Here is a 55719-nt window from a genome sequence, read left to right on the forward strand (position 1 = left end):
CACGCTGTGCCCGAGCGGCAGCGCGATCACCAACTACGCGGCCCAGCAGGCGTTCGGCCTCACGCTTCCGGCGGGGACATTCACCTATTCCGCGCTGACATGCGGCAACCAGGTCAGCGCGAGCTACGCATTCGAGTTTCCGCAGATCCTCAATCTCTCGCCGGTGACTCTGACCGCTCAGGCGTGCTTTCCGAGCTGAACTCGCAGCGATTTGCCGCTCCGCGTTGCATCGAGCAGTGCGTGCACTCCTTGGTGAGTCATTTCGCGCTGTGGTTGGATTCTTTGTTGCGGTTCGGCGCCCTTAAGTTGTTTGACGAAGTCTTGGTGAAACAAAGGGCTGCTACAATGCACGTTAGGTAATTGGCCCTGTTCTTTTTATCGCACGGACGATCAAGTCAACCAAACAGCCATCGAGCTTTGGAATTGGCGCGGTCTGTGAACGGGCTCATAACGAAGAGCCATCCGACGGGCTACGATCACCTCGAAAATTTGCGGTGGAATTTCTGTAATTCGAAAATCAATCGATGGGGGTGATCATGCCCGCCATTTTCGACCTGCTCTATCGTGAATATTGCCGGGCCCGTCTCGCTGAAATGCGCAATCAGCTTCTGATCGCAGCTGAACGCTCTGAGACTCTCGAAGCGGATCATCATCCTGCAAAGCGGGATGACGATGAGAGAACGGATGCACACCGCGAGGCTGGTCACAGCATGCCGAATTGAAGCGGCCCAAGACCGGCGATCACTCCCGCGCAGCAATGACCAAGCGATTGGCAACAGTTTGGGAGGCAGCAATAATGAATACACCCGAGTCCTATACCGTCATCGTGGCCTGCGTCTCGTGCCTCACCATTATCGGAATGATGGCAGTCGGGGCGTGGTGAGCATGCCGCCTCGCCGCACTGCAGACGTGGCTCTGACTTTCACATGAGCACAGCCGCCACGTCGCCCGACTGCGGCGGCTGCGCTTCGGATCCGGATCTCAGCCTCCCGGCGGGGTATACGAAGAACGCAGCTTCGCCGCGTTCTGGCATGTTCTCCTCTGAACTTTGGCAATGACTCTCGATGCCGTTCCGAACGGGTTCGTTACGGCCGCTGCACCTGATGTGATGAAAGATACGTTGCCCGCCGTGGGCATTTAACGCCGCCGACGATTGCCGGGAGTTCGGCACGTCCCGGTGACGGCTCTCATGCGAGGCTACATCAACTTCCGAGCGTGCGGAAGAGGATTCGCCAGCCGCGACGTTTCGCATTTCGGCTAAGGCACAGACCTCAACGCGCGCTGAACCGCCGCTCGCGCGCCTTGTACAGATGATAGCTGATCAATTCCCGCAGCTTTGCCGGTTCATCGAATTCGAGCTGAACGGCAAACGGCACGATGCCATCAGGCACGCCTTCGCGGCCGCGCAGGCGTGCAAGGTCCTTCTCCGTCGTCACCAGCGTGAGCTGCTCGCGCCGCGCTTCCGCTACGAGCGCCGCGATCTCGTCTTGCGAAAACACGTGGTGGTCGGCGAAAGCGCGCGCGTGCGCGACCTCGATGCCGCTCGCACGCAGAGTGCGGAAGAAGCGGTCGGGATCACCGATGCCGGCGAAGGCGAAGACCCGCTTTCCGAGCAGCTGCGTGAGCGATGCCGTAACCGGCTTCAGCCGCGCGCGCAGCTCGGGCTTGTCGCGCTTGGCAAGCTCGGCCGCGACATCGTTGGCAGCACGGCCATCGCCGATCAGCACCAGCGCGTCGGTGCGCGCGAGCTGCGCCTGCAGCGGCGCGCGCAGGGGGCCTGCGGGAAACACCCTGCCGTTGCCGAGGCCGCGCTCGCTGTCGATCACGATCAGGGAGGCGTCCTTGAACAGACCAGGATTCTGGAAACCATCATCCATCAGGATCACGGTGGCGCCCTGCGACTTCGCGAGCGCGACGCCGTCGAGACGGTCGCGCGCGACTGCGACCGGGACGTCGCTCGCCATCATCAGGGGCTCGTCGCCGACGTCGGTTGCGGTGTGACGTGCGCGGTCGACCGTGACCGGGCCCTTCAGGCGTCCGCCATAGCCGCGGCTGATCACGACCGGCGTCTCGCCGAGCTCGCGCAAGAGCTTGGTCAACGCCAGCACGGTCGGCGTCTTGCCGGCGCCGCCGACATGGTAGTTGCCGACGCAGATCACGGGGATGCCGGCATCCACGCCCGTGCGCTGCATGCGCCGTGCGGTGATGGCGCCGTAGAGCACACCCAGGGGAGAAAGGACATGCGAAAGCGGGGAACGCGGCCGGTACCAGAAGGCCGGCTCACGCATTGGCGGCTCCCATCTCGATCCGCAACTGCAACAGATACGGCTCGAGCGCGGCCATGGTGCGATCGAGTGCACCGCCAAGCTGCTCGACCACGCCCGAGGCTGCGCGTTGCATCTTGTCGCGCACCGTCGGCTCGGCCAGAAGCTGTCCGAGCTGCTTGACCAACGCCTCCTGCGTGTCGGCCTGCCGTGCCCCGCCGCTCGCATCGAGCGCCTCATAGACATCGGCGAAGTTGAACACGTGCGGACCATGGACGATCGCGCCGCCAAGCTTGATCGCTTCGATCGGATTCTGGCCGCCATGGTGGATCAGCGATCCGCCCATGAACACGATTCCCGAGAGCCGATAGAACAGCCCGAGCTCGCCCATGGTGTCGGCGACATAGACGTCGGTCGTCGCCGTCGGCAGCTCCTCGCGCGAGCGCAATGCCGGTTTCAGGCCCGAGGCCGTGATCAGGCCTGCGATCGAGGAGCCGCGATCCGGATGCCGCGGCACGATCACGGTGAGAAGCTGCGGGAAGAAACCGACGAGACTGCGATGCGCCGCCACCAGCATCTCGTCCTCGCCCGGATGGGTCGAGGCCGCGACGATGATCGGCCTGCCGCGCGTCATCGCCATCAGCCGTTCGAGCTTGGCCTGATCGGCCGGCGGCGCCGGCACGTCGAGCTTGAGATTGCCCGTGGTGACGACGTCGCGGCCGCCGAGCGCGGAGAAGCGCTCCGCATCGATCTTCGACTGCGCAAGACAAATGTCGAACCGCGACAGCAGCGCCGAGATGGTTCCGTGCATGCGCCGCCAGCGCGGGAAAGAACGCGGCGACATCCGCCCGTTGATCAGCACCATCGGCACCCGGCGCGCCGCGCCGGCGAGGATCAGGTTCGGCCACAGATCGGATTCGATGAACAGCGCCAGCGACGGCTTCCAGTGATCGAGGAAGCGCGCGACATAGCGCGGCGAGTCATACGGCACGTATTGATGGATGACATCGGGCGGAAAGCGCTTTGCCACCACCGCCGCCGAGGTGACCGTGCCCGAGGTGAGCAGGATACGCAGGTTGAGATCGCGCAGGCGCTCGATCAGCGCCGCCGCGGCCAGCACCTCGCCGACGCTGGCGCCGTGAATCCAGACCAGCGGGCCATGCGGCCGCACGTCGCGGGACAGGCCACGCCGCTCGCCGACCCGCGCGGGATCCTCCTTGCCCTGCTTCAGCCGCCGCTTGATCAGCGCAGGCGCGAGCGGCACCAGGCCGCTAGCCAGGCGCCGATACATCCGCAGCGTCATCGGCAGCGAACTAGGCATCTTCAGGTCCCGGGCGGCCGAGCTGCGCATAGGCGCGGCGGGTCGCCTCGTTCAACGTGTCTTCCAGCTCCTGCCGCAGCGCTTCCATCGTGGCGGCGTCGGCATCTGCGGGAACGTGGATTTCCTTGATGCCGACCAATGCGCCCCGCCCGAATGGCAGATTGATGGTGGTGCGGTCCCAGTTCTTGAGCCGGACGAAGCGGCTGGTCGCCATCGCGAAAGGCATGATCGGCCGTCCCGATTCCCGTGCCAGCATGATGATGCCGAGCCCGGCCACGCGCGAACGCTTGGGGACATCGGCGGTCAGCGCGACATTACAACCGTCCTGGAGCGTCCGCACCATTTCCTTGAAAGCGCCGACCCCGCCCTTGCGGTGGAAAGCCCCGCCATGATCGCCGGAACCCCTGATCGTGCCGATGCCTAGCCGCTCGGCGGCGATGGCGTTGAACTCGCCGTCGCGATGCCGGGAGATCAGGACCCTGGCCTTGTACCGGTCCTTGTTCTTGATGAACGGGGTGAGGAAGTGCTGGCCGTGCCAGAAGGCGAAGATCGCCGGGATCTGCGGTTCGACGCGTTCATAGACATCCGGCGGATCGAACGTGAACCTGTTGGTCCGCCAGACAAAGCGCAGATATTCGGCCGCCAGGACCCCGACGGCACGCTGAACGAAGCTGCTTCGCAGCGTATTGCGAAGCAGTTTCTTCAACGTGCCGGTTCTTGATTCGGATCGAGCAGCCGATGCAGGTGCACGATGAAATAGCGCATCTGCGCATTGTCGACCGTGCTCTGCGCCTTGGCCCGCCAGGCAGCGTGGGCGGTGGCATAGTTCGGATAGAGGCCGACGATGTCGACCTCGTCCAGATTCTTGAAGGTGTTGTGGTCGAGATCGACGAGCTCGCCGCCGATGACGAGGTGAAGCAGTTGTTGCGGGGCACTATCTGGCATGAGTTCTGTTCCTAACGGGCTGCCCGGCAAAGCAGTGTTCGAGAAGCACGACGAAAGCGCTTTAGGCTAAGGGACGGTTGCGAAAATGCGCGACAATGCCCGCATGACGATCGCGTCCCGCTGCCACCAGCACCCCGTGCGCCACTTCCCGGCGGTTATAGAGGATGGGTTCTCCGGAGAGGTCGCTCATCCTACCATCCGCTTCCTGCACGATCAAATCGGCCGCGGCAAGATCCCAATCATGGCTGTTGCCCCCCGCAAAAGCCGCATCCAGCGCGCCGTGGGCGACCCGGCACAGCCGCAGCGCGAGCGAGCCGATTCGCCGGTGCAGCTTGATCTCGCCGAGTGACGGCTTCAGCCGCTCGACCAGGGGCTTCGGGCCGGCGACGCGGGCGAAGTCGAGCTCGGATCCGCCCGTCGCCCGCACCGGCTTGTCGTTCAGCGTCGTGCCCTGGCCGCGCACCGCGAAGAAGAACTCGTCGGTCGCCGGCGCGAACACCGCGGCCAGCACCGGCGCGGCGTCCTCCACCAGCGCGACGCTGACGCACCATTCGTCGTGCCCGCCGAGATAATTGCGGGTGCCGTCGATGGGATCGACGATCCAAGTCAGCCGCCGCGACAGCCGCGCCGCGTCGTCAGCGCTCTCCTCGGACAGCCAGCCATAGTCGGGAGTGGCAGCGCGCAGGCGCGTTTCGAGCAGATCATTGACCGCGATATCGGCTTCCGACACCGGCGAGGACGCGCCCTTGATCCACTTCCTCAGCTCGGTGCGGAACATCGACTGCGCGAGCGCGCCCGCGTCCCGCACCGTGTCCTTCAGCAGCGCCGCATCGCGGGTCAGGATGGTCTTGTCGAGAACAGGCGTCATCGGGTCAACCGAGCCGCATGCGAAGACCACCTCTCCCCATCGGGCAGAGGTCGATTTGCGCAGCAAATCGCGTGAGAGGGCGCAGGTCCCGCGAGAGCGCGGTCCCCTCACCCGCGCCTTCGGCGCGACCTCTCCCCATGGGAGAGGTGAGCCAAGCAGCGTCTGCTCGGTCAGCGTCCGCCAAGCGTCAAACCCTCGATGCGCACCGTCGGCGCATTGATGCCGTAGCGGAACTCGAGATTGTTCGCGGGCTGCATCGACTTGAAGATCTCGAACAGATGCCCGGCGATCGTCACTTCACTGACGGGATAGGTGATCTCGCCGTTCTCGATCCAGAAGCCGGAGGCGCCCCGGCTGTAATCACCGGTGACGCCGTTGACACCGGAGCCGATCAGATCGGTGACGTAAAAGCCCTGCTTGACGTCGGCGATCAGCTCGGCGGGCGTTGGCGTGCCGGGCTCGAGATGCAGGTTGTACGGCCCCGGCGAGGGCGAAGAGGAAACGCCGCGATGGGCGTGGCCGGTCGTGGTGAGGCCGAGCTCGCGTGCGGTGGCGCAGTCGAGCAGCCAGGTCGTCAGCACGCCTTCGTCGACCAGCGCGAGTCTTTGCACCGCGACGCCTTCGGCGTCGAACGTCTGCGAGCGCAGGCCGCGCTTGCGCAGCGGATCGTCGACGATACGGATGTTCTTGGCGAAGAGCTGCTGGCCGAGCTTGTCCTTGAGGAAGCTGGTCTTGCGCGCGATCGAGGCGCCGTTGATGGCGCCGACGAGATGGCCGACCAGGGAGCCGGCGACGCGCGGATCGAACACCACCGGCACCTTGCAGGTCTCGACCTTGCGCGGATTGTAGCGCGCCACGGTGCGCTCGCCGGCGGAACGGCCGACGGTTTCCGGCGACAACAGATCGGCGCCATGTGGCGCCGAGGTGAAGTCGTAGTCGCGCTCCATGCTGGTGCCTTCGCCCGATATGGCGGTCGCGGAGATGCCCTGGCTGGAACGGAGGTAGGAGCCGTGGAAACCGGTCGAGGTGACGAGCACCATGCCGCCGATGCCGGCAGACGCCGAAGCGCCGCCGGACTTGGTCACGCCCTTCACGCCGAGCGCGGCAGCTTCGGCCGCGAGCGCGCGGCGCTCGAGCTCGGCCGTCGTGGGCACATGGGGATCGAGCAGGTCGAGATCGGGGAAGTCGCGCGCGAGCAACGCAGGATCGGCCAGGCCGACATATTTGTCGTCGGGCGCGACACGCGCCATCGCCACCGCGCGTTCGGCGAGCTTGGTGACGGCATCGCCGCTGACATCGTTGGTCGAAACCACCGCCTGGCGCTGGCCGACCAGCACGCGCAGGCCGACATCGTCGCCCTCGGACCGCTCGGATTCCTCGACACGACCGTCGCGCACCTCGACACCCTGCGAGACGCCGCGCACCGCGACCGCGTCGGCCGCATCCGCGCCGGCGCGCCTGGCCGCCTCGACCAGCCGCTGCGCGAGATCGGAGAGCGCGGACTGATCGAACAAATCGCGATTGGCTGAAGTCGAAAGCGTCGAGCTTGGTGAAGAGTTCACGAACGAAATCCTATTGGGGCGGGGTTCGGGACCGGAACCCACAGATGTGCCCTGATAGCGCGGACTTCAAGCATTTTCAGCCCGCAAAAGCTCAAATTCGCAGCTCTCGCGCAACGTCTCGTCAATCATGCGCGCCAAGGTCTTGTCAATCATGAGGAGCAAGTGACGGTGGGTTAACCAGCCTTTTTAAGCGGTTTCGGACAGGCGCGCGCTAAGGTCTTCGCATCGACCGGGAACATAATCCCGGCGGGGAGAACGAAGCCGTGAGGCGTCAAACAGCAACATGCGGGGCCAACCCCGCCGGGTCGAGCCGCTCCTTGCGGCTCGACCCTCTTTCCCTTCCGGTCCGCTTCGATGCGCATGATCCGCGCGCCGACGGACATGTCAGGCAGATCGAGCTTCATCGCGAGCGCGTCGTGCTGCGCCGTGCCGTCCGCGGCATGCAGATGGCGATCAACGTCCGCGTTGCCGACTTCACCGGCGTCGCGTTGCGCGGCAAGGACGAAGCGCAGACGCTCGTCCTCGTGCATCGCGATCCCTCGCTATCCATTCCGCTGCTGGTCGGCGCCGATGCCGACGAGATCGCGCAAGCCTGGACAATCTGGAGCGAGATCTTCGCGCTGCCGCAGCTCGACGAGGGTGCCCGCAAGCCCGCGCCGCGCCGCCGCCGCGCCAACGCGATTCGCACCCGCCGCCCGAAGTTCTTGATGCGGCGCCGCACCGGCATGGCGCGCGAGCTGCCCGTTCATCGGGACGAGCGCGAGATTATTGCGCGGAACTAAGCGGCGACTACGCTGCCTTCACCGCCGCGTCCGCGAGCAATCCCGCAAACAGCAGCAAGCCGGCATCGCGGTTCGACTTGAACAGGCGCAGGCAGAGTTCAGGATCGTCAATCCTGAGGCGCACGATCTGTGACGCCAGATGCGCGGTGAAGGCGATCAGCCCGAGCCAGGCCGGCCAGCGCGCATCGCCGGACGCCAGTGCAATGCCGATCAGCATCACCGCGAGCCCGTAGAAAAGGACCAGCGCCTGGCGCGTATGCGTGCCGAACAGGCGCGCGGTCGACTTGATGCCGATCAGAGCGTCGTCCTCGGCGTCCTGATGCGCGTAGATCGTGTCATAGCCGATCACCCACGTAATCGCGCCGGCATAGAGCACGAGCGCGGTGACGTCGATGCGTCCGAAGGTGACGGCAAATCCCATCAAGGCGCCCCAGGAGAAGGCAAGCCCGAGCACGGTCTGCGGCCACCAGGTGATGCGCTTCATGAAGGGATAGATCGCGACGATCACGAGCGAGGCGATGCCGGTCGCAATCGCGAAGCGGTTGAATTGCAGGAGCACCACGAGACCGATCAGCGCCTGTGCAACCATGAAGACCAGCGCCTGCTTCGTGGTCACCTGCCCCGACGGCAGCGGCCGCGAGCGCGTGCGCTCGACCTTGTCGTCGAGATCGCGGTCGGTGATGTCGTTCCAGGTGCAGCCCGCACCGCGCATGACGAAAGCGCCGATGAAAAACAGGACGATGGTGAGCGGCAGACCGCGGATATCGTGCGCCATGCCGGCGGCGAGCGCCGCCGACCACCAACATGGCATCAAGAGAAGCCAGGAGCCGATCGGACGGTCGAAGCGGGACAGGCGCAAATAGGGTCGCGCCCAGAGCGGCGCGAGCGTATCGACCCAGTTGCCCGTGGAATCGGCAACGCGGGCGGATGAGTCGCTCATCGGGTCAGGACGTTGCCGTTGAGCGTATCGAAGGTGCTGCCACCCTTCTTGCCGGCATTGGCCTCAGGCGCCGAGCCCGAACCCAGCACCTCGCTCAGCGAGGGACCTGCCGGACCGCGCGGCTGGTTCTGCATCTGCTGCGCAACGTTGCAGACCTTCGTCGCCATCGCCTCGGTGTTCTTGTGGCCGTCCTTCATTTGCGCGCCGACCTGCGGCGGGATTCCGCATTTGGCGGCGTGGGTCTCGATGTACTTGATCATCTTGGTCTCAGCCTGGCTGAAATTGCGGATCAGCTTACAGGCTTCGTCCGGCGGTGCATGACGGTCGCTCGCCGCCTTGATCAGCTTGCCGCGCTTCTCGGCCTCTTCGCGCAGCGGAATGAAGGCCTTCATGCAGTCCTCGCCGGGACCGGCTTGCGTCGGCGGAGCGGCGCTGAAAGCGCCACCGCCGCCGATCGGCGCGGCGCCGTTCACGGGAAAGGACGATTGCGGCGCCGTGCCGACGGAAGCGACGGGCGCCGAGCCGTTCACGGGCGGAAACGCCGAGCTGCTCGCGGCCTGGTTCGGCAGCGGCGCCGGGAAGGCGCTTTGCGCATAGGCGCCCGCGGCACCCATGGCGACCATGGCGGCAGTGATCGGAACCATCAGATGACGGATCATCAAGGCAGTCTCTCCGGCAGGAGCTTACGGGGTTCGGCGTCTTCCCAATCGAAGCGCAACCAGCGTGTTCGCGTTTTTACGATTCCCGCCGGCCCTTAACAACCCATCGAATAGGGCAAGAGCGCGGCGCGGAGACGCACCAATTCGGCGATATTTACCCCCAAAAGTACTGGTTTCGGTTAAGAACGGCGGCAAATCGGACCCTTGAACGATGCCCTCTCACGATTTTCGCGCCCCTCGCCTGTTCGTTGACGCCCCCCTCGCCCAGGACGCTAGGGTGCCGCTCGACCGCGACCAGAGCAATTATCTGGGTAACGTGCTGCGGCTGGCCGCCGGGGCCGAGGTCCTGGCCTTCAACGGTCGCGATGGCGAGTGGCAGGCCGCCATCGAAGGCCGCAAGCGGCCGGATGCCCTCGTCATCCTCCAGCAGACGCGGCCCCAGGACCGACTACCCGACCTCACTTACGTGTTCGCCCCGCTCAAGCATGCCCGGCTGGATTACATGGTGCAGAAGGCCATCGAAATGGGCGCCTCCGCCCTGCAGCCGGTCCTGACCCGGTTCACCCAGGCCTCGCGGGTCAACACCGAGCGGATGCGCGCCAATGTCGTCGAGGCGGCCGAGCAATGCGGCATCCTCAGCATCGCCGCAGTTGCCGAGCCGATGCCGCTGGAGCGCTTTTTGAGCCAGCGCGTCGCGGGCCGGTTGCTGATCTTCTGCGACGAGGCGGCGGAGGTCCAAGACCCCGCTCGGAGCCTGCAAAACGCCCGCGGCGAGGCCGCTCAAGGTATCGACGTGCTGATCGGCCCCGAAGGCGGCTTCGCCGAGGAGGAGCGTACGCTGCTGCTGCGGCAGCCCAGGACCCTGCGGCTGGCGCTCGGCCCGCGGATCATGCGGGCCGATACGGCTGCTGTGGCGGCCCTGGCGCTGGTCCAGACGGTGCTGGGTGATTGGGGCAAGCCCACCTGATCCCGGCTTTGCCTGACCGTTAAGCGATTGATCCTTTGGAGGTCGAAACCGCTGTCGGGCCATGCTAAGGGCTGCGCCAATTCCCGTCTCTCCCTTGGCTACCCGGTTCCACCGGGACGATGGACCCCTGTGATGACCGCGACTGCCACCTCAAATGCTGCCGGCTCCGCCGCCTGGGCGGATACGCTGCTCTTGTCGTTCGCGCAGGCCGGCTATGTCAGGGCCGAGCCCGCGATCCTGCAACCGGCCGAGCCGTTCCTGGACCTCTCCGGCGAGGACATCCGCAAGAGCCTGTACCTCACCACCGACCTGTCCGGCGATGAGCTCTGCCTGCGCCCAGACCTGACCATTCCGGTGGCACGCGACTATCTGGCCTCGGGGCGCGCCGGCCAGCCGGCCGGATTCAGCTATCTCGGTCCGGTCTTCCGCTACCGCAGCGGTCAGGCCAGCGAGTTCCTTCAGGCCGGCATCGAATCATTCGGCCGTCAGGACCGCGCCGCGGCCGATGCCGAGATGCTGTCACTGGCGCTGGAGGCGACCGCCGCTTTCGGCGTCCGCGATGTCGAGATCCGCACCGGCGACGTCGCGCTGTTCAATGCTCTGCTGGACGCCCTCAACCTCTATCCGGTCTGGCGCCGCCGCCTGGTGAAGGATTTCAACCGCAAGATCAGCCTGGAGAAGGATCTGGAGCGATTGGCGGCCGCAGCCACCGCGACGCGCAGCGAATATGAGGGCGTGCTGGCCGCTCTCGCCGGCTCCGACCGCAAGGCGGCGCTCGCCTTCGTCACTGATCTGATGTCGATCGCCGGCACCACCCATGTCGGCGGGCGCACCACGGCCGAGATCGCCGACCGCTTCCTCGAGCAATCGACGCTGAAGGGCGGCGCGCTGCCGCGCGAGGCGATCACCGTGCTCAAGCGCTTCCTGTCGATATCAGGCAATCCCGACGATGCCATCGCCGAGCTGCGCGCGCTCACGCTTGATGCAAAGCTCGATCTCGCCTCGGCGATCGATCAACTCGAGAGCCGGGTCGGCTTCATGGCCGCGCGCGGCATCGACGTGAAGCAGACGCGCTTCTCGACCGCATTCGGACGCGGGCTCGATTATTACACCGGATTCGAATTCGAGCTGCATCACAGAGGCAACTGCGCCGAGCCGCTGGTTGCCGGTGGCCGCTATGACAGGCTGATGACCCAGCTCGGCTCGGCCGCGCCGATTCCCGCCGTCGGTTTCTCGGTCTGGGTGGATGCGCTGAACCGGATCGGCCGCAAGGTGGGAGCTTAAGACATGAGCGCGCCGTTCGTTCTGGCCGTTCCCTCCAAGGGCCGCCTGCAGGAAAACACTGAAGCCTTCTTCGCCCGCGCCGGGCTCAAGCTGTCGAAGGCCGGCGGCGCCCGCGATTATCGCGGCACCATCGCAGGGCTGGACAATGTCGAGGTTGCCTATCTCTCGGCGAGCGAGATCGCCTCGCAGCTGTCGCGCGGCTTTGCGCATCTCGGCGTCACCGGCGAAGACCTGGTGCGCGAGACCATCGCCGATGCCGACAAGCGCGTGTCGCTGATCGAAGGGCTCGGCTTCGGCTATGCCGATGTCGTCGTCGCGGTGCCGCAGGCCTGGATCGACGTCCGCACCATGGCCGACCTCGACGACGTCACCACCGGCTTCCGCGAGCAGCATCACATGCGGATGCGGGTGGCAACCAAGTTCGTCAACCTCACGCGTGCCTTCTTCCAGAGTCAGGGCATCACCGATTATCGCATCGTCGAAAGCGCGGGCGCGACCGAAGGCGCGCCGGCCGCCGGCAGCGCCGAGCTGATCGTCGACATCACCACGACCGGCGCGACGCTCGCCGCCAACGGCCTGCGGGTGCTCGATGACGGCGTGATCCTGCGCAGCCAGGCCAATCTGGTGGCATCCAAAGAGGCCGACTGGTCGCCGCAAGCGCGCGAGACGGCGCGTGTCATCCTCGATCACATCGCAGCGCGGGCCCGGGCCAACAAGTACCGCGAGGTCCGCACCCGCTTCCGGCAATGCGACGCCGCCCTGCTCAGCGAGGCTCACAGCCGATACGGAGTCGAGGCCCCGTTCGGCGGTCCGACTTCGTCAGGCATGCTGACGCTGCACTGCCCGCCCGGGCAGCTCTATGCGCTGGCGAGCTACCTGCGCGAGCACGGCGCCGAGACCGTCTCGGTGGTCTCGCTCGACTACGTGTTCGACCGGGAGAACCCGCTATTCGCCAGGCTCGAGGCGTTCCTGGGGCGGTGAGCCTCGGGTCCGTTCAGCGTAGCGACAGCAAACGGCAGTTACCATATGCGGTTGAGAAGACCTAAACGCCTCTGGAACCTTGATCGATGACGCTGGGCTCTGACGTTTCCGGCATGACGACCACCGCAGCTAGCGCCGCAGCGAAGGGGCTGTCGATCGTCATTCCCGTCTACAACGAGGCGGCCGGCCTCGCCGCACTGCATCAGCGCATCTGCGATCTCGCCAAGACCTTGCGGCAGCGGTATCGCCTGGCCTGCGAGGTCGTCTATGTCGATGACGGCAGCGCGGATGCGACGCTGTCGATCGCCCGGTCGCTGCCGGCCGACGCAATCGACGTCCAGGTGGTGTCCTTGTCGCGCAATTTCGGCAAGGAGGCCGCGCTGATGGCGGGCCTCGACCATGCCCGGCTCGGCGCCGTCATGTTCATGGATGGCGACGGCCAGCATCCGCCGGCGCTCGTCGAAGAGCTGGTGCGGCACTGGATCGATGACGGCTATGACGTCGTCTACACTGCCAAGGCGCATCGCGACAACGAGCCCTTCTTGCGCCGGATCGCCGTGCACGGCTTCTACGCGCTGATCAATTGGGGCGCCCGCCAGAAGATCCCGGAGGACGCCGGCGACTTCCGTCTGCTGTCGCCGCGCGCGGTCGCCGCACTCAGGCAGCTGCCGGAGCGCAACCGCTTCTTCAAGGGCCTCGCCAGCTGGATCGGCTTCCGCCAGATCCGTGTCGACTACGAGCCTGCGGCGCGCGCCCATGGCATCACCTCCTTCAACGCCGTAAGCCTGCTCGGCCTCTCGATCGAGGGCCTGACCTCGTTCTCGGTGGCGCCGCTGCGCTTCGCCAGCCTGCTCGGCGTTATTCTCGCCGGAGGTGCCTTCCTGTTCGGCCTGTCGATCCTCTGGGAGGTATTCACGACCGGCAAGCAGGTCCCCGGCTATCCCTCGCTCGTGGTGGGCCTGATGACGATCGGCGGCGTGCAGCTCATCATGATCGGCATCGTCGGCGAATATATCGGAAAAATCCTGTCCGAGCTGAAGGCGCGTCCGATCTACTTCGTCGCCGAGCACAGCGCGAAGCATTTCGAGGCCGGCAAGGCCCAGGACGATTCAAGCCAGGACGCCGCGAGCAGGACGGCAGCCGAATGAGCACCGCCGCGAGCCCGCGGCGAATCTGGCTCTGCGCCGACGATTACGGCATCAGCCCGGGCGTCAACCGCGCCATCCGCGACCTGATCGAACGCGGCCGCCTCAACGCCACTTCGGTGATGATGGTAGGTCCGGCGATCATGCGCGGCGAAGTCGAGGCGCTGCAGGCTTGTGCAAAGCAAAGCCCGCGCTGCGCGATCGGATTGCATGTGACGCTGTCGGCGCCGTTCCGGCCGCTCACCATGCACTTCCGCCCGCTCGACGGCGACATGTTCATGCCGTTTCCAAAACTGCTGCGCGCGGGACTTTTGCGGCGGCTCGACCGTGAATTCATCCGCAACGAGGTGAAGGCGCAACTGGCCGCCTTCATGGAAGCGTTCGGACGCGCTCCTGATTTTGTCGACGGCCACCAGCATGTGCAGCTCTATCCGCAGGTGCGCGACGGCTTCGTCGATGCAGTCGCTGAGGCTGCGCCAAACGCCTGGGTGCGCCAGGGCGGCCGCGATCTGCCGCTGGCGCAGCGGCTCGCCTCACCGAAAGCGATGGTGCTCGATATCCTCAGCGCGCAATTCCGCCCCCGTGCCGCCAGTGCCGGACTGAGCTTCAATCCCGCCTTCGCCGGCGCCTATGATTTCACGCGCGCGGCCGATTTCGGCGCGCTGATGCGGCAATTCCTGGAAGGTCTCCCCGATGGCGGCCTCGTGATGTGCCATCCCGGCTTCGTCGATGAGGTCCTCGCCGGACTCGATCCCATGACCGACGTGCGTGAACGCGAGCACGCATATCTGAAGAGCGACGCCTTCGCGCGCCTGCTGGCGGACAGCAACGTGACATTGGGATGAAACGGGCGAAAAGCGGGACCAGGCGACAGCTTGTCGCCTACGGAAATTTAATCCGGCCGGCACTGTTGGGGCCATAATGGAACCCTACATCTCCTGCGCGCTTGGTTCTGCGCAGAGGAGACAGATCATGACGCCGCAGGAACGCCAGCTCGTCGACGAGCTTTTTGACCGGCTTTCTAAACTGGAGAATGCACCGCGCGATCCCGACGCGACCGCGGCAATTTCCGACGGTCTGCGCAAGGCGCCCGGCGCGGTCTACGCGCTGGTGCAGACCGTGTTGGTGCAGGACGAAGCACTCAAGCGCGCCAATGCCCGCATTCAGGAGTTGGAGGCAGGACACGGGCCCGAGCAGGCGCAGTCTGGCGGCTTCCTGGATACCATGCGCGAGACGCTGTTCGGATCGAGCCCGTCGCGCGGCTCGGTTCCGAACGTGCCGCCGCGCGATTCGCGGCCGGTCTGGAACAGCGGACAGGCGATGCAGCAGACGCAGCCAGGTTACGGCGCGCCGCCCTACGGGCAGGCCTATGGCCAGGGTCCGGGTCAGGGCTATGGCGCTCCGCCGGTCGGTGGTGGCGGCTCGTTCCTCGGCACGGCCGCAGCGGCCGCGGCCGGCGTCGTCGGCGGCTCCCTCCTGCTCTCGAGCATCCGCGGCATGATGGGCGGTCCGCACCAGCAGGCTTTCGGCGACACCACGATCATCGAGGAGCGCGGTGGCGGCGGCGCAGGTGGAAGCCCCTGGGGCGGTAGCGATCAGTCCGGCGGCTCGCTGGCACGCGATGCGGGCCTGAACGACATCGGCTCCAACCGGGACAGCCGCCAGGGCTTCTTCGACCAGGCGGCGAACGACCGCGACAACAACGACCAGAATTACGACGACGATCGCGACGACAATTTCAACACGGCTGACGACAGCGATTTCGACAGCGGCGATGACGGCGGCAGCGATTACGCGTGAGCATTTGCGCTGCAGATGCAAACCGGCCGCCTCCAGGCGGCCGGTTTCTTTTGAGGCTGAGTTGAAGTGCCTTCTGCGCCAGCGCGCGCAGAGAAGCCGTTCGATATAAATAATATGACTAATGCACACCGTTGCTGGATAGCACCGAGCAGAACGTCAGCAGCGCGCATGACTTCACCATAGAAGTTGAAAATCGCGCTTCTGACGCGTGCAGCCGTAGACTCCCGGATTTCCAAATACGGACATGGGTGTTCAACTGGAAGAACACGTTGCTTCCGCCACACGTCGTGGCTGCCTCTCTTGGCTATAGTCGGGGGTCTTGAACATGAGTCCACTTCAGCAGCGCATTGCAACCTTGAGCGACGTGACAACCCATCTCATCACCGAATTGTACGAGTTGGAGGGACTGCACGAACGCCTCCGGAAGGCGGAGCTGTCGGTGCGGCGGCTAAGCCGCTTCGCTCGCGCACCGCGTTCGGCTTCATCAACTTGTCGTCGCCGTCTCGGGTCGAGGGGACACCGTCAGCAGACATAGACTAACCAAGCAGGCGCTCGGCGGCGGCACGCACCCCCTTCGATGCCGCGCATCCCGAGCCGGCGCGGCATGCGGAGTTGATCGCCCCATCGAGCGCATGACGCTTCACATCACCACGACCTTGGTGCCGACGTTGACGCGGCCGTAGAGATCGATGACATCCTCGTTGCGCATGCGGATGCAACCGGAGGAGACGTTGGTGCCGATGGTCCAGGGCTCGTTGGAGCCGTGAATGCGGTAGAGGGTCGAGCCGAGATACATCGCGCGAGCGCCGAGCGGATTTTCTGGACCGCCTTCCATGTGCCGCGGCAAATCGGGCCGGCGCGCGAGCATCTCGGCCGGCGGCGTCCAGTCCGGCCATTCGCGTTTGGCCGTGATCGACTTCACGCCGGACCAGGTGAAGCCGGGACGGCCTACACCGATACCGTAGCGCAACGCGCGGCCGTTGCCCTCGACGAGATAGAGGAACTTGTTCGGCGTATCGACCACGATCGTGCCCGGACTTTCCTTGCCGCTATAGTCGACGAGTTGCTTCTCGAATTTCGGATCGAATGGACGCTGCCGCGGATCGACCGCGTCCTGCTGGAGCGCGCTTTGCTGAATTGCGCCTTGCATCTGCGGCTCGCCCATCGGCGGCAGGCGGCGCTGCTCGTAGTAAGCCGGCTGCTGCTGATACATCGGCTGCTGCGGCGCATAGGCCGGACCGCGGCCGGGACCGTCGCCGAACAGAAACTCGATGAAGCCGCCACCCAGATTCGAATTCGACGCGACGCGCACCGGCGCCGGCGGCACCTGCGGCGCGTAGAGCACCGCGGGCGGATCGTTCGGCACGGTATTGTCGAAGGCGCCGGCGTCCGCGCCGGCAACGAAGGTGCAAGCGCCGCCGAGCAGCGCAACAGACATTTTCTTGAACATCGACGTACTCTGTACTGTTTCGTCTAGATCACATGCGTCGTGGCGAGCCGGTGGCTGATCCGCGCTCCTCGACGTGGTCAATAAAAAGCAAAAGCCGCTTTGTTTGGTAAACGTATCGGGCGTTTGGATTCACCACGTCGCGAGCGGCGGCGCAATTTCGCGATCAGCGTTTATTTTCGATGAACGCAGCGCGGCCATGGTTAATCGCTTCTTTGCGCAGCGTCGCGCGCGGCCGATCGGCAGTTCCGCCTGTGAACTTCGTGTTAAATCGGTTCTGCCTACAAAGACGCGTGAGTGAGGTGGGGGAGTAACCTGATGGCTGTTCACCGCAAGCGTTTTCGCGTCGAGGATATCATCAGCGGCGAGATGCCGATTCTGGACGACACCGAAGAGGCAATCCCGATGCATAGCGAGATCATGGCCGAGCTGCGCGCGATCCGCGCCCAGATGGCGAAGGGCGTCGTCGCGGCCCCGCTGTCCGGCAGCGCTGCCATGGCGGCGATCGATGCTTCCACGGCGCACGAGCTTGCCGAAGCCCGCACCATGCTCGAGACCTACCGGGCGCAGATCGAGCAGTGCGAGAAGCTGAAGGTCGAGCTCGACCTCATCCACGACGCCATCGATCGTACCAAGCGCGAGATCGCGACGCTGCACGGCAAGAGCTTCGACGGCGGCGAAATGGCCAAGGTCAATGGCGAGCTCGGCGCGGTGGTCGGCGGCACCGAGCAGGCGACCCAGCAAATCCTCGAAGCCGCGGAATCGATCGACCAGGCCGCCAGCGCAATGTCCAAGGTGGACTCGGCCGATCAGCAGAAGCGCCTCGCCGACGATATCCAGGAGCGCGTCATCTCGATCTTCGAGGCCTGCAACTTCCAGGACCTGACCGGCCAGCGCATCAGCAAGGTCATGACCACGATGAAGTTCATCGAGCAGCACATCAATGCGATGATGGACATCTGGGGTGGCGTCGACGCGATCAAGGCCCATGTGCCGGCGCAGGTCGACAACCGCAGCGACGACGAGAAGCTCCTCAATGGTCCGAAGCTCGCCGGCGACGTCGGCCACGCCTCGCAAGACGACATCGACGCGCTGTTTGATTGAGCGGACGCGCATACGGACAAAGCAAAACGCCGGCCCAGGGCCGGCGTTTTTGTTTGCCGTCATTGCGAGCGAAGCGAAGATTCCATGGGGAGTGGATAGCGACCGGGTCTGAGGCCAGACTGAGGGTTGCTGAATCCATTCAACCTGGAGACGACGATGTTGCTCGATCATCCTTCCGACGGACTGGCCGCTATCCGCACGCAGTTTGGCGCAATTTTTGTGTCATTGGAACTGAGCCGTTCGACATGGCTGGTCACTTCGCTGTCGCCCTGCAAGGGCGAGAAGATGTCCAAACGCAGCATGAAGGCCGGCGACCTTTCGGAACTGTTGAAGCTGTTTGCGGAGCTGAAGCGCAAGGCGCAGGCGCGAACGGGTGAGAGCTATCCGATCATCACGATCCAGGAGGCGGGGCTGGACGGGTTCTGGCTTCACCGCGCCCTGCAGCAGGAAGGCATCGAGAGCCACGTAGTCGATCCGGCCTCGATTGCGACGCCGCGCCGGCGCCGGCGGGCCAAGACGGACCGGCTGGATGGCGAGACGCTGTTGCGGACGCTGCTGGCCTACAAACGCGGCGAGGTACGGGTCTGCGCCATGGTCGTTGCGCCCTCTCCGGCAGAGGAGGACCGCCGTAGGCTGTGCCGCGAGCGAGAGACCTTGATCGCGGAGCGGATCGAGCATGTGAACCGGATCAAGGGTCTTCTGTTCGCGCAAGGGATCTTCGACTACGCGCCGCTGCGGCGAGACCGGCGGAAGCGGCTGGAGGCCTTGCGGACGGGCGACGGGCGCGCCTTGCTGGCGCATCTGAAGGCGCAGATCAGCCGCGAACTCGACCGGCTCGAACTGCTGCTCGACCAGATCACGGCGGTGGAGCGCGAGCAGGATGCGTTGCTGGCCGCGAGCAAGGCGGCGGGGGAGAAGACCGTATCGAACCCGGTGGCAATGCTGCTCGAACTGAAGAGCCTGGGCCCGAACTTCACGGCCGTTCTCTGGTCGGAGGCCTTTTACCGGCAGTTCGCCAACCGCCGCCAGATTGCATCCTATGCCGGCCTTGCAGCCACGCCATGGCGCAGTGGCGGCATCGAGCGCGAGCAAGGCGTGTCGAAGGCTGGCAATCCGCGCCTGAGAACCACGATGATCCAGCTCGCCTGGCTCTGGGTACGCCACCAGCCTCAATCGGCTTTGACCCAGTGGTTCAAGGTGCACAGCCAACGCGGCCGCAAGCGCGCGATCGTGGCGCTCGCGCGCAAGCTGCTCGTGGCCCTCTGGAAGTACGTGACCGCGGGCGTGGTGATCGAGGGAGCCGAGATAAAGGCCGCCGCCTGACACCACGCTCCTCAGCCTCAAAGCCAATCCGCCGAGATTGATCAGCCTCGGCCGATCCGGGTGGACGAACCGATGGATTGCATGGCTTCAAACGCCGTAACGAAGAATGGTCTCGTCCTCTCGAGCCTGCCCGCCGCAAGCGGAATGTTGGTGCAGCCGCCGCCGCGCGGCGACCGAATGTGAGTTTGATCTGGCAAGCAAACCAGATTGCAAAAACCGGCTCGACCCTTGGATCGCCTGACGAAAAGGAGTTATCCGCCCGCTGCCCCGACTGCCAAAGCCTGATGGCGTGCTCGCTCGAGTCAAGGCCAAGTCGCTTCGCGACGGCCCTCCGGGCCGACCTTGACTCGATCTGCGCGCGCCATCCTACGTGCTCCACGGTCGGGACGAAGAGCTGGCCTGCAATCGAACAAAGAGCTGAACAAACCGCCTTGACACACCAAATCCCCATGTGAGCAATCCAGACTGTCACCCTGGAAAGACTCTCGATTGCTTCGCTACGCTCGCAATGACGAGTGGTTGGGCCGGAGCCCTATCACGCCCTTGGCGCGCAGCGGACGTAGACCATGTTGCCGTAGCGCGTGGCGGCGTCCTTGTCGATGAAGCGGGTGATCAGGACGCGGCCGTCGAAGGAGACGATCTCGCGGTCCTGCTCGCCGGGGGTCGGACCGGCCGGTCCGATGTAGTTCTTGCCGCTCGGCGAGCCCTTCAGCCGCAGTTCCTGCGGCGTCGCCTGGTCGGCCAGATGCATGATCACGCCGCCGGATGAACCGGCGCCGATCACGTAGGGATTCTTGCACTGGGCTCTCGCCGCAGCCTCGGTGCGAGCGCGGTCGGCCGGGTTCTGGAACGAGGCGAGACCCCAGCGACCGACGATCTCGTCGGCGCGGATGGTGGCCGGCATTTCCGGAGCTGTGCCGGGCTCGGCTTCGGGCGGCGGCGAGGACGACGAGAAGGATGGCAGGCTCATGCCGCCGCCGCAGGCGCCCAGCAACAGCGCCAGACAAGAGGCGGCCGCCAGATTGGCAACCGTGCGCGTGTGAGCCGAACAGATCATGGCATTCCCCCGAACAAGACCATGGCCGCACCCCTCCCGCAGCCAAGCGCAAAACCGCTGCCGGAGCAATGACGTCCTTCTATACGCCGGCGCTCCGAACGAGTTTCCAATGCCACCATCCTATATCCGCCTCAACAACCGCTTAACCACCTTTGCTTGACAGGATCGCAGCCAAGCCATATTTCCGGGCCCACTATTAGCACTCGGAAAGCCCGATTGCTAAGCGCGCCGTTCGATCCTCGAGGAGAGGGTGGACGGAAGCGCCGCCCCACCGACTTCCACTACTTCCGAAGCGAGCCTCCAAAGGGAAACGTCATGGCTAAATCCAAATTTCGTCCGCTGCATGACCGTGTCGTGGTCAAACGTATCGACGCCGAGGAAAAGACCAAGGGCGGCATCATCATTCCCGACACCGCCAAGGAAAAGCCGTCGCAGGGCGAGGTCGTCGCCGTCGGCCCCGGCGGCCGCGACGAGACCGGCAAGCTGATTCCGATCGACCTCAAGGTCGGCGACCGCGTGCTGTTCGGCAAGTGGTCGGGCACCGAGGTCAAGATCGACAATGAAGAGCTCCTGATCATGAAGGAGTCGGACATCATGGGCGTGCTGGCCTAAGGCCACCCGCCTGAACGGCCACTGAATGCTCCGCTGTCATGCCCGGGCTCGACCCGGGCATCCATCCTTCCTCACAAGATGATGGATTGCCGGGCCTACGCCACGCCGAAGCGGCTTCGGCCGCGCAGGCGGGTCAAGCCCGGCAATGACGAAGACAGCGCCGCACGCACGAAACAAGACACATCACGAAACAAGAGGGACTGCAGACCATGGCTGCCAAAGACGTCAAGTTTTCCGGAGACGCGCGCGAACGCATGCTGCGCGGCGTCGACGTTCTCGCCAACGCCGTCAAGGTGACGCTCGGTCCGAAGGGCCGCAACGTCGTCATCGAGAAGAGCTTCGGCGCGCCCCGCATCACCAAGGACGGCGTCACCGTCGCCAAGGAGATCGAGCTCGAGGACAAGTTCGAGAACATGGGCGCCCAGATGGTGCGTGAGGTCGCCTCCAAGACCAACGACCTCGCCGGCGACGGCACCACCACCGCGACCGTGCTGGCCCAGGCCATCGTGCGCGAAGGCGCCAAGGCGGTTGCCGCCGGCATGAACCCGATGGACCTCAAGCGCGGCATCGACACCGCGGTTGCCGCGGTCGTCAAGGATATCGAAAAGCGCGCCAAACCGGTCGCCGCCTCCTCCGAGGTCGCCCAGGTCGGCACCATCTCGGCCAACGGCGATGCCGCCATCGGCAAGATGATCGCCCAGGCGATGCAGAAGGTCGGCAACGAGGGCGTCATCACCGTCGAGGAGAACAAGTCGCTCGACACCGAGGTCGACATCGTCGAGGGCATGAAGTTCGACCGCGGCTATCTCAGCCCCTACTTCGTCACCAATGCCGAGAAGATGACCGCCGAGCTCGAGGACGCCTACATCCTCCTGCACGAGAAGAAGCTCTCGGGCCTGCAGGCCATGCTGCCGGTGCTCGAAGCCGTGGTGCAGTCGGGCAAGCCGCTCGTCATCATCGCCGAGGACGTCGAGGGCGAGGCGCTGGCCACCCTGGTCGTCAACCGGCTCCGTGGCGGCCTCAAGGTCGCCGCCGTCAAGGCGCCGGGTTTCGGTGACCGCCGCAAGGCCATGCTGGAGGACATCGCGATCCTCACCGGCGGCCAGCTCATCTCCGAGGAGCTCGGCATCAAGCTCGAGAACGTCACGGTGAAGATGCTGGGACGCGCGGGCAAGGTGGTGATCGACAAGGAGAACACCACGATCGTCAAGGGCGCCGGCAAGAAGCCGGAGATCGAGGCCCGCGTCGGCCAGATCAAGGCTCAGATCGAGGAGACCACCTCGGACTACGACCGCGAGAAGCTCCAGGAGCGCCTCGCCAAGCTCGCCGGCGGCGTCGCGGTGATCCGCGTCGGCGGCGCCACCGAGATCGAGGTCAAGGAGAAGAAGGACCGCGTCGAGGACGCGCTCAACGCCACCCGCGCCGCGGTGCAGGAAGGCATCGTCCCAGGCGGCGGCGTCGCGCTGCTCCGCGCCAAGAAGGCGGTCGGCCGTCTCACCAACGCCAATGACGACGTCCAGGCCGGCATCAACATCGTGCTGAAGGCACTGGAGGCCCCGATCCGCCAGATCTCCGAGAACGCGGGCGTGGAAGGCTCGATCGTCGTCGGCAAGATCCTGGAGAACAAGTCCGAGACCTTCGGCTTCGACGCCCAGAACGAGGACTATGTCGACATGGTCGAGAAGGGCATCATCGATCCGGCCAAGGTGGTGCGCACCGCGCTGCAGGACGCCTCCTCCGTGGCCGGCCTGCTGGTCACCACCGAAGCCATGGTCGCCGAGCTGCCGAAGAAGGAAGCTCCGCCCGCCATGCCCCCCGGCGGCGGCATGGGCGGCTTCTAAGCCTCCATCCCAATGAAAGTGTTGCGAAGGCCGCCTCCAGGCGGCCTTCTTTTTTGCCGACCCTGCCTCCTCGCTTTCCGATTCAACCAGCGGCCAAAACCCACTACGGTGGCGCGCCGATTCTGATCGTTTGGGCATGATCCTCTCGGAAAACCGCTTCACACTTTTCCGGATCATGCCCGTTGCCCGAGGATCTCATCAATGCGTGCGCTTCTGGTTTGTTCGACAGCCGTTTTGGCGGCCCTGCTCACCGTTTCGCCGCATCCGGCCTCCGCCCAGATGAAGCTGTCGCCGAAGTCGACAGTGCCGGGCGGAACCGAGACGCGCTATTTCACCTCGATCGACGGGCTGATGGACGGCAATGCCGACGTGATCCTGAAGGAGACACGGCAGGGCAAGACGGTCACCGCGGCGGTGCTCGACGTCTGTTACCCGGTCGCGAAAAACTCCGAGCGCAAGGACCGGTTCGTCGTCAATCTCCAGGTCGCCGGCCAGACGCTGACGGGAACGACGCAGAGCCTCGGCGAGAAGTCGCCGGTCAGCGTCAAGCTGACGCGCAAACAGTCCGGCGACACGTTCGAATTCCGCGGCCAGATCGCGATCGGTCAGGCGGTGACCGAGGTCACCTCGCCCGACAATTCCGATCTCAGCGAAAGAGAATTCCTGGACAGTCAGACCTCCGACGACGGCATCACGCCGCAGCCGAAGGATTTCACCGACGTCTCGCCGGAAGCGATCGCAGTCAAGGTCAAGCTCGACGCTGCGACCGACTTCCTGAAGAGCCTGAAGGGCCAGGAGGTCGAGGTGACGCTGGCGAGCCTCAATGTCGGCTGCGATGCGCTGCGCGCGGGCGAGCAGACCATCAACATGTCGGTCGATCCCGAGCGCGCGGGCGCGCTGCTGTCGAAATTCAAGGCGATGCCCGGCGTCACGGCCGCTGGCTGGACTGCGGGCATGACCGAGATGGACCGCACCATCCGCTTCCCCGCGGCCGACTGGCGCGAGGGCGACAAGATCAACAAGGGCAAGCTTGCGACCGCGGTGGCGAACGTGCTGAGCAGGACACTCGCGGCAAAGCCGGTGTCGCAAAACTTCAATCCGGCCACCGGCAAGCTTAAGCTGGTGTTCAAGCGGCCGAACCAGGATTTTCCGGCGCTCGAGCTCACCGACACGATCGAGGTCGCAGGGCTCGTATCGCCCGACAAGCCGGGCGCCACCGACAAGCTCATGCTCTGGATCGGCAGCCCCGCAACCACCACCGCCGACGAGAGCAGCGGTGCCAAGCTCAATTTGTCCGAGGACGCGAGCCCGGACGAAGAAGGCGATCTGCCCGACGACAACGGCTCGATCGAGGCGCTTGCCCAGGAGCTGAAGGGCCAGCGCTGGGATGCCGACAAGTCGGTGTGGAAGTAGGCCGAGCTACCGTGCCCCGGACGCAGCGCGACAGCGCTTCAGAGCCGCCCCCCCAAGAGGCTGCACGCGAAGTCGGGGATGAATTCCTGGGTCCCGGCCCTGCGTCGCATCGCCTAAAGCGCGATGAGATTTGGATGAATCGTCATCGCGCTTTAGCTTGTTGTTTACGCATGATCTTTCCGGAAAACCGCTTCGCACTTTTCCGGATCATGCTTTAGGCGATGCGCCTTGTCCGGGACATGAGAGTGCCGCGAGCGAGACCTAAACCGCGATGGGATCAGGATGAATCACCATCGCGCTTCAGGTTATTGTTTGAGCATGATCTTTTCGGAAAACCGCTGCACACTTTTCCGGATCATGCTTTAATTGCCGTTGACGCGAAAGCGCAGCGGCTTGGGACCTGTGAGCATGAGGACGTCACCCTGGCGCTTCCAGGTCTCGACGCTGCCGAGTGCGGCGACGAGCTCGTCATCGGCCTGCGCCTTTGCAGGCGGACAGGAACGGTCCTGGATCTGGGTGGGGACGAAGATCACGGTGTTGCCGGCAACCGAGAACTGGCCCTTGCCGCCCTTGCACCAGAGCTCCAGCACGACCTCCCCATTGTCGCCGATCTCGATGTTCGGAATCCGTTTCGAGCCTGCCTGCGGCAACGCCTCCAGCGTCATCTCGGTGCCGAAGGGAAACCCCTCCTCGGCACGCGCGAGCGTGGACATCGCGAGCATTGCAACCACAGCGCACACCAATCGCAGAAGCGAAACCATGAGACCTCTCGAGCGACCTGATTTGCGGCACCTTCTATAGGACAGCCGTGCCGTTGAGAAGGTTCGCGGCCGACGCAAACATCCCCGCGGGGATGAACCTCGCGGGGATTTGTCGAAGCGCGACGCTGACGGCTACTTCAGGACCAGCGCCGTGAACGGCCAGACATAGGCCTGCAGCGTCACGAGCACGCCGACCAAGCAGGCCAGCACGATCGAGTGCCAGAACACGAAGCGCAGAATCGAGCCCTCGTGGCCGTACCACCGCGTCGCGGTGGAGGCGACCACGATCGACTGCGCGTCGATCATCTTGCCCATCACGCCGCCGGAGGAGTTCGCCGCCGCCATCAGCACCGGCGACAGGCCGATCTGCTCGGAGGTGATCTTCTGCAAATTGCCGAACAGGATGTTCGAGGCGGTGTCCGATCCCGTCAGCGCCACGCCCAACCAACCGAGCAGCGTGCCGAAGAAGGGATAGAGCACACCGGTCGCCGCGAAGGCGAGACCGAGCGTCGCGTCGACACCCGAGAGGCGGGTGAGCGTGCCGATCGCGAGCATCGCCGAAATGGTGATCAGCGAGATCGCGCACAGCCGGATCGTGCGGCCGTACTCGACCAGCAGGCGTCCCGGCCCAACCCCCATCAGCAAGCCGGAGATGATCGCCGCGATCAGCATGCCGGTGCCGGTGAACGACAGATAGGTGAACGCGAACACCGCGCCCTCCGGCGTCGGCTTGGCCGCCACAGGCGGCATCTTGTTGATCATCTGGTGCAGGTCGGGAACGGGGTAGTTCCAGGTGAAGACCGAGTTCGCCCAGGTCTTGAATGCGCCGTTGCCCCAGATCAGCATCACGATACAGACGATGATCCAGGGCAAAAGCGCGCTCCACAGCTCGGACTGGGTCAGCGGCGTCTTGTCCAGCGGCGTTGCCTTTTCCATCTGCGCGGCCGATTCGTCATGGCCGCGCAGCTCCGGCGACAACCAGAGCTGCCGCGGCTGCCACACTTTCAGGAACAGGATGAGCGCGCCCATCGAGATCAGCGACGCCCCGATGTCGACGATCCAGGGATTGACGTAGTTCGAAATCACATACTGGGGGATCGCGAACGACACGCCGGTGACGAGAATCGCCGGCCAGACATCCTTCATGCCCCGCCAGCCCGCGAACGCCCAGACCACCCAGAACGGCACGATCAGCGAGAAGAACGGCAATTGCCGGCCGACCATCGCGCCCAGGATGTAGGGATCGAGCCCGGTGACGGAAGCAAGTCCCTGGATTGGCGTGCCCAGCGCGCCATAGGCGACCGGCGCCGTGTTGGCGATCAGCGACAGGCCGGAGGCTGCGAGCGGCGAGAAGCCGAGCCCGATCAGCACCGCGCCAGTGATCGCGACCGGCGTGCCGAAGCCCGAGGCGCCTTCGAAGAAGGCGCCGAACGAGAACGCGACCAGCAAGAGCTGTAGGCGCCGGTCCTCGGTGACACCGCCGATGGCGCGCTTGAGCAATTCAAAGCGCCCGGTGCTCACCGTGACCTGGTAGAGGAAGATGACGTTGAGGACGATCCAGCCGATGGGAAAGAAGCCGGTGACGATGCCGAGCGCCGAGGCGCGGATCGACATGCCCGCCGGCATGGTGAAGATCAAGATCGCGATCAGGTTGGTGATGATCACGGCGATCACGGCCGCGATGTGCGCTTTCACGCGCCCGCTCGCGATCATGACCAGGAGCGAGACGACCGGAACGGCTGCCGCGACGGTCGACAGTGCCGCATTGTTCAGCGGATTGTAGATTTGATTCCACATGGCTTCCTCCCCCACGCCTGTTTGCGGCAGGCGGCCCGCGTGGAGAGCCGGTCCTGCTTGACGCTGGAAGCGATAACCCCCGAGTTGGACGCGAATTCCTCGCGAATGAAGCGGTTCCCGTCCGCTCACAAGCTCGCGAAGTCCGAATGCCCCCGCCCCGCGCCGTCAACGTCCATGCTAGGGTCGCCGGCCGGGACAACGCAAATTGCACAACTTGCGACTTTAGTCTAAGCGCGCTTGTTTCTGCCGTTGCTACAGGCAGTTGCGCATACCCCCGAGGAGACCCCGCTCTGTGAAGAACATCAGCGCCGCGCTCGCGATCGTCTGGCGAATCGCAGCCCCCTATTTCCGATCCGAGGACAAATGGGCCGGCCGCGGCCTGCTCGCCGCCGTGGTCGCGATGGAGCTGGCGCTGGTCGCGATCGACGTGCTGGTGAACCAGTGGCAGAACCGGTTCTACAGCGCGCTCCAGACCAGCGACTGGGACAGCTTCGTGCGGGAGATCTGGATCTTCATCGCGCTCGCGTTCACCTATATCGCGCTGGCCGTCTACAAGCTTTACCTGAACCAGTGGCTCCAGATTCGCTGGCGGCAATGGCTCACTCGGCATTATCTCGGTGAATGGCTCGGGGGCGCCACGCATTACCGCATGCAGCTCAAGGGCGATGCGGCCGACAACCCGGACCAGCGCATCACCGAGGACGTCAAGAACTTCGTCGAGCAGACCCTGACCATCGGGCTCGGCCTGCTCTCGTCGATCGTGACGCTGTTCTCCTTCGTGATCATCCTTTGGGGCCTTTCCAACGCCGCGCCGCTGCGCCTGTTCGGCACCGATCTCATGATCCCAGGCTATCTGTGCTGGGGCGCACTGATCTACGCGATCTTCGGCACCGCGCTGACGCACTGGATCGGCGCACCGCTGGTCAACCTCAATTTCGAGCAGCAACGTTACGAAGCCGACTTCCGCTTCAACCTGGTCCGCGTCCGCGAGAATTCCGAGCAGATCGCGCTGCTCAGGGGAGAAGGCGCCGAACGCGCCCGCCTGCTCGATCGCTTCGGTTTCGTGATCGCCAACTGGTACGGCATCATGAGCCGGACCAAACGCCTCACCGCGTTCACGGCCAGCTACCAGCAGGCCGCAGTGATCTTTCCCTACGTGCTGGTGGCGCCGGCCTTCTTCGCCAAGAAGATCCAGCTCGGCGACATGATGCAGACCGCATCCGCCTTCTCCAGCGTCCAGGGCGCATTGTCGTTCTTCGTCACGGCCTACCGGTCGCTGGCGGAGTGGCGCTCGATCGTTGCGCGCCTCGATGGCTTCGAGATGTCGGTCGAATCGGCGGCGAATTTGCCGGCACGTGAGCCTGCCATCGCCCTGGAGGTCGCCGGCGGCCGTCATATCGACCTCGAGCAGCTCTGCGTTAACCTGCCCAACGGCACGCCGCTGGTGGCCGCCAAGGCCTTCACGATTCAGTCCCCGGAGCGCGTGTTGGTGACCGGACCGTCGGGCTCCGGCAAGTCCACGCTGTTCCGGGCCATCGCCGGCATTTGGCCGTTCGGTACCGGCACGGTTGTCATTCCGGCGAAGGCAAAACTGATGATGCTACCGCAACGGCCCTATTTTCCGGTCGGCGTGCTGCGCGATGCCGTTGTCTATCCGGCAGCGCCCGGCGCGTTCAGCGCGGCGCAAGTGCACGACGCGCTGATCGCGGTCGGGCTGCCTGACCTCGCCGGACGGCTCGACGAGGACGGTCACTGGAACCGGATGCTGTCGCTCGGCGAGCAGCAGCGCCTGGGGCTTGCGCGCGCACTGCTGCATGCGCCGGACTATCTGTTCCTGGACGAGGCGACTGCCTCGCTGGATGAGCCGTCGGAGGCCCGGCTGTACCGGCTCCTGGCGGAGAAGCTGCCGCAGGCCACCATCGTCTCGATCGGCCACCGCTCGACGCTCGACGCCTTCCACACGCGGAAGGTGGCCTTGGTGAAGGACGGTGCGATCCACGTTGTCGGCAGGGGCCGTGAACCGGTCGAGGCGGAGCCGACCGTCGCGCCCTGAGGCGCAAAGGGACGTGGCGCCCCTCGGTCAGCGCCACCGAAGGTCCAGCTGCCTCCTCTCGTGTCCCGGACAGGCCGCAAGGCCCTTCAGCGTTGCGGCGCAGCGCCGGCACCCAGATGTCGTACTCCAGTCGCACTCCAGAAGGATGGGCCCCGGCTCTGCAGCACCGCTGAAGCAGCGCTGCGTCCGGGCCAGGAGAACGAGACGCGGTTCACATCCACAAATCCACACTGCAAACGCAATCCGGAGTGCGAGGCGTCAGCGTCGATCTTCAGCCCCACACGTCGCGCTCTCGCGCAGCGGTCGAGCATCCCTCTCACCAGCCCCAAAAGCAAAAGGGCGGCAGATCGCTCTGCCGCCCTCCTCAAGTCGTCTCGGTCAGAAGACTTACTTCAGATTGCTCATCGCCGTCAGGTCGAATGAGAGCTTGGCGACGCCGGCCGCGCTGCACCAGTTGGAGCCGAAGCCGCCCGGGTTGATCGGGGTGAAGCTGCCGTCGAACTTCGCGGTGTAGTCGCTGGTGAAGGCGTTGCAATCGCCCTTCTTCAGGTCGGTGTCGTAGTAGCGCAGATCGAGCGTGAACACCTTGTAGGTGAAGCCGACGCCGACGTTCCAGGTGTTGTAGCTCGGCTCCTTGATGCCGTTCGCGTACACCGGATCGCCCGCGATGCCGTAGAAGATGTCGGAGGTGCCGAGCCACTGCCGGCCGAACTCACCCGACACGTACATGCCGACGCCGCTGGCACCGAAGATCGTGCTCGGCGCGGTCCACTTGGCGGTGATCGAAGCGTAGTTGCCCCAGGCACCAAGGTTGAGGAAGTTTGGCGAGTAGTACTCGTTAAAGCCGACCGTCCACTGGTCGTTGATGTTGATGTTCAGCTTGGCATAGGCCTCGAAGAAGCTCGCGTCCTTCTTGGCGAAATTGCCGTTGATCGGAAGGCCGATAGCGCCCTGAGAGTAATCGATGTCGGTGCCGCAATTGCCCTGGGCGAGGGTGCCCTGCGAGCCGAAGCAGCTTCCGCCAGGATAGAGATAGCCCCAGACACCGAAGTCGAAGGCGAACATGCCGAAGGTCGGGCGGATACCGCCGTAGATGTCGACTTCGGCCGCGGCGCGGTTCGGGAACGAGATGCTCTCCGCGGACGCACCGATGTAGAGCTGCAGGTCTTTGTTGACGTTGTAGCGCGGCTCGAAATAGGCCGTGACCGACGGATTATGGTTGGACTGCGTAACGCCGCGGAAGATGTAATCGCTCATGATGCCGGCGCCGAAGGCGATATCCCAGGGATCGAAGGCAGGCGGCGGCGGGGCTTTCAGCGCCTTCACGGGCAAGTCTGCCGCGAAAGCCGAACCCGTTACCATTGCCAGCGCCGTGGCCAACAAAGTCACTTTTTTCATTTCGATCCCCATCGCCAGTTCTTAGACCCCAGTCGGATCCCGGAAGCCCCCGGGGCGCTCGACCTGATTGCAAATTTCATCGCTGCGGCAATTTGGATTGGGGGACAGGAACCGTGAAGCAAAAAGCGCGGGCATCTGCCGACTTTTTAGGCGTTTTGACGATTCCACGAAAGGTTGTCAGCATGTGTGGCTTCTAGATCACATTATTTGCAGTCCGAGGTGCACAGAAGGCCCGGGAAAGTCCGGGGATTCTCGGACAGCGTGATACCCAGGCCACGAATCAACCTGGCGCCGGGAGCGGTGCGACCAAACCTTGCCAGGGACGATGCAAAAGGGCCGCAGCACATAGCGCCGCGGCCCTTCTGTTGCAGATTTCCAAGGGGCGACGAGAGCCCGAGGCCCTACCTCTGTCCCTCGGCCGACGCCGATTCCGCAGAAGACGAAGGCATCGCCCAGCTTGTCTCGGCGGCGGGCTCGGGAGCCGGAGCCTCTGCCGGTGCTGACGGCTTCGGAGCAGGCGCTGCCTTCGCCTTCTTCGGTGCCGCTTTCCTCGCGGCCTTCTTGGGAGCGGCTTTCTTGGCCGACTTTGCCGCAGCCTTCTTGGCGGCCTTCTTCGGGGCTGCCTTCTTGGCAGATTTCTTTGCAGCTTTCTTCGCAGTCTTTTTGGCAGACTTCTTGGCTGTCTTCTTCGCGGCCTTCTTCGCCGCTACAGCCTTTTTGGCCTTTTTGGCCTTCTTGCTTTTCTTCTTCTTCGCTTTCGCCATCGTGGTCCTCCTGTTGCCGCCGAACAATGGTCGATCGGGCCCCGTTGCGCCGTCACCTCCGGACGAAAGCTCAGCCTTTGAAGCTCAAGCTTGCGCGTTCAGTGCCGGCCGCGATCCGCCCGTAGCCCAATCGAGAAGCTCAATCGTGTGTACGACCGGAACTGACGTGCCACTGGCAATCTGCACCATGCAGCCGATATTGCCCGCGGCAATCATGTCCGGCTTGACGCTCGCGATGTTGGCGACCTTGCGATCGCGCAACCGACCCGCAAGCTCGGGCTGGAGAATGTTGTAGGTCCCCGCCGAGCCGCAACACAAATGGCTCTCGGGTACATCTTTCACCACGAATCCATTCTTGAAAAGCAATTCTTTCGGAAGGCCTGTGATTTTCTGCCCGTGCTGCAGCGAACACGCGGAGTGATAGGCGACGACGATGTTGTCCTGTCTCGCAGTCGTCGCGAGTCCGAGGCCGGCGACGTATTCGGTGATGTCCTTGGCGAGCGCCGACACCTTCGCCGCATCAGCCGCGAACGCGGTGTCCTCGCGCAGGAGATAGCCGTAGTCCTTGATGACGGTGCCGCAGCCGGAGGTCGTCACCAGGATGGCGTCCAGCCCCTCGCCGGCTGCCTCCGCGCTCCACGCCGCGACGTTGGCGCGCGCTCGCGCCAGCGCATCCTCATCATTGCCGAGATGATGGGTCAGCGCCCCGCAGCACTGCTCGTCCCGGACCAGGACGACCTCGATGCCATGGCGGGTGAGGAGGCTGATGGCGGCCTGGTTGATGCGCGGCGCCAGCACCTGCTGGGCGCAGCCCTGCAGCAGCGCCACACGTCCGCGCTTCTTGCCGAGCGGGGCGAATACGCTGCCCGCGGCAGGCCCCGCGGGCGGCAGCCGGTTCGGAGCCAGCGCCAGCATCGCCTTGATGCGTGGGATCAATCCGGCCGTCGCTGAAGGCCGGGGCGTCGGCAGCAAGACGCTGAGCGGACGGGCCAGCCGCGCCAGCCACATGCTGATGCGGAAGCGCTGCGGGTCCGGCAGGACCAAGGCCAGCACCTTGCGCAACAGCCGCTCGGCCAGCGGCCGCCGATAGCGCTGCTCGATCCGGACCCGGGCCTGGTCGACGAGATGCATGTAGTTCACGCCGGAGGGGCAGGTCGTCATGCAGGCAAGGCACGACAGGCAACGGTCGATATGCTTGACCACCTCGGCGGTCGGGGCCTGATCCTTCTCCAGCATCTCCTTGATCAGGTAGATGCGGCCACGCGGGCTGTCGAGCTCGTCGCCGAGCAGCACATAGGTCGGACAGGTTGCGGTGCAGAAGCCGCAATGGACGCAGGCGCGCAAGATCTTGTCGGCTTCCGCGATGTCGGGGTCGGCGAGCTGCGCGAGTGAGAATTCGGTCTTCATTCAGCCAGCGCTCCGCGTGAGCCGCCCCCGGTTGAGAATGGTCTTCGGATCGAAGCTGGCGCGCACCCGCTCGCTCAGCGCGGCAATGCCCGGCGCCTGTGGGTGGAACACATCGACATCGCGCCTGACCTGCTCGGCGGCCCGGATCAGCGTGGCATGTCCCCCAACCGCATTCGCGCGCGCACGGACGACCGGTGCATGCGCGTCCGGCTTCGGCGGCAATGCCGCCCAGATCAGGCCGCCGCCCCAATCGTAGATCAAATCGCCGCCCGTCTGGCGCGCCAATTCGATCCCGAGTGCCGCGCCCGAGGCCGGCGGACAGACGATCCGCCACACCGGCCAGGCGCCGAGCGCACCGCCGGCCGCGAAGGGCAGCACATCGCGGATCGCGCCCCACAGCGCGGCAGATGCCGCATCCTCGATCAGCGTCGCGATTCCAAACGGCGCCAGCAATTCGCGCAGCGAGCCGGCGCGGTGCGCGGCAGATGCGGTGATGCCCTCGAGCCGCAGCACGGTCAGCGCCTCGCCCTGGCCCACGATGTCGCCCAGCCCCTCGGTCTCGGCCCGGAGTGCCGATTTCGGCAGATGCGCGGCACCGGAGACGTCGAAGGGTGAGCCAAGGGCCGCAGTCATGGCCTTGTTGGCGGCGGCATCCTCTAACCCGCGCAGCAACAGCGTCCGCTCCGCCTCCGGCTTCGGCATCACCTTGAGCGTGACCTCGGTCATCACCGACAGCGTGCCCCACGACCCCGCGAGGAGCTTGCAGAGATCGTAGCCGGTGACGTTCTTCACCACCTTGCCGCCGGTCTTGAAGCTGTCGCCGAAGCCGGAGACGGCATGCGCCCCGAGCAGATGATCACGCGCCCCGCCCGCCCTGATCCGCCTTGGACCGGCGAGCCCGGCCGCGATCATGCCGCCGATGGTGCCTGACACCGGCGTGCCGAGCAGCGGCGCCGTGTTCATCGGCTCGAAGGCGAATTGCTGGTTCTTGGCATCGATCAGCGACAGCACGTCGGCAAGCGGCGCCCCGGCCTGGAGCGTGACGATCAGCTCGTTCGGCTCGTAGGAGGTGACGGCATTGAGCGCGGAGACGTCGAGCACGGCGTTGGTCGCCATGGCGTGGCCAATGCTGCGCTTGCTGCCATGACCGATGATCTCGAGCGGCTGCTCATTGGCAATCGCCGCGCGCACCACCTCTTCGACGTCTTTGGCGTCTCTGACCCTGAGCGTATCCACGGGAAGAGGCGGTAGCGAAATTCGCGCGGAAAATCAATTCGACGCATGAAGGGCACCGCCTCGGAGCATCGCGGCCGGAGCGCGGAGGAGCTTGCGGCGCAAGCGTCCCGAAGGATGAAGGCCGAGCTGCAACCGCCTTCGTGGTTCGACCGCGTCGCGGTCTCGTTACTTTCAAGATCTGGACCGTGCCGCGTCGCGCCGCTTCCGCGCGATGTCGCACTTCGATCACTATCGAACCATTGCCATGCAAACTTCGCTACTGATCGTATGATCCTCTCTCCAATGGAGTTTTCGTCATGAACGAGCAGGCGACGAACCAGCAAACCTTCTACCAGGCGGTCAGCGGCGGCGGTCTTTTGGTCGTGGCGCAGTGGGAAGCGAAGCCCGAAGAGGCCAATCGTGTTGCCGAGATCCTGCGCGACTTCCTCCCGCAGGCGCAAAGCGAGCCGGGCGTAAAACTGTTCCTTATCGGCCGCGCCAAGGACAACGGGGCTCAATTCCTGTTCTACGAATTATTCCACGATGAAGCCGCCTTCAGGGCGCATCAGGACAGCCCGCATTTCAAGAGCCATATCGCAGGGCAGGCGCTGGCCTTGCTGGCCAAGCGTGAGCGTACGCAATACGAGCTGATATGAGGCTCCATGAACGGCACGAAGCGCGGTTACTGACGACCAACCCGGAATCGATACAAGCAGGAGCCGCCGGGGTCTCCCGGGCGGCTCCTTTTGACCTTGGACGATCAGAATGCGGCGAGGTTGGTTGCGAACGTTGGCGGCCCGCCCGTTTACGCCCGCCGCATGATCGGCTCGCTCAGAATCGGGGAATATCCGGAAATGCCAGCTTGCCCGCATGGACATGCATGCGGCCGAGCTCGGCGCAGCGGTGCAGGGTCGGAAATACTTTCCCGGGATTGAGCAGTCCCTGGGCGTCGAAGGCGCATTTCAACCGCTGCTGCTGGTTGAGATCGATCTCGCTGAACATGTCGCCCATCAGATCGCGCTTCTCGATACCGACGCCGTGCTCACCGGTGAGCACACCGCCAAACTCGACGCAGGCACGCAGGATGTCGGCTCCGAACGCTTCGGCGCGCTCGATCTCGCCGGGCTTGTTGGCATCATAGAGGATCAGCGGATGCAGATTGCCGTCGCCGGCGTGGAACACGTTGGCGCAGCCAAGCTGGTATTTTTCCGAGAGCTCGCGGATACGGGCGAGCGCCTTCGGCAGCGCGCCGCGGGGAATCGTCCCGTCCATGCAGAGATAGTCGGGCGAGATGCGGCCCACGGCCGGAAAGGCGGCCTTGCGACCGGCCCAGAACAGATTGCGCTCGGCCTCCGAGGTCGAGATCTGGCAGGTGGTCGAGCCGCAGGCATTGGCGATGGCCTCGACGCGCGTGATCAGCTCGTCGACCTCGATCTTGGGCCCGTCGAGCTCGATGATGAGGAGCGCTTCGACGTCGAGGGGATAGCCGGCGTGGACGAAGGCCTCTGCGGCGTGGATCGCGGGCTTGTCCATCATCTCCATGCCGCCGGGGATGATGCCGGCGCCGATGATGCGCGCCACGCACTCGCCGGCCGCCTCGACTTGGGCGAAGCCGACCATCAGCGCGCGAGCGGTCTCAGGCTTTTGCAGAATCCGCACCGTGATCTCGGTGATGACGCCGAGCAGGCCTTCCGAGCCGGTGATGACGCCCATGAGGTCATAGCCTGGGTTCTCCGCCGACTTGCCGCCGATGCGCAGGATCTCGCCGCTCATCAGCACGATCTCACAACCGAGCACGTTGTTGGTGGTCATGCCGTATTTCAGGCAATGCACCCCGCCGGAATTCTCGGCGACATTGCCGCCGATCGAGCAGGCGATCTGCGAGGACGGATCGGGCGCGTAGTAGAAGCCGGCATGCGCAACCGCCTGGCTGATCGCGAGGTTGGTGACGCCGGGCTCGGTGACGACGACGCGGTTGTCGAAATCGATCTCGCGGATGCGCTTGAACTTGCCGAGCCCGAGCAGCACGCCGTCTTCGAGCGGCAACGCGCCGCCGGACAAAGAGGTGCCGGAGCCGCGCGGCACCACCTTGATACCCTGCGCGGCACAATATTTCAGGATGAGCGAGACCTGCTCGGTCGTATCCGGCAGCACCACGACCATCGGCGGCTGCCGGTAGGCGGTCAGCCCGTCGGATTCGTAGGCCCGCATCTCGGCGGCACTGTCGATCACGCCCTCGCCCGGCACGATTGCGCGCAGCGCAGCAATGATCTCCGCGCGGCGCGCCAGCACCGCCTGGTCGCTCGCAGGCATCATGATGGCCATTGACATATCCTTCCGGCTCGCGCCGCATGATCCCAATTTGTCGCGGCAAATCAACCACGTCCGCGCTTGTTTGGGTAGGCCATCCGAAAGTCGGAGCGAGGATCTGAAGCGAGTTCGCTCTGGGACAAGCAGGAAACCGTGAAACCTGTCATGGTTTGGCGGCTTGTCCAAGCCGAGCAGGCCTGCCAAAAGCGGCGGGCCGGCGATTGTCGATCAGACAAGAGACTGACCAGACCCACCAGGGAAGAGACGAAGAGCACCCGATGACAAAACTGACTTTTGGCGCACTGACGATCCTCACCGTGATTGCCACCGCACCCGCCGCGATGGCGCAGGATGTCGCGGCCGGCAAGACATCGTTCAACAAGTGCCTGGCCTGCCACGCGATCGGCGAAGGCGCCAAGAACAAGGTCGGCCCCGAGCTCAACGGCCTCAACGGCCGCAAGTCGGGCACGGCTCCGGACTACAATTATTCGGATGCGAACAAGAATTCCGGCATCACCTGGGACGAGGCCACGTTCAAGGAATACATCAAGGACCCCAAGGCCAAGATCCCCGGCACCAAGATGGCGTTCGCCGGCATCAAGAACGAGACCGAGATCAACAATCTCTGGGCCTATGTGTCGCAGTTCGACAAGGACGGGAAGATCAAGCAGTAAGCGCGCGAACGGCGGCCGCTGGAGTTTCGCTCGAAAACGCTTTAATCGGCGGCCGCCTGCGCCGGAACGATCTTGCCGATCATCGTCTCGATCTCTGACTTCACGAGATCTGGTACGGCAATCTGCACCATGTGCCCGAGGTCGGGCAGCACGATCAACCTCGCATTCGGCACCGCCGCGGCGAATGGGCGCGCGTGGATGCTGGTTTTCACCGTCTTGTCGGGCTCGCCGGCGATGATCGTCACCGGCACGGAAATGTCGCCATAGCGCGCAACTTGCGCGGCGACGGACTGTTTCAGAGTCACCAGATCATAGGCATTGGCGATGAACTCGCGGGGACGCAGCAAGAGCGGCGTCGCGGAATCCTTGACGAAGCCATCCGGCATGATTTGCGGCAGAAAGACGTTGCGCGCGCCGGATTCAGCGAGGACGTAGCCGAGCGGCAGCGTGATGGTGTAGGCGAGCAGCGGACCGATCACGGGCGTTGCGATGATCTCGTTGTAGCGCCCGACACCACCGCGCCAGGGATGCGTGACCGGCGCGAGCATCACGAGACCGGCAACGCGGTGCGGGTGATCGAGCGCGATCCGCGCCCCGAGCGCGCCGCTCCAGGAATGCACCACGAAAACCGCGCGATCGATCCCGAGCTTGTGAAGCGCCTCATCGATCATCCGCGCCTGGATCTGCGGCGTCGAATCCTGCCGCCGCGCGCGCGTGCTCCAGCCATGGCCGGGGCGGTCGATCAGAATCACGCGATGATCCCGGGCGAGGATGTCACCGAGCGGCCGGCGCATCGCTTCGAGGTTGGAGCTTGCGCCGTGCAGCATCACGATCGGAAGACCCGGATCGCGCGGGCCGATATCGACGACATGGAGCGTCGCGCCGTCGACCTCGATCATCCGGCCCTGCGGTGGATGGGCGCGTTGCACGGCGACTATCCCCGCCTGGGTGACCAGCGCCAGCAGAACCAGCGCCGTCACGACTGACATCACGATCATGGGGAGAATCCGGGTGATCCTGGGCACAGGGCAGTTACGGGTCTGACGGGTGGCAGTTTCGCCGCCGGCTTGCCGCGCCTCCACCGAAACTGCCGGGCTGTGGATATGTGTACAATTGCCGAACCAAAAAACTCAATAAAATCAACAACGATCCGAGAGCGTACGCAAGCCCCGGAACAGCTTCATGCAGGCGTCATCGCTGCTTCCATATAATCGCCATGGTCGGTTCGGCCATCTAGGCGCGGGTGGGCGCCGATCCTCCTCGCAACTTCGGGCGATGCGGGAAAGACCGGCAGGATTTGTCCTGATTTGAACCGGAGAATTCCAATGAACTTCAGATCAAACGACACTGCGATCGACGAAATCGTCGCGAGCTGCAACGGCGATCTGCGCGGTGCCGTGCGGGCGCTGCTCCTGATCAACGAGCACCTCGAGACCGAGCTTGCAAAGGCTTACGCCGCAGCCGCCGACCGCAGCCTCGTCGAGCGCGGCAGCAACGTCCTGCATTGAGCGCAGGTTAGTCCGTCCCGTCCTCTTCCTTTTCTTCGTCGGGCGTGACTGCGGGGCAAGCGCGGATCGTCGAACGGGCAAGCTTGGCATCGGTCTTGGACTTGTAGGGACCGTCGCCGAACCAGATGTCGCCGATGATGACCGGATTGCTGGTCACGATGGTGCATTTGCCGGTGGCGCGGTTGCCGACCACCCAGAACAGTTCGTCGGCGAAGCTCACCGTCCCCGACGCGAGCAGCAATACAGCTGCGACCACCAAACCCTTCATGGCTTTCGCTCCTGCCATGCAGGTAGGCCTGTAACGGGCCTCGCAATAGTCCTCGCGGTGCAACGCCTGCGATCGTGGTTAATCCACGCCGGCGGCGATCGCTCAAGAAATGATCGAGTTATAGCTAGATGTCGCGGCCTTCGACCTTCTCGGTCAGCGCCTTGACCTGATCTGGAATCTTCTCGAGGTGCGGATTGACGGCGAGCGCCTTGCGGTAGGCATCGAGCGCGCGCTTATCGTCGCCGACCTCCTGCATGATCATGCCGAGGCCGGCGAGCGCGCCGAAATGGCGCGGCTCCCGGATCAGCACTTGCTGGATGTCCGCGAGGGAGCGGCCATAATCGTTCTGCATGTAATAGAGCGTCGCACGGCGGTTCCAGGCCTCGATGTAATCAGGCCTGAGCTTGATGACCGAATCCAGGAGCTTGATCGCGACGTCGATCTTCTTCGCGTCGACTGCGGTCTTGGCGCGGGACATCAGGAGCGCTGCCGTGTCGCTCGGGGTCTGGAGCCAGATCGCCCAGATCCGCGCCTCGACATGCTTGGCGCTGGCCTCATCGGGGGCCGCCTTCAGCGCGCCGAACAGGAAATCGAGATTCTTGCTGCGATCGACCTTGGGCAGCTTTGCAGGCGCTTCAGGCAGCTTCTTCTGCTTGGCCGGCGGCTCAACCTGCTGCGCCGAGGCCGGAGCGAGGCCGGCAGTTCCCAGCACAAGGGCCAGACACAGGGAGCACGCGAAAGGGAATCTGACTGCCATGGCGAAAGTCTAAACGCTCAAAGCCGCCCTTGCAAAGCAAAGGCGGCGTCAAACTCGTGTGAGGCCGTGGTCTTGCGGGCACGCGAGCGCCCGGCAGGGCGATATCAGCCCTGGCGCGCCTTGAAGCGGCGCTGCACCTTGTTGATCACATAGACCCGGCCCTTGCGGCGGACCAGGCGGTTGGCGCGATGGCGACCGCGCAGCGATTTCAGCGAGTTACGGACCTTCATGGCAGAATCCTGAACGTTCGAAAGGCCGTGTTCGGCACTACCGTTTCGGCACGCGCGAATGTGGCAAAATGAGATCTTTCCCGCCGGCGGACCGACCGCCCGGGACGGGGCGGTTCTTAAGGCATGGCAGGCGGTGATGTCAATGTTAACCGCCCGGTTCCGGCCCAGCAAAATGGTGAAAACAACCCCATGCACAGTAGAAGCGGCCGGATCGGCCCAATTTTATCGCCATGATCTCAAGGGGCTTCGACGACACCTTGCCAAATTCGTTATATCATATAATCAATTTGGCAACCCGTCGGGAGGAAACCAATGCCGAAGCTGAAGCTGCCCAATATCGACGATGTCGTCGCCATCGACATCCACACCCATGCCGAGGAGCCCTGCGGCTGCCATCCCGACGACGGCTATGACGATTTCCAGGCGCAGATGGCGGAATACTTCAAGTCGCCGAACAAGCATCCGCCGACCGTGCCCGAGACCGCGGCCTATTACCGCTCCAAGAACATCGCGGCCGTGATCTTCCCTGTCGATGCCGAGCGCGAGACCGGCTTCCGCCGCTACAACAATTACGAGATGCTGGAGGTCGCCTCCGAACATCTCGACGTCCTCATCCCCTTCGTCTCGATCGATCCGCACAAGGGCAAGCTCGGGGCGCGCGAGGCGCGCAAGCTGATCGAGGAATACGGCGTCCGCGGCTTCAAATTCCACCCGACCATGCAGGGCTTCTACGCCAACGACCGCATGGCCTATCCGCTCTATGAAGAGATCAACAATGGCGGTGCGATCGCGCTGTTCCACACCGGCCAGACCGGCGTCGGCTCGGGCATGCCGGGCGGCATGGGCATGCGGCTGAAATATTCCAACCCGATGTACATGGACGACGTCGCGGCCGATTTCCCCGACCTCAAGATCATCCTCGCCCACCCGTCCTTCCCCTGGCAGGAAGAGGCGCTGTCGGTCGCGACTCACAAGCCGAACGTCTACATCGACCTCTCGGGCTGGTCGCCAAAGTATTTCCCGCCGATCCTGGTGCGCTACATCAACTCGATCCTGCAGGACAAGATGCTGTTCGGCTCGGACTGGCCGGTGATCACGCCGGACCGCTGGCTGTCGGATTTTGCCAAGATCGACATCCGCGACGAAATCCGGCCGAAGGTGTTGAAGGCGAACGCGCGCAAGCTGCTGGGGATCTAGGCGCGTCCCCATCATCGCCGCGCATCGAGGGCTTCGGATGACCGAAGCCCTCGCGCTCAAAGTCTCAGACTTGCGCCAGGCCTCCATCGACGAAGATCTCGCCGCCGGTCATGTAGCTGCTATCCGAGGACGCCAGGAACGCGGCCACGGCCCCTGTCTCAGAGGGATCGCCCACACGCCCGATCGGCGTGGAGCTGCCAAGCGCATCGAACGCTTCCTCGCCCACAACCTCCAACGCCAGCTCCGTTTTAGTTGGCCCCGGTGACAGCACGTTGACGCGGATGCCCGTGCCGCGCAGGTCGAGCGCCCAGCTGCGCGCCAGATTGCGGATCGCCGCCTTGGTCGCGCTATAGATGCTGAACTGCGGCGTCCCCATCACGCCCGTGCTCGATCCGGTCAGGATGATCGACGATCCCTTGCGCATCAGCGGCAGGGCTTTCTGCACGGTGAACACCAACCCCCTCACATTGACGTCGAAGATCTGATCGTAATGCTCGGGCGTGATCTGGCCGAGCGGTGCAAAGGCTCCGGTCCCGGCATTGGCGAAGAGAACGTCGACGCTGCCTCGTTCGTCCCTGACGGCGGCATACAGCCGATCGAGGTCGGACAGATCCGTCACCGAGCCCCTGACTGCGCGCGCCGAGGGTCCTAGCTGCGCAACGGCGGCATCGAGCGGCTCCTGCCGCCGCCCGAAGAGGTAGACGAACGCGCCTTCGTCGACGAACCGCTTGGCGGCTCCGAGTCCGATGCCGCTTCCGCCGCCGGTCACCACCGCCGTCTTGCCTTGTAGTCTGCTCATGATGTGCTCCTTCATTGAGGTTGCACTGAGCTGGCGGCGTACCCACCTAACGACAAGTATGCACCTTTTGGTAAGTGCCCAAAAATGTCAGACCCGACCTCTCTGCCTGCGCGGCCTCCACTTCCTGTCCAGAACTGCACGCCAAATCTGCCCGGCTTCACGTGCGGCTTAGACGCGACCTTGCGGGTCGTCTCTGGCAAGTGGAAGCCGCTGATCCTGTACTTCCTCGCCCAGGGCGGGCCGACCCGCTACGGCGAGCTTCGACGATCCGTGCGCGATGTCAGCGACAAGATGCTGATCCAGCAGCTCAAGGAGCTGGAGGCCGATGGACTGGTGAAGCGGACGGACTACAAGGAGGTGCCGCCGCGGGTGGACTATAGCCTCACCACGTTAGGCCTCAGCCTGGCCGAGGCGCTGGTGCCGCTCTGCACGTGGGGCACGGAGCACATGGCGGAGGTCAGCCGGGTGTTCGCCGAGCGGGAGGGCTGGACGCGGCGAGGACATCAGCCGACCGGCTAGCTTGCGATGCTGTTCGTCCAGGTCTGCCCGTAGTGATGTTCTCTGTCTCGTATTTTGTTGGGATACCCGCGGCTCCTAGTAGGGCAAATCGCTTCTCCGATACTTTGGTTTTACGGCCGCACACGTGGCGCATATGTCGTCGTTCTTGCTTTGTGCAACCGCAGCGTATCTGGTCCTCACTAGATTTTAGTGCGCCTCTCCCGAATTGAACGCCTCACGTGTTCACGCTTCGGCAGCGTCCGCTCGTCGTCGCAAGCCGCCGGTCGCGCTTGCAGTGGCAGACTTCCGCTTTGCTCTGGTAAGCTGACGATGATGCTTACTCCCCAAGCGGAGTTGTTGCGAACCTCAACGGCCCGGAAGGACAGCCAATGAGCATCAACGCCGTCGTCTTCGACGCCTACGGAACGCTCTACGACATCCAGTCGGTCGCTGACGTCACCGAGGATGCGTTTCCCGGCTACGGCGAGATCATCACGCAGGTCTGGCGCATCAAGCAGCTCGAATACACCTGGCTGCGCTCGCTGATGCAGCGCTACCAGGACTTTGCCGTCGTCACCCGCGATTCCCTCGCCTATACGCTGCGCGTGCTCGGGCTGGCCTACGAGAACGAGACGTTCGAGCGCGTGATCGAGAAGTATCTGCATCTCGATCTCTATCCTGACGCGGCGGAAACGCTTGCGGCCCTGAAACCGCGCAAGCTCGCCATCCTCTCCAACGGCGACCCGGACATGCTCGATGCGCTCGTGCGCAATTCCGGCCTCGATGCCTTGCTCGATGCCACCATCAGCATCGACGCGAAGAAGGTCTTCAAGCCGAGCCCGCAGGCCTATGAGCTGATCGGCGAGGTGCTCGGCACTGCGCCTGATGAGGTTCTGTTCGTCTCCTCCAATCCCTGGGACGCCGCCGGGGCGAAATCGTTCGGATTGAAGGTTGCCTGGATCGAGCGGGTGACGCCGGAAGCGATGGCGCTGGCTTGCGTCGAGAACGAACTCGTGGCACCGCTCACCCTGTTTAGAGCGATCCGCACCCAGATGGACGAGCTCGGCTTCGCGCCGGATCATCGTATCCGCGCACTCTCCGAGCTGCCGAAAATCGCTTAACGGGTCGCCGACCGCCTGTGAGATTGCAATGAGCTACCCGGAATGAGCCTGGAATCCGTTCGCGCCTTCTTCGCCGAGAAAGCCCCCGACATCTCCGTCATCGAATCCCCGATCAGCTCCGCGACCGTGGCGCTGGCGGCCGAAGCCTATGGCGTCGAGCCGGGACGGATCGCCAAGACGCTGTCGTTGCGGATCGGCGAGCGCGTGATCCTGATCGTCGCCGCCGGCACCTCACGCATGGACAACAAGAAGGTGAAGGCGCAGTTCGGCGGCAAGCCGAAGATGCTGGGCCTGGAGGAAGTCGCCGACATCACCGGGCACGAGGTTGGCGGCGTCTGCCCGTTCGGGCTGAAGTCACCGCTGCCGGTCTATTGCGACGTGTCACTGAAGGCATTCGACATCGTCGTGCCAGCCGCGGGCTCGACCCACAGCGCGGTGCGCATTGCTCCCGAGCGGATGGCCGAGCTGACCGGGGCTGAATGGATCGACGTCTGTGAGCATCGAAGCTGAGGCGGAATAGCTTCAGGCTGGATCCATTTCCGCGGGAGAGATCGCGCCCATCGAGTCGCCCCGGACGACAGGCTCCGGCGCGGGTGAGGCTTTCTCCTCTCGGCCGGTCCCATCGCGGAAGCACCCTCTCCCCAACCCTCTCCCGCAAGCGACCGCAAGCGGGAGAGGGAGCGCACCTCCGCCGTCGCAGCGATCGAGCCTCATTTGGTTCGCGCTATAGCTTTCGCGCGCTATAGCCAGTTCTAGTCGTCCTCGTCGTAACGCGGGTACGCGGGCGGCGCGGTGTTGTAGCGCGGCGGAGGCACGATGCGGTTGCGCGGGACTGGCTGCCGCGGCTGACCCTGATTGTTCGACTGGAACACCGCGCGGCACCCGCTCGAGAGCTGCGGCGTGTTCTGTTGCAAGCAGGCCACGATACGGTTCACGTCCGGAATCTGATCGCTGCACAGCCGCCACACATCGGGCGTGCAGGCCATCTGCTGCTCCATGGTCCCGCGATATTCCTGGGCGGACGCAGCGCTCTGCGCCAAGACGCCGCCCACCGCGAGCGCCACACCTAGCGCGATCCGCTCTGTTCGCATGTCCAGATCCTTCTCACGTCTCTCGAATTGTCTTCAATCAACGAGACGCGAGCTTGTTCTGGACCAACAACAAAATGTGAAAAACGCAGTTGGAACCTACTCCATCTTATCGATCCTCTTCACCGCCGCGATCAGGCGCGTGCTATCGGCCGCGGCCTGCGCGACGGGGCGTTGAGGCCGGTCGTCCTACAACGCCCTAGCCCTGCCGCGCGTCCGTCGCTTGCACGTGCCCGGCAGCTTCGCTGCGAGAAAATCGCCGAGCGCTTCCACGCGCGCGGGGCGCGGGCCGCCGGGCGGCGTCACCAGATGCACGGCGCCTTCGGCCTGCTTCCAGTCCTTCAGGATGACTTCGACCTCGCCGGACGAGATCGCCTCGCCGACGATGAACTCGGGCAGCTCGGCGATGCCGAGGCCCGCGATCAGCGCCGGCATCACGGCTTCGCCGTTGTTGACGCGCAGCTGGCCGCCCGGGCGCACGCTCGCCTGCTCGCCGGCCGAGTTGGTGTAGTGCCAGACGTTGGGCGTGGAGAGATAGGCGTAGCTGAAGCATTTGTGCTGGGCGAGATGCATTGGATGCGTCGGCCTGCCGTAACGCTTCAGATATGACGGCGCGGCGACCGTGTAGCGCGGCATGGTGAAGAGCCGCCGTGCGATCAGCGATGAGTCCGGTAGCCGCGCGATCCGCACCGCCATGTCGAAACCCTCGCCGATCAGGTCGACGGTCGCATCGCTCAAATGCAGATCGACCGACACCTCCGGATAGGTCTCGAAAAATTCGGGCAGCAGCGGCGCCACGGCCTTGATGCCGAACGTCATGGGAACGGCGAGCCGCACCAGGCCGCGCGGCGCCATCGACTGCGCCAGCGCTTCGTTCTCGGCGGCCTCGCCGTCGGCCAAAAGGCGCGTCGCGCGTTCGGCCAGCTTGTGGCCGGCATCGGTCAGCGCGAGTCGGCGCGAGGTGCGGTTAAACAGCCGCGCGCCGAGCCGCTCTTCCAGCCGCGTGACCGCCTTGGATACCGTGGCCTTGGACATGAGGAGCTCGCTAGCGGCCCCCGCAAATGACCGTAATTCCACGACTTTTGCGAAGATCGCGAGCGCTTCGAAGTCTGGGAGCTTTGCCATCGGTGCCGGTCCATGTAGGGCAATCAAGGAAACAATGAGTTTCAACAGTTTCTATTTCTATACCACAGACGAAGGCTTATCCAAGGCCCATCAGAAATTCAGGACATGGAGAAATCCAATGACCAAGAAGCTCTCCGGCAAGGTTGCCCTCGTCACCGGCGGCTCGCGCGGCATCGGCGCAGCCTCCGCCCGCGCGCTCGCCGATGCAGGCGCGGATGTCGCCATCAGCTATGTCGCCTCGCCCGACAAGGCGGAGGCCGTCGTTGCTGAATTGAAGGCGAAGGGCGTCAAGGCGCGTGCCTTCAAGGCCGACCAGGCCTCCGCGAAGGACGTGACACAGCTCGTCAACGATGTCGCCAGGGAATTCGGCCATCTCGACATCCTCGTCAACAATGCCGGCGTCGCCGCCGGCGGGGCGATCGACGATCCCAAGGCCGACGTGGACGCGCTTGCCCGTCAGGACGCCATCAACGTGCACGGTGTGATCGCGGCGATCCGCGCCGCCTCGCAATTGATGGGTGAAGGCGGCCGGATCGTCACTGTCGGCTCGATGCTCGCCGACCGCGCCTCGTTCCCGGGTCTTGCCGACTACGTCGCCACCAAAGCGGCCGTGGTCGGTTACACCAAGGGCGCGGCGCGCGACCTCGGCCCGCGCGGGATCACGGTGAACGTGGTGCAGCCCGGCTCGATCGACACCGACATGAATCCGAAGGACGGCGGCGAGTTCGCCGAGGCCCAGCGCAAGCAGCACGCGCTGCAGCGCTTCGGCCGCCCCGAGGAAGTCGCCGCCGGCGTCGTGTTCCTCGCAAGTCCGGAAGCCTCCTTCGTCACCGGCACGGTGCTCAATGTCGACGGCGGGTTCGGTGCCTGATCCGAACCGCCACCCTTTCAAGCCAAGGAATTGCACAGATGATCGAACTCAGACCTTTCGCAAAGCTCGGCGGCGCCGATCACGGCTGGCTCAAGGCCAAGCATCATTTCTCCTTCGCCAGCCACTATGATCCGAACAATATGGGCCACGGCGCCTTGCGGGTGTGGAACGACGACGAGATCGCGCCGAACACCGGCTTTCCCGCCCATCCCCACGCCAACATGGAGATCATCACCTATGTTCGTGAAGGTGCGATCACCCATCAGGACAGCCTCGGCAACGAGGGCCGGACTGAAGCCGGCGACGTGCAGGTGATGAGCGCCGGCAGCGGCATCCGCCATTCCGAGTACAATCTGGAGCCGACCAGGACGCGGATCTTCCAGATTTGGATCGAGCCGACCGAGCGCGGCGGACAGCCGACCTGGGGCTCGAAGCCGTTCCCGAAGGCGGACCGCTCCGGCAAGCTCGTCACCATCGCGAGCGGCTTCGAGGATGATACGGACGCATTGCCGATCCGCGCCGACGCGCGGGTGCTCGCCACCACGCTGAAGGCGGGCGAGAGCGCGGAGTACGAGCCGCAGAAATCGCGGCATCTCTACCTCGTGCCGGCGGCTGGTTCCGTCGAGATCAATGGCATCCGCGTCAATGCCCGCGACGGCGCCGCGATCCGCGATGAGGCGAGGCTGAAGATCACGGCGCTGGAAGACTCCGAGCTCGTGCTCGTCGACGCGGCTTAGCGCACACACGAACTCGTCATGCCCGGCCTTGAGCCGGGCATCCATCGCCTTCGCAAGGACCTTTTCAAAGAGCGATGGGTTGCCGGGTCAAGCCCGGCAACGACACTGAAAAGGACTCACTCATCACCGAACGGAGACCATCATGACCAAAGTTCTCGTCCTCTATTATTCCGCCTATGGCCACATCGAGGCGATGGCCAAGGCCGTCGCCGAAGGCGCACGCGAGGCGGGCGCCACCGTCGACATCAAGCGCGTGCCCGAGCTGGTGCCGGCCGAAGTCGCGAAAGCCTCGCATTACAAGCTCGATCAAGCCGCGCCGGTCGCCAAGATCGAGGACCTCGCCAATTACGACGCGATCATCGTGGGCACCGGCACGCGCTTCGGCCGCATGTCCTCGCAGATGGCGAACTTCCTCGACCAGGCCGGCGGGCTCTGGGCCAAGGGCGCATTGCACGGCAAGGTCGGCGGCGCCTTCACCTCCAGCGCGACCCAGCACGGCGGCCAGGAGACCACGTTGTTCTCGATCATCACCAACCTCCTGCATTTCGGCATGGTGGTGGTCGGCATGAACTACGGCTTTGCCGGCCAGATGAAGCTCGACGAGATCACGGGCGGTGCGCCCTACGGCGCCACCACGATCACCGGCGGCGACGGCAGCCGCCAGCCCAGCGCCAACGAGCTCGCCGGCGCGCGCTACCAGGGCCGCCAGATCGCGGAGACCGCCAAGAAACTTCATGGCTGAGCTGCATGGCTGATGCGACGGGGGCGGCATTCTCATTCGGGAATGCCGCCCCATCTCCTATCGGGATTTTCGACAAAGAACGATACGAATGGCCTTCGAACTCTTGTTGATCGCGCAGATGATCCGCAAGCCTGCACAGGCGCTGGCGCGGCGCTGGTATTGCCGCAGCCTATTCCGCGCCTCGCGCGGCCGGTTTCGCTGCGCCAGTTGCACTGGCTCGTGAGGTCTGCTTGGACGATGAAAACGCCGCACGCTGCGGCACGTTCTATCGCGCCGGCTTGCCCATCGCCTTCGCCGCGAGGGAGGCAAGCCTAGGATAGCGGCGCAAGCCCTGCGCGGCATGATCGCGCCAGGCGTAGGGCAGACCGCGCCAGGACAACGCGACGCTCGCATCGGTCAGCGGCACCCGCTCGGCGCCGAAGCGGCGCTTGTAGGCTTGATTGCCGATGCTGAGATCGAACCGGCGCACGCCTTGCGCATGCAGCGCCGCCATGGTGCGCTCGGTGACGAGAAGACCCGGCGAACAGCTCGACCATGCATCGCCGGCGTGACTGATACGCAGCAGGAAATAGGTCGCGCCATGCTTGACGCCGAGCGCGGTGCCGACGACGCCTGCGTCGCACACCAGCGCCGAGACCACGGCATAGCCTTTCGCAAGGCCTTGGCGGACGACCTCGCGATAGAATCTCGCATGAGTCTCGTCGTTGAGAACGAACGGCGAGCCGAGCTTTTGCATGCGCGCCTGTTGCTGGACATCCATCACATCCAGCAGCTCATGCGCACGCGCGACATCCGCGGCGACCTCGAACCGCGCACCTGGATGACGGCTGAGGACCCGCCAGCAGCGCCGCATCTGCAGCCGCTTGATCGAGGCCTGATAGTCGTCATAGTCATCGCCCATCAACACGAGATTGCCATTGAGCGAGGAGGAGCCGATCCGGCCGAGCGACACCAGCGGATTCGGCTTGCCGCCGACCTCGGCCGGCATCTTCTTCAGGCGGAGCAGATCGAAACGGTCGGGCAGCGCGCGCAACGCGCCGATCAGCGCCCTGGTGATCGCATCCGTCGCCCCCGCGTCCAACGCGGCATCGAGCGCCAGGATCGGCGCGTTGTTGTCGGAGACGCCGAGATCCGCGAATTCGACAATCCGGATGCCGCGCCTGACATGGCTGATCATCGGCACAACCGCGATATCCCTGCCCGTGGCGAAATCGGAGATCACGGCGATCAGCGGAGCGACGTCGTGAAACGCCTCGTACCAGGCGCCGAGCCAGTCAACATGCTGGAACGCGGTGCGGTACCCGGCGTTCAGGCGCGAGGCCGCGTGCTGCCAGTCACGGAGGAAATCGACTGCGATTCCCGACGTGCTGGACACCTGGCCGTCATATTGCTCGACGCTGAGAAACGTCATCCGCAGGGCATACGATTACTGAATGTTTCCAGATGGACTATGTTTCGTTGCAGACTACAAGCAACGTCGTTGCTCAGCGTTATTCGATCTGCTCGACGCATTGGAACCTCGCCAGGAAGTGCAGGCCGGCCACGGCTAGGGCGAACATGAACCAGATTGGATTCTGCCGTTCGAGCAGGAAGGTCTCGGTGGCGCCGTAGTACAGGCCGAACAGCCACACCGTCAGGAACAGCTTGGCCAATGCGCCACTGCGGCTGTGAGCCTGGGCCGTCTGGAAATTGGCGAGCGGGGCGAGCACGAACACGAGGATCACGAGCATCAATCCCGGCAGGCCGATGGTGACCGCGAGATCGAGATAGCTGTTGTGGCTGTGCGCCGCGGACGTCGCCCATTCGGCGCCTTGGGTGGTCTGCCGCGCACTTACGTCGTCCCAGAACGCTGCATAGCCGTGACCGATGATCGGCTTCTCGGCCACGGCCGCAAGCGCGAACTCCCATATCGCGGACCGTCCGGTGAAGGTGGGATCGAGCGGAAGCAGCCGCGTCATCGCCCCGAGCGCCGGGCTGAGGACACTGCCGACCGTCAACAGGTTCATCGCAACCAGCGGCACGAAGCAGATGATTCGCTTCAGCCACAGGCCTGGCGTGACATAGACCAGCGAGGCGAGAGCGTAGATCGCAAGGCACAGCACCGACGACGTCTTGCCGCCGGTGAAGATCAGGAATGTGCCGGCCAGCACGGCGATCGCGGGTCCCATCACGAACGAGCCCACGGCGGACAGGTAGATGCCGACATAGACCAGGATGGTCATCACGGCCGAGGCGATGTTCTTGTGGCCAAAGCTGCCGCGCCAGTCGCCGGCAAGGTGCGGCTCGGTGACGTCGAGGGCCGTGTGGATTGAATATTGCGGCGCGAGGAAGACGCCGAGATAACAAAGCGCGAGCAGCACGAGCGCGGCGGCCCCCAGGCAAAGGTTGAAGCTGCGCTGGGTCGGCGGCAGCAACGGCAACACGACGGCGAGCGACGTCACGCTGGCCGCAAGCACGAATCGCTGGATCGAAACGCCGCGACTCTCGGAGAAGACGATATTGATCACCAGCCAGCCCAGAAGACAAAGATGAAGCGGCGTCAGCAGGCTCTTCAGCGCGGGTGCATCCGAGGCGGCGACACACAGCACCGCGACCGCAGCCAGGAGGCCCCAGGAGATATAGGTCAGCGCCATTCGTCCGCCGACGATGGTGGTGACGTCGGGATTGCGCAGGTCCGGGAATGGATCGAGCGTCACCAGGACCAGCAGCAGCGCTCCGACCGCGACGAGGCAGCGCGCCGCCTGTACGGCATTGAGCCCCGCAAGGCGGTCGCGCAGGACATGGCCCAACGATCGGGCCTCGATGTTGGTCATGTCTGCGGCGCTGCGGTCCATGACTCAAGACATTTCGTGACGCCGGTGCAGCTTCCGGTCATGGTTCGACTCTTCCGAGCGTCTATCAGCGGGCCCGGCGGAGGTCTGCGACGCCGCGGGCTCGCGCATGATGCTCAGCGCGATCTCGTAGTATTGCAGCGCCCGTTGCTCCAGCGTGAGATTGTCCAGGATGTAACCGCGCGGATCGAAGTCGCCCGCGGCGCACCCGGCCCAGAACCTTTCCCAACCCGCCTCGAACCCCGCGATGTCGGTGAACTTGGCACCGCAGCGTTCGTCCCAATACGGCACCGACGACACCGGCGCGAACCTCACCCGGTGCGGATAGTAATCGGGGTCGCGCCAAGGCCCGCCCGGATCCCAGGCAAACACCGGCACGCCGCTGGACAAGGCCTGCTGATAGGCGATGCCCTGGCTCTCGCTCTGGCACAGAAAGATCATCGCCCGCGAACGCGCCAGCGCGCCCTGATAGTCCGCTTCCTTGTAGCTGCCATAGCGCAGCTCGGTGAGCGAGCGACCGTCCTTGAGCAGCCGGGCGCGGATGGGCTCGATCATCTCCTGCGCATAGCGCTCGCGGTCCCAGTGGACCTTGTCGTAGATCAGCACATCGACGGCCTTTTGCGATTGCTTCGACGGCGCCCAGAGGTCCGTGTCGATGCCGACGGGCCAGGCCTCCGTATCGGGCCAATGCGGCCGGTACATATCGACGTACCAGGGGCCGGGCACCACGACCTTCTTCACCGGCAGACGCTTGAACAGATCGGGGTCGTCGAGCGGATGATTGTGGGCGGCAACGCCGAGCAGGATCGGATTCTTCCACGCGAACTTGTCGAGCAGGAAGGTCCGGCCGATGATGCAGGCGAGCTCGTCGGGATGCTCGGCGATATGACCGTAGTCGTTGACGCGGTAGCGGATGCCGAGCCGGTCGAGTCCGGCACAGAGATTGAGAAACACGCGGAGCTGGCCGCTCATGCGCGGTTCGCCGAGCAGCAACCGGCGAGCCATGCGCCGCAGGTGCCGGTCGCCGGGAAACCAACGATCGTCCTTGTCCTCATAAAAGAGGTTCAGGATCATCGCATCGGGGTCGTGTTCGAACGTCTTTGCGGGCACTGGATCCATCCGCGGCAGCCAAGCGCATTGTCGCATGGGGACGCCTGTCGCACTCTTCCAAATTTGCCACAGGCTTAATGCCAGTGGCTTAACGCTATTCTACGAAACCAGGCGGCGCACAGGCCTTCCCGGCAATGGGTTGACCACAATGCGGGTATCATCCGCGGGATGCCGGGCTTGCGATCGCCAGCGTTGCCAGTGCGGCAGACAGGTCCCGGTTAACAGATCATTACAGGCGAGCCGTAGCTTGATCACCGCCGAAGACGTTCTCGAACTGCCGGCCGCCTCCCGCGCGGCAGCGCCAGCGCGCCTCCCGCTTCAGATCGGCGCCGCCAATTCGGTGTCCGTCGTGATTCCCGCCAAGAACGCTGCAGCCTATGTCGGCGAAACCCTCGCCAGCGCACTGGCGCAACGCGAGGTGACCGAGGTGATCGTCGTGGACGACGGCTCGACCGACGAAACCATTGCGATCGTCCGGGACGTGCGTGACTCGCGGCTGCGCTTCATCCACAACGATTCCGCAGGCGTCTCGGCGGCGCGCAATCTCGGGGCCCGGCATGCGAACGGTGAGTGGCTGCTCTTCCTCGATGCCGACGACCGCCTGCGCCCCGGCGCGGTGGCGGCGCTGCTTTCGGCAGCGCGCGGTGCTCCGCGCGCGGTTCTCGTCTACGGCGACTACAACACGATCGACAGCGAGGGGCGGCAGATCGGCCGGCGCGACCTGCTGAAGGGACGCCGCAAACCATCCGGCGACGTGCTGGTGCGGCTCACGGCCGGGAACTTCATCGTCAACGGTGGCGTCGTGCTCACCCGTGCGGAGGCTTTCCGCGCCATCGGCGGTTTCGACGTCTCTCTCAGATATTGCGAAGACTGGCATTGCTGGTGCCGGCTTGCCGCGATCGGCGAGTTCGAATTCGCGCCAAAGCTTCTGCTGGATTATCGCCTGCACACGGCCAATACGATGAACGCGGCGGCGCGAACCCCGCAGGATTTCTTGCCGGCGGTCGCACGTATCTTCGATGACGGGTTGATCCTGGCGAGACTCCCCGAGGGCGCGGCGCGTGGGTTGCGCCGGGCTGCCGAGATTCATCTCGTCACCTATTCGGCGATGCAAGCGATTCGCTTCGGCAGACATCGCCAAGCCTTCGCCTATCTCGCGATGATCGGCCGGCGGTCGCTCAAATCGCTGCCACGCTCCGCAATCCGGGTCGCCCTCGCCCGTTTCGGCATCTAGTCCGTCGCCGCCGCATCAAGACGCGATCTTCGAGGCCTCATAGGGCTTCGGCTCGAGCCCGAAGGCCGCCAAGGCGGCGCCAAGCGCAACCATCACGGGATGCATCGCGACGACGGCTTTCGACGAGGTCAACAAGGCTGCGGCACGAGCCAGCGACAGCGGCAGCCGTCCAAGCATCTGCGCAAACACCCGCGCCCGCGCCGCCGCGCTTTGCGCGGCCTTGTACTGCACGCGATAATTGATCGCACCGATGCGCAGGCCGCGCTTTGCGATCCAGCCGATGCTGGTGCGGCTGCGCGGCACGGTCTCGGTGATGACGGCCTCCGCCGTCCAGTGGAACAGCATACCGGCGTCACGGCACCGCACGAAGAAATCACAATCACCGCCGCCGAGAAAATTGAAGCGCAGGTCGAACGCGGGACGATCGAACCTTTCGAAGGCGGCGCGTGTGATCAGACAGTTGCCGCAGCCGTAAATCAGCGGCACCGCACCGCTGTAGTCGTAGGCGGGACGGAAAGCGGGATGACGCGAAAGCCAGGGCTTGCTGTCGTCGTCGAAGACCGGCAGCACCGGACCGCCGACCACGTCGGCTCCGGTCGCCTCCGCAGTGCGGACCATCAGCTCGAGCCAGTCGGGCGAAGCGATCTCGTCGTCGTCGATCATCAGGAAACGGGTCGCGGCGGGAAACAGCTCCTGCGCCGTCTCGAACGCAGCATTGATCGCCTGGCAGTTCCCCTGCCGTTTCTCGATCAGGCAAACGCCCTGGAGCCTGCCGGCGGCCAGAAACTCTGCGGCAACCGGCGCGCTTTCGCGCCGCGCGGCATCGTTCTCGACCATGACGACGGCAAAGCAACGCGAGGTGCGCTGGTTCGCCAGAGATTCCAGCGTCAGCCGAAGGTGCTGCGGGCGGCGAAAGCAGGGAATGCAGACGACGATGCCGACGGACAGGTCGATGACCGCAGAGCTCACCGCGATCTCCCGGTTGGGATCGCGCACGGCATCCGCGATGCGCATGGTGGACAGGTCTGTCGGGATCAATGTCATGACGATCTAGATGTCCGAGATATATTGAAAAAGCCCTGCTTCGATCACGCATCCCACGACGACACATCGCCGCGGGACAGATGCGTCCCAAAACAGACGGCTGCCGAGCGGCACATCGCCGCCACATCTGCCGGGCGTGATACTGCAACTGGCGGTCCATGCGCCGACGAGGCCGCAATATGGACAATGCTGTAGTTAATGCGCATGCGCATTAACCCGACCGTAAGCACTGCGACCGGTGAGACCGTGCGGCATCGGATTTGCTCTTCGGGCAAGCGCGTTTTTTCCTGTAAATTTGAATAGAACAAGCGCGGTCAGAAACCATGAACAAGCCAGCCACGATCAATTTCGCGACAGCCACGGCGATCCAAATCCCCGAGGCCGCGACAGGTACCGAGGCGCTTCATGATCTCGTCCACGGCGAAGCTCGCGACAGCCTGCTCGCCGTTCATGAGGTGCTGTGCCGCGAGCTGCCGCAGGGCCGGCTCGCCATTTATGAAGCCGGCGGCGGCTCGTGCAGCGTCCTGCCGCCAGAATTGCTGAGCCGCAGCAAAGTCACCGTCGTCGACATCGACGAGGACCAGGTCCGCAAAAACATCTACGCCGACGAGGCGATCCTCGGCGACGTCCAGACCTACCGCTTCGGCCGCCGGACCTTCGATCTGGTGATCTGCTACAATGTGATCGAGCATCTGCCGAACGTCGACGCTGCGCTCCTGAACTTCCGTGACGCGCTCAAGCGCGGCGGCATGATCCTGATCGGCGCGCCCAATCCGCGCTCGCTCTCCGGAATCGTCACCAAATATTCGCCGCACTGGTTTCACGTCTGGTTCTACCGGCACATCCGCGGCATCAAGGACGCCGGCCTGCCCGGCGAGCCGCCGTTCCCGACCTTCTTCCATCCGCTGGTGACGCTGCCCAGGCTCGAAGCATTCGCAGCCGCCAATGGCCTCGAGACGATCTATCGTCGTGAAGTCGAAAGTCCGCGCTATCCCGAGATGCGACGGCGCAAGCCGCTGTTTGCGGCCCTGGTCGATGCCGGCGCCGCGGTGCTGAACGCCGTGCTCCCGCGCGGCACCGACGTCCGCCGCGGCGACTATCACGTCATCCTGCGGAAGCGCTGACAGCCATGCGCGTGCAGCTGTTCGCGGAACGAACGGCGCTTGGCAGGCCCGCTGCGCTCGTTAACGAACCGTTAATCTCCAGAGGATCCGGGCGTCACGGCGACGCAGCAAAGAGTGGGATGCGCTTAAACGCTTTGTTTGCCATTTCGGTGAATAGTCCCTCAATGAGTATGGTTAATTTTCCCTGTTGCGTGGATTGGGCACCTATATCCCGGGTGCGTGGCGTAAAGCGAAGAGTAACCCCTCAGCCCGCGGCAGCAGCTGGAATGAAAGCTGGGGATCATGCTTGACTATAACCAGCCGATCGACCGGGCCGGACCGGAGGCCTCGCAACGGAAGCCTCGGGCCGGCTTCAACGTGCTGGAGCTTGCCAATCTGCTCTGGCGGCGAAAGGTAGCGATCACCGCGGCCGCCCTGCTCGGCGCGACGCTTGCAGTCAGCATCGGCAAGAGCGTGACGCCCCGCTACACCGCCACCGCTCAGCTCTACGTCGATCCGCGCGAGCTTCAGCTCGTGGACCGCGAACTCACGCCGCGCGCGCAGGACGTCTCCGGCATGTCCATGGTGGTGGAGAGCCAGGCGCGCCTCATCACGTCCAACAGCGTATTGCTCCAGGTGATCCAGCAGGCCGGCCTCGACAAGGATCCGGAATTCGGTGGCGGCGATGGCACGAGCCTGATGTCGTCGCTGCTCGGCCTGATCGGCCTGCACCCCCGCGCGCCTTCGGCCGCGGAGACGAAG

General features: G+C 64.5%; 57 protein-coding genes (2 of these 57 cut by a window edge). 29 read left to right on the forward strand and 28 right to left on the reverse strand.

All coding sequences use genetic code 11. The features are described from left to right. Nucleotides 1–199 carry the 3' portion of a TadE/TadG family type IV pilus assembly protein gene (locus P6U28_RS27725; protein WP_244607860.1) on the forward strand. It extends 179 nt beyond the left edge of the window, so the window shows 199 of its 378 coding nt (coding positions 180–378); the start codon falls outside the window, past its left edge; its stop codon occupies nt 197–199. A 337-nt stretch (nt 200–536) separates the two neighbouring features. Then, on the forward strand, nt 537–722 hold the full coding sequence (locus P6U28_RS27730; RefSeq protein WP_244607859.1) for a hypothetical protein: 186 nt from the start codon (nt 537–539) through the stop codon (nt 720–722). 549 nt (nt 723–1271) lie between these two features. Here P6U28_RS27730 and lpxK read toward each other — a convergent pair. The 6 genes from lpxK to P6U28_RS27760 form a co-directional block, all read right to left on the reverse strand. Beyond that, nucleotides 1272–2288, reverse strand: a complete 1017-nt coding sequence (gene lpxK, locus P6U28_RS27735) for a tetraacyldisaccharide 4'-kinase (protein ID WP_209294672.1) — start codon at nt 2286–2288, stop codon at nt 1272–1274. Then, entirely contained in the window at nt 2281–3615 is a 1335-nt protein-coding gene (locus tag P6U28_RS27740) for a 3-deoxy-D-manno-octulosonic acid transferase (RefSeq protein WP_122400951.1), read from the reverse strand. The genes lpxK and P6U28_RS27740 overlap by 8 nt, the downstream gene beginning before the upstream one ends. Next, nucleotides 3578–4291, reverse strand: coding sequence for a lysophospholipid acyltransferase family protein (locus P6U28_RS27745; protein WP_122400950.1), 714 nt, complete (start codon nt 4289–4291; stop codon nt 3578–3580). Before P6U28_RS27745 ends, P6U28_RS27740 begins: the two co-directional genes overlap by 38 nt. Then, a complete protein-coding gene (locus P6U28_RS27750; protein WP_122400949.1) occupies nt 4288–4530 on the reverse strand; it encodes a DUF4170 domain-containing protein in 243 nt (80 codons plus the stop codon). The genes P6U28_RS27745 and P6U28_RS27750 overlap by 4 nt, the downstream gene beginning before the upstream one ends. Before the next feature lie 61 nt (nt 4531–4591). Further along, nucleotides 4592–5398, reverse strand: a complete 807-nt coding sequence (locus P6U28_RS27755) for a 3'(2'),5'-bisphosphate nucleotidase CysQ (RefSeq protein ID WP_209294677.1) — start codon at nt 5396–5398, stop codon at nt 4592–4594. Between the two features lie 170 nt (nt 5399–5568). Then, the gene (locus tag P6U28_RS27760; RefSeq protein ID WP_407120274.1) at nt 5569–6960 is read right to left on the reverse strand and encodes a TldD/PmbA family protein; all 1392 of its coding nucleotides are present in this window, start codon (nt 6958–6960) and stop codon (nt 5569–5571) included. A gap of 263 nt (nt 6961–7223) precedes the next feature. On the opposite strand from P6U28_RS27760, the gene P6U28_RS27765 reads away from it, so the two are divergent. Further along, on the forward strand, nt 7224–7742 hold the full coding sequence (locus tag P6U28_RS27765) for a DUF6101 family protein (RefSeq protein WP_129142597.1): 519 nt from the start codon (nt 7224–7226) through the stop codon (nt 7740–7742). A gap of 7 nt (nt 7743–7749) precedes the next feature. On the opposite strand, the gene ubiA is transcribed toward P6U28_RS27765, so the two are convergent. Next, on the reverse strand, nt 7750–8682 hold the full coding sequence (ubiA, locus tag P6U28_RS27770; RefSeq protein WP_129142598.1) for a 4-hydroxybenzoate octaprenyltransferase: 933 nt from the start codon (nt 8680–8682) through the stop codon (nt 7750–7752). Next, nucleotides 8679–9341, reverse strand: coding sequence for a hypothetical protein (locus P6U28_RS27775; RefSeq protein ID WP_129142599.1), 663 nt, complete (start codon nt 9339–9341; stop codon nt 8679–8681). Before P6U28_RS27775 ends, ubiA begins: the two co-directional genes overlap by 4 nt. Before the next feature lie 211 nt (nt 9342–9552). On the opposite strand from P6U28_RS27775, the gene P6U28_RS27780 reads away from it, so the two are divergent. From P6U28_RS27780 to P6U28_RS27805, 6 genes are all read left to right on the forward strand, one after another. Next, nucleotides 9553–10308, forward strand: coding sequence for a 16S rRNA (uracil(1498)-N(3))-methyltransferase (locus tag P6U28_RS27780; RefSeq protein ID WP_122400944.1), 756 nt, complete (start codon nt 9553–9555; stop codon nt 10306–10308). Nucleotides 10309–10440: 132 nt separating this feature from the next. Continuing rightward, the gene (locus P6U28_RS27785; protein ID WP_209294670.1) at nt 10441–11592 is read left to right on the forward strand and encodes an ATP phosphoribosyltransferase regulatory subunit; all 1152 of its coding nucleotides are present in this window, start codon (nt 10441–10443) and stop codon (nt 11590–11592) included. A 3-nt stretch (nt 11593–11595) separates the two neighbouring features. Continuing rightward, nucleotides 11596–12573: an ATP phosphoribosyltransferase gene (hisG, locus tag P6U28_RS27790; protein WP_122400942.1), complete on the forward strand. Its 978-nt coding sequence runs from the start codon at nt 11596–11598 to the stop codon at nt 12571–12573. Nucleotides 12574–12659: 86 nt separating this feature from the next. Further along, the gene (locus tag P6U28_RS27795; RefSeq protein ID WP_209294669.1) at nt 12660–13721 is read left to right on the forward strand and encodes a glycosyltransferase family 2 protein; all 1062 of its coding nucleotides are present in this window, start codon (nt 12660–12662) and stop codon (nt 13719–13721) included. Then, nucleotides 13718–14563, forward strand: a complete 846-nt coding sequence (locus tag P6U28_RS27800) for a ChbG/HpnK family deacetylase (protein WP_209294668.1) — start codon at nt 13718–13720, stop codon at nt 14561–14563. The genes P6U28_RS27795 and P6U28_RS27800 overlap by 4 nt, the downstream gene beginning before the upstream one ends. 127 nt (nt 14564–14690) lie before the next feature. Continuing rightward, nucleotides 14691–15518, forward strand: a complete 828-nt coding sequence (locus tag P6U28_RS27805) for a DUF2076 domain-containing protein (protein ID WP_129142603.1) — start codon at nt 14691–14693, stop codon at nt 15516–15518. 640 nt (nt 15519–16158) lie between these two features. On the opposite strand, the gene P6U28_RS27810 is transcribed toward P6U28_RS27805, so the two are convergent. Continuing rightward, entirely contained in the window at nt 16159–16968 is an 810-nt protein-coding gene (locus P6U28_RS27810) for a L,D-transpeptidase (RefSeq protein WP_122400939.1), read from the reverse strand. A gap of 315 nt (nt 16969–17283) precedes the next feature. On the opposite strand from P6U28_RS27810, the gene P6U28_RS27815 reads away from it, so the two are divergent. Both P6U28_RS27815 and P6U28_RS27820 read left to right on the forward strand, forming a co-directional pair. Further along, complete coding sequence (locus P6U28_RS27815) at nt 17284–18069, forward strand: protein phosphatase CheZ (protein ID WP_164936759.1); 786 nt, start codon at nt 17284–17286, stop codon at nt 18067–18069. A 156-nt stretch (nt 18070–18225) separates the two neighbouring features. Next, entirely contained in the window at nt 18226–19392 is a 1167-nt protein-coding gene (locus tag P6U28_RS27820) for an IS110 family transposase (RefSeq protein WP_122406408.1), read from the forward strand. A 535-nt stretch (nt 19393–19927) separates the two neighbouring features. Here the strand turns inward: P6U28_RS27820 and P6U28_RS27825 are convergent. Beyond that, on the reverse strand, nt 19928–20449 hold the full coding sequence (locus P6U28_RS27825) for a hypothetical protein (RefSeq protein ID WP_162500113.1): 522 nt from the start codon (nt 20447–20449) through the stop codon (nt 19928–19930). A gap of 315 nt (nt 20450–20764) precedes the next feature. On the opposite strand from P6U28_RS27825, the gene groES reads away from it, so the two are divergent. From groES to P6U28_RS27840, 3 genes are all read left to right on the forward strand, one after another. Further along, nucleotides 20765–21061, forward strand: coding sequence for a co-chaperone GroES (gene groES / locus P6U28_RS27830; protein WP_025033779.1), 297 nt, complete (start codon nt 20765–20767; stop codon nt 21059–21061). Between the two features lie 209 nt (nt 21062–21270). Further along, nucleotides 21271–22902: a chaperonin GroEL gene (gene groL, locus P6U28_RS27835; RefSeq protein WP_122400936.1), complete on the forward strand. Its 1632-nt coding sequence runs from the start codon at nt 21271–21273 to the stop codon at nt 22900–22902. A gap of 201 nt (nt 22903–23103) precedes the next feature. Then, nucleotides 23104–24315 carry a hypothetical protein gene (locus P6U28_RS27840; protein ID WP_129142605.1) on the forward strand — a complete coding sequence of 404 codons (1212 nt, stop codon included), beginning with the start codon at nt 23104–23106 and terminating at the stop codon, nt 24313–24315. A gap of 362 nt (nt 24316–24677) precedes the next feature. Here P6U28_RS27840 and P6U28_RS27845 read toward each other — a convergent pair whose 3' ends face one another. After that, on the reverse strand, nt 24678–25076 hold the full coding sequence (locus P6U28_RS27845) for an META domain-containing protein (protein WP_129142606.1): 399 nt from the start codon (nt 25074–25076) through the stop codon (nt 24678–24680). Between the two features lie 132 nt (nt 25077–25208). Beyond that, nucleotides 25209–26873, reverse strand: coding sequence for an L-lactate permease (locus P6U28_RS27850; RefSeq protein ID WP_122400933.1), 1665 nt, complete (start codon nt 26871–26873; stop codon nt 25209–25211). Nucleotides 26874–27165: 292 nt separating this feature from the next. Here P6U28_RS27850 and P6U28_RS27855 point away from each other — a divergent pair, with 292 nt between their 5' ends. Further along, nucleotides 27166–28926 carry an ABC transporter ATP-binding protein/permease gene (locus P6U28_RS27855; protein ID WP_407120275.1) on the forward strand — a complete coding sequence of 587 codons (1761 nt, stop codon included), beginning with the start codon at nt 27166–27168 and terminating at the stop codon, nt 28924–28926. 387 nt (nt 28927–29313) lie between these two features. On the opposite strand, the gene P6U28_RS27860 is transcribed toward P6U28_RS27855, so the two are convergent. The 4 genes from P6U28_RS27860 to P6U28_RS27875 all read right to left on the reverse strand — a co-directional run bounded on the left by P6U28_RS27860 (nt 29314) and on the right by P6U28_RS27875 (nt 33731). After that, on the reverse strand, nt 29314–30324 hold the full coding sequence (locus P6U28_RS27860; protein WP_122406381.1) for a TorF family putative porin: 1011 nt from the start codon (nt 30322–30324) through the stop codon (nt 29314–29316). A 401-nt stretch (nt 30325–30725) separates the two neighbouring features. Beyond that, nucleotides 30726–31088, reverse strand: a complete 363-nt coding sequence (locus tag P6U28_RS27865) for a histone (RefSeq protein ID WP_122400931.1) — start codon at nt 31086–31088, stop codon at nt 30726–30728. An 84-nt stretch (nt 31089–31172) separates the two neighbouring features. Beyond that, on the reverse strand, nt 31173–32495 hold the full coding sequence (gene glcF, locus P6U28_RS27870; RefSeq protein WP_407120276.1) for a glycolate oxidase subunit GlcF: 1323 nt from the start codon (nt 32493–32495) through the stop codon (nt 31173–31175). Next, entirely contained in the window at nt 32496–33731 is a 1236-nt protein-coding gene (locus P6U28_RS27875; RefSeq protein WP_129142611.1) for an FAD-binding protein, read from the reverse strand. It lies immediately after the preceding gene. A gap of 296 nt (nt 33732–34027) precedes the next feature. On the opposite strand from P6U28_RS27875, the gene P6U28_RS27880 reads away from it, so the two are divergent. Continuing rightward, nucleotides 34028–34366, forward strand: a complete 339-nt coding sequence (locus P6U28_RS27880; RefSeq protein WP_129142612.1) for a putative quinol monooxygenase — start codon at nt 34028–34030, stop codon at nt 34364–34366. 175 nt (nt 34367–34541) lie between these two features. On the opposite strand, the gene P6U28_RS27885 is transcribed toward P6U28_RS27880, so the two are convergent. Then, entirely contained in the window at nt 34542–36035 is a 1494-nt protein-coding gene (locus tag P6U28_RS27885; protein ID WP_122400928.1) for an FAD-linked oxidase C-terminal domain-containing protein, read from the reverse strand. Nucleotides 36036–36298: 263 nt separating this feature from the next. On the opposite strand from P6U28_RS27885, the gene cycA reads away from it, so the two are divergent. Next, nucleotides 36299–36694: a cytochrome c-550 CycA gene (cycA, locus tag P6U28_RS27890; RefSeq protein ID WP_122400927.1), complete on the forward strand. Its 396-nt coding sequence runs from the start codon at nt 36299–36301 to the stop codon at nt 36692–36694. Nucleotides 36695–36735: 41 nt separating this feature from the next. Here cycA and P6U28_RS27895 read toward each other — a convergent pair whose 3' ends face one another. After that, nucleotides 36736–37692 (reverse strand): alpha/beta fold hydrolase, encoded by a 957-nt coding sequence (locus P6U28_RS27895; RefSeq protein WP_162500112.1) that lies wholly within the window; start codon nt 37690–37692, stop codon nt 36736–36738. A 327-nt stretch (nt 37693–38019) separates the two neighbouring features. On the opposite strand from P6U28_RS27895, the gene P6U28_RS27900 reads away from it, so the two are divergent. Further along, nucleotides 38020–38202, forward strand: a complete 183-nt coding sequence (locus P6U28_RS27900; protein WP_122400925.1) for a hypothetical protein — start codon at nt 38020–38022, stop codon at nt 38200–38202. A 7-nt stretch (nt 38203–38209) separates the two neighbouring features. Here P6U28_RS27900 and P6U28_RS27905 read toward each other — a convergent pair whose 3' ends face one another. From P6U28_RS27905 to ykgO, 3 genes are all read right to left on the reverse strand, one after another. Beyond that, complete coding sequence (locus tag P6U28_RS27905; protein ID WP_129142614.1) at nt 38210–38470, reverse strand: hypothetical protein; 261 nt, start codon at nt 38468–38470, stop codon at nt 38210–38212. A 124-nt stretch (nt 38471–38594) separates the two neighbouring features. Next, complete coding sequence (locus P6U28_RS27910; RefSeq protein ID WP_122400923.1) at nt 38595–39227, reverse strand: tetratricopeptide repeat protein; 633 nt, start codon at nt 39225–39227, stop codon at nt 38595–38597. 104 nt (nt 39228–39331) lie between these two features. Further along, the gene (gene ykgO, locus P6U28_RS27915; protein ID WP_006611362.1) at nt 39332–39457 is read right to left on the reverse strand and encodes a type B 50S ribosomal protein L36; all 126 of its coding nucleotides are present in this window, start codon (nt 39455–39457) and stop codon (nt 39332–39334) included. 312 nt (nt 39458–39769) lie between these two features. Here ykgO and P6U28_RS27920 point away from each other — a divergent pair, with 312 nt between their 5' ends. Beyond that, the gene (locus tag P6U28_RS27920) at nt 39770–40654 is read left to right on the forward strand and encodes an amidohydrolase family protein (protein WP_028180449.1); all 885 of its coding nucleotides are present in this window, start codon (nt 39770–39772) and stop codon (nt 40652–40654) included. Between the two features lie 64 nt (nt 40655–40718). On the opposite strand, the gene P6U28_RS27925 is transcribed toward P6U28_RS27920, so the two are convergent. Beyond that, nucleotides 40719–41453 (reverse strand): SDR family NAD(P)-dependent oxidoreductase, encoded by a 735-nt coding sequence (locus tag P6U28_RS27925; protein WP_162500111.1) that lies wholly within the window; start codon nt 41451–41453, stop codon nt 40719–40721. A 180-nt stretch (nt 41454–41633) separates the two neighbouring features. Here P6U28_RS27925 and P6U28_RS27930 point away from each other — a divergent pair, with 180 nt between their 5' ends. The 3 genes from P6U28_RS27930 to P6U28_RS27940 all read left to right on the forward strand — a co-directional run bounded on the left by P6U28_RS27930 (nt 41634) and on the right by P6U28_RS27940 (nt 43582). Beyond that, complete coding sequence (locus P6U28_RS27930; RefSeq protein WP_376707267.1) at nt 41634–41972, forward strand: winged helix-turn-helix transcriptional regulator; 339 nt, start codon at nt 41634–41636, stop codon at nt 41970–41972. 368 nt (nt 41973–42340) lie between these two features. Further along, nucleotides 42341–43072 (forward strand): haloacid dehalogenase type II, encoded by a 732-nt coding sequence (locus P6U28_RS27935; protein WP_122400921.1) that lies wholly within the window; start codon nt 42341–42343, stop codon nt 43070–43072. 42 nt (nt 43073–43114) lie between these two features. After that, entirely contained in the window at nt 43115–43582 is a 468-nt protein-coding gene (locus P6U28_RS27940; protein ID WP_122400920.1) for a YbaK/EbsC family protein, read from the forward strand. A gap of 242 nt (nt 43583–43824) precedes the next feature. Here P6U28_RS27940 and P6U28_RS27945 read toward each other — a convergent pair whose 3' ends face one another. After that, on the reverse strand, nt 43825–44163 hold the full coding sequence (locus P6U28_RS27945; protein ID WP_122400919.1) for a hypothetical protein: 339 nt from the start codon (nt 44161–44163) through the stop codon (nt 43825–43827). A 186-nt stretch (nt 44164–44349) separates the two neighbouring features. Then, nucleotides 44350–45285, reverse strand: a complete 936-nt coding sequence (locus P6U28_RS27950) for a LysR family transcriptional regulator (protein ID WP_122400918.1) — start codon at nt 45283–45285, stop codon at nt 44350–44352. A gap of 118 nt (nt 45286–45403) precedes the next feature. Between P6U28_RS27950 and P6U28_RS27955 the strand changes: the two genes are divergently transcribed. The 4 genes from P6U28_RS27955 to P6U28_RS27970 all read left to right on the forward strand — a co-directional run bounded on the left by P6U28_RS27955 (nt 45404) and on the right by P6U28_RS27970 (nt 47858). Continuing rightward, a complete protein-coding gene (locus P6U28_RS27955) occupies nt 45404–46156 on the forward strand; it encodes an SDR family NAD(P)-dependent oxidoreductase (RefSeq protein WP_407120278.1) in 753 nt (250 codons plus the stop codon). A 38-nt stretch (nt 46157–46194) separates the two neighbouring features. Further along, on the forward strand, nt 46195–46893 hold the full coding sequence (locus tag P6U28_RS27960; RefSeq protein WP_122400916.1) for a pirin family protein: 699 nt from the start codon (nt 46195–46197) through the stop codon (nt 46891–46893). A gap of 142 nt (nt 46894–47035) precedes the next feature. After that, nucleotides 47036–47635 carry an NAD(P)H:quinone oxidoreductase gene (wrbA, locus tag P6U28_RS27965; RefSeq protein ID WP_122400915.1) on the forward strand — a complete coding sequence of 200 codons (600 nt, stop codon included), beginning with the start codon at nt 47036–47038 and terminating at the stop codon, nt 47633–47635. An 88-nt stretch (nt 47636–47723) separates the two neighbouring features. Further along, nucleotides 47724–47858 carry a hypothetical protein gene (locus P6U28_RS27970; protein WP_283809935.1) on the forward strand — a complete coding sequence of 45 codons (135 nt, stop codon included), beginning with the start codon at nt 47724–47726 and terminating at the stop codon, nt 47856–47858. A 42-nt stretch (nt 47859–47900) separates the two neighbouring features. On the opposite strand, the gene P6U28_RS27975 is transcribed toward P6U28_RS27970, so the two are convergent. The 3 genes from P6U28_RS27975 to P6U28_RS27985 form a co-directional block, all read right to left on the reverse strand. Next, nucleotides 47901–49046 carry a GNAT family N-acetyltransferase gene (locus P6U28_RS27975; RefSeq protein ID WP_407120279.1) on the reverse strand — a complete coding sequence of 382 codons (1146 nt, stop codon included), beginning with the start codon at nt 49044–49046 and terminating at the stop codon, nt 47901–47903. Nucleotides 49047–49125: 79 nt separating this feature from the next. Beyond that, a complete protein-coding gene (locus P6U28_RS27980; protein ID WP_407120280.1) occupies nt 49126–50469 on the reverse strand; it encodes an O-antigen ligase family protein in 1344 nt (447 codons plus the stop codon). Between the two features lie 3 nt (nt 50470–50472). Beyond that, nucleotides 50473–51576, reverse strand: a complete 1104-nt coding sequence (locus P6U28_RS27985; RefSeq protein ID WP_129142620.1) for a glycosyltransferase — start codon at nt 51574–51576, stop codon at nt 50473–50475. Between the two features lie 247 nt (nt 51577–51823). Between P6U28_RS27985 and P6U28_RS27990 the strand changes: the two genes are divergently transcribed. Continuing rightward, nucleotides 51824–52810, forward strand: coding sequence for a glycosyltransferase (locus tag P6U28_RS27990; RefSeq protein WP_164936769.1), 987 nt, complete (start codon nt 51824–51826; stop codon nt 52808–52810). 15 nt (nt 52811–52825) lie between these two features. Here P6U28_RS27990 and P6U28_RS27995 read toward each other — a convergent pair whose 3' ends face one another. Beyond that, entirely contained in the window at nt 52826–53854 is a 1029-nt protein-coding gene (locus P6U28_RS27995; protein ID WP_407120281.1) for a glycosyltransferase family 2 protein, read from the reverse strand. A 323-nt stretch (nt 53855–54177) separates the two neighbouring features. On the opposite strand from P6U28_RS27995, the gene P6U28_RS28000 reads away from it, so the two are divergent. Then, entirely contained in the window at nt 54178–54978 is an 801-nt protein-coding gene (locus tag P6U28_RS28000) for a class I SAM-dependent methyltransferase (protein WP_407120282.1), read from the forward strand. Between the two features lie 282 nt (nt 54979–55260). Continuing rightward, nucleotides 55261–55719: the 5' end (the start) of an exopolysaccharide transport family protein gene (locus tag P6U28_RS28005; RefSeq protein WP_129142623.1), read on the forward strand. 1908 nt of this gene lie beyond the right edge of the window; only the first 459 of its 2367 coding nucleotides appear in the window; its start codon is at nt 55261–55263; its stop codon lies beyond the right edge, outside the window.

Origin of the sequence: Bradyrhizobium sp. STM 3561 (genome assembly GCF_045571455.1) — a bacterium.
Classification (GTDB): Bacteria; Pseudomonadota; Alphaproteobacteria; order Rhizobiales; family Xanthobacteraceae; genus Bradyrhizobium; species Bradyrhizobium vignae.

Bases quoted from the DNA above. Each gene is read 5' to 3' on its own strand.
- lpxK (WP_209294672.1), bottom strand. From the start codon at position 2,288: ATGCGTGAGCCGGCCTTCTGGTACCGGCCGCGTTCCCCGCTTTCGCAT.
- P6U28_RS27810 (WP_122400939.1), bottom strand. From the start codon at position 16,968: ATGTTCAAGAAAATGTCTGTTGCGCTGCTCGGCGGCGCTTGCACCTTC.
- P6U28_RS27730 (WP_244607859.1), top strand. From the start codon at position 537: ATGCCCGCCATTTTCGACCTGCTCTATCGTGAATATTGCCGGGCCCGT.
- P6U28_RS27860 (WP_122406381.1), bottom strand. From the start codon at position 30,324: ATGAAAAAAGTGACTTTGTTGGCCACGGCGCTGGCAATGGTAACGGGT.
- P6U28_RS27995 (WP_407120281.1), bottom strand. From the start codon at position 53,854: ATGACATTGATCCCGACAGACCTGTCCACCATGCGCATCGCGGATGCC.
- P6U28_RS27800 (WP_209294668.1), top strand. From the start codon at position 13,718: ATGAGCACCGCCGCGAGCCCGCGGCGAATCTGGCTCTGCGCCGACGAT.
- ubiA (WP_129142598.1), bottom strand. From the start codon at position 8,682: ATGAGCGACTCATCCGCCCGCGTTGCCGATTCCACGGGCAACTGGGTC.
- glcF (WP_407120276.1), bottom strand. From the start codon at position 32,495: ATGAAGACCGAATTCTCACTCGCGCAGCTCGCCGACCCCGACATCGCG.
- P6U28_RS27920 (WP_028180449.1), top strand. From the start codon at position 39,770: ATGCCGAAGCTGAAGCTGCCCAATATCGACGATGTCGTCGCCATCGAC.
- P6U28_RS27775 (WP_129142599.1), bottom strand. From the start codon at position 9,341: ATGATCCGTCATCTGATGGTTCCGATCACTGCCGCCATGGTCGCCATG.
- P6U28_RS27845 (WP_129142606.1), bottom strand. From the start codon at position 25,076: ATGGTTTCGCTTCTGCGATTGGTGTGCGCTGTGGTTGCAATGCTCGCG.
- hisG (WP_122400942.1), top strand. From the start codon at position 11,596: ATGAGCGCGCCGTTCGTTCTGGCCGTTCCCTCCAAGGGCCGCCTGCAG.
- P6U28_RS27955 (WP_407120278.1), top strand. From the start codon at position 45,404: ATGACCAAGAAGCTCTCCGGCAAGGTTGCCCTCGTCACCGGCGGCTCG.
- P6U28_RS27780 (WP_122400944.1), top strand. From the start codon at position 9,553: ATGCCCTCTCACGATTTTCGCGCCCCTCGCCTGTTCGTTGACGCCCCC.
- P6U28_RS27925 (WP_162500111.1), bottom strand. From the start codon at position 41,453: ATGAGCAGACTACAAGGCAAGACGGCGGTGGTGACCGGCGGCGGAAGC.
- groES (WP_025033779.1), top strand. From the start codon at position 20,765: ATGGCTAAATCCAAATTTCGTCCGCTGCATGACCGTGTCGTGGTCAAA.
- P6U28_RS27950 (WP_122400918.1), bottom strand. From the start codon at position 45,285: ATGGCAAAGCTCCCAGACTTCGAAGCGCTCGCGATCTTCGCAAAAGTC.
- P6U28_RS27900 (WP_122400925.1), top strand. From the start codon at position 38,020: ATGAACTTCAGATCAAACGACACTGCGATCGACGAAATCGTCGCGAGC.
- P6U28_RS27795 (WP_209294669.1), top strand. From the start codon at position 12,660: ATGACGCTGGGCTCTGACGTTTCCGGCATGACGACCACCGCAGCTAGC.
- P6U28_RS27850 (WP_122400933.1), bottom strand. From the start codon at position 26,873: ATGTGGAATCAAATCTACAATCCGCTGAACAATGCGGCACTGTCGACC.
- P6U28_RS27815 (WP_164936759.1), top strand. From the start codon at position 17,284: ATGGCTGTTCACCGCAAGCGTTTTCGCGTCGAGGATATCATCAGCGGC.
- P6U28_RS27940 (WP_122400920.1), top strand. From the start codon at position 43,115: ATGAGCCTGGAATCCGTTCGCGCCTTCTTCGCCGAGAAAGCCCCCGAC.
- P6U28_RS27785 (WP_209294670.1), top strand. From the start codon at position 10,441: ATGACCGCGACTGCCACCTCAAATGCTGCCGGCTCCGCCGCCTGGGCG.
- P6U28_RS27895 (WP_162500112.1), bottom strand. From the start codon at position 37,692: ATGATCGTGATGTCAGTCGTGACGGCGCTGGTTCTGCTGGCGCTGGTC.
- cycA (WP_122400927.1), top strand. From the start codon at position 36,299: ATGACAAAACTGACTTTTGGCGCACTGACGATCCTCACCGTGATTGCC.
- P6U28_RS27945 (WP_122400919.1), bottom strand. From the start codon at position 44,163: ATGCGAACAGAGCGGATCGCGCTAGGTGTGGCGCTCGCGGTGGGCGGC.
- P6U28_RS27970 (WP_283809935.1), top strand. From the start codon at position 47,724: ATGGCCTTCGAACTCTTGTTGATCGCGCAGATGATCCGCAAGCCTGCA.
- wrbA (WP_122400915.1), top strand. From the start codon at position 47,036: ATGACCAAAGTTCTCGTCCTCTATTATTCCGCCTATGGCCACATCGAG.
- P6U28_RS27880 (WP_129142612.1), top strand. From the start codon at position 34,028: ATGAACGAGCAGGCGACGAACCAGCAAACCTTCTACCAGGCGGTCAGC.
- P6U28_RS27840 (WP_129142605.1), top strand. From the start codon at position 23,104: ATGCGTGCGCTTCTGGTTTGTTCGACAGCCGTTTTGGCGGCCCTGCTC.
- groL (WP_122400936.1), top strand. From the start codon at position 21,271: ATGGCTGCCAAAGACGTCAAGTTTTCCGGAGACGCGCGCGAACGCATG.
- P6U28_RS27750 (WP_122400949.1), bottom strand. From the start codon at position 4,530: ATGCCAGATAGTGCCCCGCAACAACTGCTTCACCTCGTCATCGGCGGC.
- P6U28_RS27805 (WP_129142603.1), top strand. From the start codon at position 14,691: ATGACGCCGCAGGAACGCCAGCTCGTCGACGAGCTTTTTGACCGGCTT.
- P6U28_RS27865 (WP_122400931.1), bottom strand. From the start codon at position 31,088: ATGGCGAAAGCGAAGAAGAAGAAAAGCAAGAAGGCCAAAAAGGCCAAA.
- P6U28_RS27755 (WP_209294677.1), bottom strand. From the start codon at position 5,398: ATGACGCCTGTTCTCGACAAGACCATCCTGACCCGCGATGCGGCGCTG.
- P6U28_RS27975 (WP_407120279.1), bottom strand. From the start codon at position 49,046: ATGACGTTTCTCAGCGTCGAGCAATATGACGGCCAGGTGTCCAGCACG.
- P6U28_RS27935 (WP_122400921.1), top strand. From the start codon at position 42,341: ATGAGCATCAACGCCGTCGTCTTCGACGCCTACGGAACGCTCTACGAC.
- P6U28_RS27885 (WP_122400928.1), bottom strand. From the start codon at position 36,035: ATGGCCATCATGATGCCTGCGAGCGACCAGGCGGTGCTGGCGCGCCGC.
- P6U28_RS27825 (WP_162500113.1), bottom strand. From the start codon at position 20,449: ATGATCTGTTCGGCTCACACGCGCACGGTTGCCAATCTGGCGGCCGCC.
- P6U28_RS27820 (WP_122406408.1), top strand. From the start codon at position 18,226: ATGTTGCTCGATCATCCTTCCGACGGACTGGCCGCTATCCGCACGCAG.
- P6U28_RS27960 (WP_122400916.1), top strand. From the start codon at position 46,195: ATGATCGAACTCAGACCTTTCGCAAAGCTCGGCGGCGCCGATCACGGC.
- P6U28_RS28000 (WP_407120282.1), top strand. From the start codon at position 54,178: ATGAACAAGCCAGCCACGATCAATTTCGCGACAGCCACGGCGATCCAA.
- P6U28_RS27740 (WP_122400951.1), bottom strand. From the start codon at position 3,615: ATGCGCAGCTCGGCCGCCCGGGACCTGAAGATGCCTAGTTCGCTGCCG.
- P6U28_RS27905 (WP_129142614.1), bottom strand. From the start codon at position 38,470: ATGAAGGGTTTGGTGGTCGCAGCTGTATTGCTGCTCGCGTCGGGGACG.
- P6U28_RS27980 (WP_407120280.1), bottom strand. From the start codon at position 50,469: ATGGACCGCAGCGCCGCAGACATGACCAACATCGAGGCCCGATCGTTG.
- ykgO (WP_006611362.1), bottom strand. From the start codon at position 39,457: ATGAAGGTCCGTAACTCGCTGAAATCGCTGCGCGGTCGCCATCGCGCC.
- P6U28_RS27910 (WP_122400923.1), bottom strand. From the start codon at position 39,227: ATGGCAGTCAGATTCCCTTTCGCGTGCTCCCTGTGTCTGGCCCTTGTG.